Annotated in this window: 51 protein-coding genes (2 of these 51 running past the window's edge); 19 read left to right on the top strand and 32 right to left on the bottom strand. The window is 29.3% G+C overall.

Going from position 1 to position 57,671, the window contains the following annotated elements; all coding sequences use genetic code 11:
- The 10 genes from CPEL_RS01495 to CPEL_RS01450 all read right to left on the bottom strand — a co-directional run.
- On the bottom strand, positions 1–331 hold the start of the coding sequence (locus CPEL_RS01495; RefSeq protein WP_044598320.1) for an acetyl-CoA carboxylase carboxyltransferase subunit alpha. It extends 605 nt beyond the left edge of the window; the window shows 331 of its 936 coding nt (coding positions 1–331); its start codon is at positions 329–331; its stop codon lies off the left edge, out of view.
- Position 332: 1 nt separating this feature from the next.
- Entirely contained in the window at positions 333–1,547 is a 1,215-nt protein-coding gene (locus CPEL_RS01490; protein ID WP_044598319.1) for a beta-ketoacyl-ACP synthase II, read from the bottom strand.
- Between the two features lie 28 nt (positions 1,548–1,575).
- Positions 1,576–1,809: an acyl carrier protein gene (gene acpP / locus CPEL_RS01485; RefSeq protein WP_044598318.1), complete on the bottom strand. Its 234-nt coding sequence runs from the start codon at positions 1,807–1,809 to the stop codon at positions 1,576–1,578.
- Between the two features lie 147 nt (positions 1,810–1,956).
- Entirely contained in the window at positions 1,957–3,975 is a 2,019-nt protein-coding gene (gene feoB, locus CPEL_RS01480; protein WP_044598317.1) for a ferrous iron transport protein B, read from the bottom strand.
- On the bottom strand, positions 3,972–4,202 hold the full coding sequence (locus CPEL_RS01475; protein WP_044598316.1) for a FeoA family protein: 231 nt from the start codon (positions 4,200–4,202) through the stop codon (positions 3,972–3,974). Before CPEL_RS01475 ends, feoB begins: the two co-directional genes overlap by 4 nt.
- Before the next feature lie 95 nt (positions 4,203–4,297).
- A complete protein-coding gene (locus CPEL_RS01470; RefSeq protein WP_044598315.1) occupies positions 4,298–5,638 on the bottom strand; it encodes an MmgE/PrpD family protein in 1,341 nt (446 codons plus the stop codon).
- Positions 5,639–5,644: 6 nt separating this feature from the next.
- Positions 5,645–7,009 carry an adenylosuccinate lyase gene (purB, locus tag CPEL_RS01465; RefSeq protein WP_044598314.1) on the bottom strand — a complete coding sequence of 455 codons (1,365 nt, stop codon included), beginning with the start codon at positions 7,007–7,009 and terminating at the stop codon, positions 5,645–5,647.
- A gap of 3 nt (positions 7,010–7,012) precedes the next feature.
- Positions 7,013–8,182, bottom strand: a complete 1,170-nt coding sequence (locus tag CPEL_RS01460) for a trans-sulfuration enzyme family protein (protein ID WP_044598313.1) — start codon at positions 8,180–8,182, stop codon at positions 7,013–7,015.
- 10 nt (positions 8,183–8,192) lie between these two features.
- Positions 8,193–9,632 (bottom strand): C4-dicarboxylate transporter DcuC, encoded by a 1,440-nt coding sequence (dcuC, locus tag CPEL_RS01455; RefSeq protein WP_044598312.1) that lies wholly within the window; start codon positions 9,630–9,632, stop codon positions 8,193–8,195.
- 3 nt (positions 9,633–9,635) lie between these two features.
- Complete coding sequence (locus CPEL_RS01450) at positions 9,636–9,998, bottom strand: Rid family detoxifying hydrolase (protein ID WP_044598311.1); 363 nt, start codon at positions 9,996–9,998, stop codon at positions 9,636–9,638.
- Between the two features lie 167 nt (positions 9,999–10,165).
- Here CPEL_RS01450 and CPEL_RS01445 point away from each other — a divergent pair, with 167 nt between their 5' ends.
- Positions 10,166–10,834 carry a YheO-like PAS sensor domain-containing protein gene (locus tag CPEL_RS01445; RefSeq protein ID WP_044598310.1) on the top strand — a complete coding sequence of 223 codons (669 nt, stop codon included), beginning with the start codon at positions 10,166–10,168 and terminating at the stop codon, positions 10,832–10,834.
- On the opposite strand, the gene CPEL_RS01440 is transcribed toward CPEL_RS01445, so the two are convergent.
- Genes CPEL_RS01440 through CPEL_RS01425 form a run of 4 tightly spaced genes read right to left on the bottom strand, consistent with a single transcriptional unit; the run spans position 10,835 to position 15,582 of the window.
- On the bottom strand, positions 10,835–12,166 hold the full coding sequence (locus CPEL_RS01440; RefSeq protein ID WP_044598309.1) for an anaerobic C4-dicarboxylate transporter family protein: 1,332 nt from the start codon (positions 12,164–12,166) through the stop codon (positions 10,835–10,837).
- Positions 12,167–12,171: 5 nt separating this feature from the next.
- A complete protein-coding gene (gene argH, locus CPEL_RS01435) occupies positions 12,172–13,575 on the bottom strand; it encodes an argininosuccinate lyase (protein WP_044598308.1) in 1,404 nt (467 codons plus the stop codon).
- Between the two features lie 60 nt (positions 13,576–13,635).
- Positions 13,636–14,106 (bottom strand): ankyrin repeat domain-containing protein, encoded by a 471-nt coding sequence (locus tag CPEL_RS01430; RefSeq protein WP_044598307.1) that lies wholly within the window; start codon positions 14,104–14,106, stop codon positions 13,636–13,638.
- Positions 14,107–14,157: 51 nt separating this feature from the next.
- Positions 14,158–15,582 (bottom strand): catalase, encoded by a 1,425-nt coding sequence (locus CPEL_RS01425; protein ID WP_044598306.1) that lies wholly within the window; start codon positions 15,580–15,582, stop codon positions 14,158–14,160.
- 233 nt (positions 15,583–15,815) lie between these two features.
- Between CPEL_RS01425 and CPEL_RS01420 the strand changes: the two genes are divergently transcribed.
- From CPEL_RS01420 to acpS, 3 genes are all read left to right on the top strand, one after another.
- A complete protein-coding gene (locus CPEL_RS01420) occupies positions 15,816–16,454 on the top strand; it encodes a YheO-like PAS sensor domain-containing protein (RefSeq protein ID WP_044598305.1) in 639 nt (212 codons plus the stop codon).
- An 83-nt stretch (positions 16,455–16,537) separates the two neighbouring features.
- A complete protein-coding gene (fliL, locus tag CPEL_RS01415; RefSeq protein WP_084083583.1) occupies positions 16,538–17,074 on the top strand; it encodes a flagellar basal body-associated protein FliL in 537 nt (178 codons plus the stop codon).
- Complete coding sequence (acpS, locus tag CPEL_RS01410; protein WP_044598303.1) at positions 17,074–17,430, top strand: holo-ACP synthase; 357 nt, start codon at positions 17,074–17,076, stop codon at positions 17,428–17,430. The genes fliL and acpS overlap by 1 nt, the downstream gene beginning before the upstream one ends.
- 11 nt (positions 17,431–17,441) lie before the next feature.
- Here the strand turns inward: acpS and fabG are convergent, their stop codons facing one another.
- Positions 17,442–18,185 carry a 3-oxoacyl-ACP reductase FabG gene (gene fabG / locus CPEL_RS01405; RefSeq protein WP_044598302.1) on the bottom strand — a complete coding sequence of 248 codons (744 nt, stop codon included), beginning with the start codon at positions 18,183–18,185 and terminating at the stop codon, positions 17,442–17,444.
- A 15-nt stretch (positions 18,186–18,200) separates the two neighbouring features.
- Positions 18,201–19,679, bottom strand: coding sequence for a 2,3-bisphosphoglycerate-independent phosphoglycerate mutase (gene gpmI, locus CPEL_RS01400; protein WP_044598301.1), 1,479 nt, complete (start codon positions 19,677–19,679; stop codon positions 18,201–18,203).
- Positions 19,680–19,757: 78 nt separating this feature from the next.
- Here gpmI and mraY point away from each other — a divergent pair, with 78 nt between their 5' ends.
- Together mraY and murD are read left to right on the top strand one after the other, a co-directional pair.
- On the top strand, positions 19,758–20,816 hold the full coding sequence (mraY, locus tag CPEL_RS01395; protein WP_044598300.1) for a phospho-N-acetylmuramoyl-pentapeptide-transferase: 1,059 nt from the start codon (positions 19,758–19,760) through the stop codon (positions 20,814–20,816).
- Complete coding sequence (murD, locus tag CPEL_RS01390) at positions 20,816–22,015, top strand: UDP-N-acetylmuramoyl-L-alanine--D-glutamate ligase (protein WP_044598299.1); 1,200 nt, start codon at positions 20,816–20,818, stop codon at positions 22,013–22,015. The genes mraY and murD overlap by 1 nt, the downstream gene beginning before the upstream one ends.
- On the opposite strand, the gene CPEL_RS01385 is transcribed toward murD, so the two are convergent.
- Complete coding sequence (locus CPEL_RS01385) at positions 22,007–22,873, bottom strand: transcriptional regulator, LysR family (RefSeq protein WP_044598298.1); 867 nt, start codon at positions 22,871–22,873, stop codon at positions 22,007–22,009. The two genes, murD and CPEL_RS01385, sit on opposite strands and share 9 nt — an antisense overlap.
- A gap of 101 nt (positions 22,874–22,974) precedes the next feature.
- Here CPEL_RS01385 and CPEL_RS01380 point away from each other — a divergent pair, with 101 nt between their 5' ends.
- A complete protein-coding gene (locus CPEL_RS01380) occupies positions 22,975–24,018 on the top strand; it encodes a YeiH family protein (protein ID WP_044598297.1) in 1,044 nt (347 codons plus the stop codon).
- Positions 24,019–24,041: 23 nt separating this feature from the next.
- Here the strand turns inward: CPEL_RS01380 and CPEL_RS01375 are convergent, their stop codons facing one another.
- The 3 genes from CPEL_RS01375 to prfB form a co-directional block, all read right to left on the bottom strand.
- Positions 24,042–24,644 (bottom strand): potassium channel family protein, encoded by a 603-nt coding sequence (locus CPEL_RS01375; protein ID WP_235362650.1) that lies wholly within the window; start codon positions 24,642–24,644, stop codon positions 24,042–24,044.
- 90 nt (positions 24,645–24,734) lie between these two features.
- On the bottom strand, positions 24,735–25,574 hold the full coding sequence (locus CPEL_RS01370; protein ID WP_044598295.1) for a universal stress protein: 840 nt from the start codon (positions 25,572–25,574) through the stop codon (positions 24,735–24,737).
- 3 nt (positions 25,575–25,577) lie between these two features.
- Positions 25,578–26,678 carry a peptide chain release factor 2 gene (gene prfB / locus CPEL_RS01365; RefSeq protein ID WP_044598294.1) on the bottom strand — a complete coding sequence of 367 codons (1,101 nt, stop codon included), beginning with the start codon at positions 26,676–26,678 and terminating at the stop codon, positions 25,578–25,580.
- A gap of 76 nt (positions 26,679–26,754) precedes the next feature.
- On the opposite strand from prfB, the gene rimO reads away from it, so the two are divergent.
- Genes rimO through tilS form a run of 4 tightly spaced genes read left to right on the top strand, consistent with a single transcriptional unit; the run spans position 26,755 to position 29,549 of the window.
- Positions 26,755–28,071 carry a 30S ribosomal protein S12 methylthiotransferase RimO gene (rimO, locus tag CPEL_RS01360; RefSeq protein ID WP_044598293.1) on the top strand — a complete coding sequence of 439 codons (1,317 nt, stop codon included), beginning with the start codon at positions 26,755–26,757 and terminating at the stop codon, positions 28,069–28,071.
- Positions 28,068–28,202 carry a hypothetical protein gene (locus tag CPEL_RS09625; RefSeq protein ID WP_256378931.1) on the top strand — a complete coding sequence of 45 codons (135 nt, stop codon included), beginning with the start codon at positions 28,068–28,070 and terminating at the stop codon, positions 28,200–28,202. Before rimO ends, CPEL_RS09625 begins: the two co-directional genes overlap by 4 nt.
- On the top strand, positions 28,199–28,585 hold the full coding sequence (locus CPEL_RS01355) for a type II toxin-antitoxin system death-on-curing family toxin (protein ID WP_044598292.1): 387 nt from the start codon (positions 28,199–28,201) through the stop codon (positions 28,583–28,585). Before CPEL_RS09625 ends, CPEL_RS01355 begins: the two co-directional genes overlap by 4 nt.
- Complete coding sequence (gene tilS / locus CPEL_RS01350; RefSeq protein ID WP_044598291.1) at positions 28,575–29,549, top strand: tRNA lysidine(34) synthetase TilS; 975 nt, start codon at positions 28,575–28,577, stop codon at positions 29,547–29,549. Before CPEL_RS01355 ends, tilS begins: the two co-directional genes overlap by 11 nt.
- Here tilS and CPEL_RS01345 read toward each other — a convergent pair.
- From CPEL_RS01345 to CPEL_RS01305, 9 genes are all read right to left on the bottom strand, one after another.
- Positions 29,526–31,262 (bottom strand): ShlB/FhaC/HecB family hemolysin secretion/activation protein, encoded by a 1,737-nt coding sequence (locus CPEL_RS01345; RefSeq protein WP_044598290.1) that lies wholly within the window; start codon positions 31,260–31,262, stop codon positions 29,526–29,528. The two genes, tilS and CPEL_RS01345, sit on opposite strands and share 24 nt — an antisense overlap.
- Positions 31,263–31,590: 328 nt before the next feature.
- The gene (locus CPEL_RS01340; protein WP_044598289.1) at positions 31,591–35,028 is read right to left on the bottom strand and encodes a two-partner secretion domain-containing protein; all 3,438 of its coding nucleotides are present in this window, start codon (positions 35,026–35,028) and stop codon (positions 31,591–31,593) included.
- A gap of 10 nt (positions 35,029–35,038) precedes the next feature.
- On the bottom strand, positions 35,039–37,966 hold the full coding sequence (locus CPEL_RS01335) for a two-partner secretion domain-containing protein (RefSeq protein ID WP_044598288.1): 2,928 nt from the start codon (positions 37,964–37,966) through the stop codon (positions 35,039–35,041).
- A 10-nt stretch (positions 37,967–37,976) separates the two neighbouring features.
- Complete coding sequence (locus CPEL_RS08675) at positions 37,977–41,150, bottom strand: two-partner secretion domain-containing protein (protein WP_049984554.1); 3,174 nt, start codon at positions 41,148–41,150, stop codon at positions 37,977–37,979.
- 22 nt (positions 41,151–41,172) lie between these two features.
- Complete coding sequence (locus CPEL_RS01325) at positions 41,173–43,725, bottom strand: hypothetical protein (RefSeq protein WP_049984553.1); 2,553 nt, start codon at positions 43,723–43,725, stop codon at positions 41,173–41,175.
- A gap of 220 nt (positions 43,726–43,945) precedes the next feature.
- Positions 43,946–44,521 carry a bacteriohemerythrin gene (locus CPEL_RS01320; RefSeq protein WP_044598287.1) on the bottom strand — a complete coding sequence of 192 codons (576 nt, stop codon included), beginning with the start codon at positions 44,519–44,521 and terminating at the stop codon, positions 43,946–43,948.
- Between the two features lie 12 nt (positions 44,522–44,533).
- The gene (locus tag CPEL_RS01315) at positions 44,534–45,109 is read right to left on the bottom strand and encodes a hemerythrin family non-heme iron protein (RefSeq protein WP_044598286.1); all 576 of its coding nucleotides are present in this window, start codon (positions 45,107–45,109) and stop codon (positions 44,534–44,536) included.
- 294 nt (positions 45,110–45,403) lie between these two features.
- Positions 45,404–46,768, bottom strand: a complete 1,365-nt coding sequence (locus CPEL_RS01310; protein WP_044598285.1) for a phosphomannomutase/phosphoglucomutase — start codon at positions 46,766–46,768, stop codon at positions 45,404–45,406.
- A gap of 1 nt (position 46,769) precedes the next feature.
- Entirely contained in the window at positions 46,770–47,774 is a 1,005-nt protein-coding gene (locus CPEL_RS01305) for a diguanylate cyclase (protein ID WP_044598284.1), read from the bottom strand.
- A 54-nt stretch (positions 47,775–47,828) separates the two neighbouring features.
- Between CPEL_RS01305 and CPEL_RS01300 the strand changes: the two genes are divergently transcribed.
- From CPEL_RS01300 to CPEL_RS01290, 3 genes are read left to right on the top strand one after another with little or no spacing between them, the layout of a single operon-like run.
- Positions 47,829–49,403, top strand: a complete 1,575-nt coding sequence (locus CPEL_RS01300) for an ABC-F family ATP-binding cassette domain-containing protein (protein WP_044598283.1) — start codon at positions 47,829–47,831, stop codon at positions 49,401–49,403.
- Complete coding sequence (locus CPEL_RS01295) at positions 49,400–49,732, top strand: hypothetical protein (RefSeq protein WP_044598282.1); 333 nt, start codon at positions 49,400–49,402, stop codon at positions 49,730–49,732. Before CPEL_RS01300 ends, CPEL_RS01295 begins: the two co-directional genes overlap by 4 nt.
- 51 nt (positions 49,733–49,783) lie before the next feature.
- Complete coding sequence (locus tag CPEL_RS01290) at positions 49,784–50,128, top strand: hypothetical protein (protein WP_044598281.1); 345 nt, start codon at positions 49,784–49,786, stop codon at positions 50,126–50,128.
- Between the two features lie 20 nt (positions 50,129–50,148).
- Here CPEL_RS01290 and CPEL_RS01285 read toward each other — a convergent pair whose 3' ends face one another.
- Positions 50,149–50,730, bottom strand: coding sequence for an IMPACT family protein (locus CPEL_RS01285; RefSeq protein WP_044598280.1), 582 nt, complete (start codon positions 50,728–50,730; stop codon positions 50,149–50,151).
- Between the two features lie 74 nt (positions 50,731–50,804).
- On the opposite strand from CPEL_RS01285, the gene galU reads away from it, so the two are divergent.
- The 3 genes from galU (at position 50,805) to CPEL_RS01270 (ending at position 53,428) form a co-directional block, all read left to right on the top strand.
- Positions 50,805–51,632 (top strand): UTP--glucose-1-phosphate uridylyltransferase GalU, encoded by an 828-nt coding sequence (galU, locus tag CPEL_RS01280; protein ID WP_044598279.1) that lies wholly within the window; start codon positions 50,805–50,807, stop codon positions 51,630–51,632.
- Positions 51,626–52,849: a glucose-6-phosphate isomerase gene (locus CPEL_RS01275; protein WP_044598278.1), complete on the top strand. Its 1,224-nt coding sequence runs from the start codon at positions 51,626–51,628 to the stop codon at positions 52,847–52,849. The genes galU and CPEL_RS01275 overlap by 7 nt, the downstream gene beginning before the upstream one ends.
- Positions 52,850–52,978: 129 nt before the next feature.
- Positions 52,979–53,428 carry a Dps family protein gene (locus CPEL_RS01270; protein ID WP_044598277.1) on the top strand — a complete coding sequence of 150 codons (450 nt, stop codon included), beginning with the start codon at positions 52,979–52,981 and terminating at the stop codon, positions 53,426–53,428.
- A 185-nt stretch (positions 53,429–53,613) separates the two neighbouring features.
- Here the strand turns inward: CPEL_RS01270 and CPEL_RS01265 are convergent, their stop codons facing one another.
- Positions 53,614–54,777, bottom strand: coding sequence for a 2,3,4,5-tetrahydropyridine-2-carboxylate N-succinyltransferase (locus tag CPEL_RS01265; RefSeq protein WP_044598276.1), 1,164 nt, complete (start codon positions 54,775–54,777; stop codon positions 53,614–53,616).
- Between the two features lie 10 nt (positions 54,778–54,787).
- On the bottom strand, positions 54,788–55,891 hold the full coding sequence (locus CPEL_RS01260) for an Mrp/NBP35 family ATP-binding protein (protein WP_044598275.1): 1,104 nt from the start codon (positions 55,889–55,891) through the stop codon (positions 54,788–54,790).
- A gap of 109 nt (positions 55,892–56,000) precedes the next feature.
- Here CPEL_RS01260 and CPEL_RS01255 point away from each other — a divergent pair, with 109 nt between their 5' ends.
- The gene (locus CPEL_RS01255) at positions 56,001–57,116 is read left to right on the top strand and encodes a bifunctional 2-C-methyl-D-erythritol 4-phosphate cytidylyltransferase/2-C-methyl-D-erythritol 2,4-cyclodiphosphate synthase (protein WP_044598274.1); all 1,116 of its coding nucleotides are present in this window, start codon (positions 56,001–56,003) and stop codon (positions 57,114–57,116) included.
- Positions 57,113–57,671, top strand: partial view of a receiver domain protein gene (locus tag CPEL_RS01250; RefSeq protein ID WP_044598273.1) — the 5' portion only. 317 nt of this gene lie beyond the right edge of the window; only the first 559 of its 876 coding nucleotides appear in the window; it begins with the start codon at positions 57,113–57,115; its stop codon lies off the right edge, out of view. The genes CPEL_RS01255 and CPEL_RS01250 overlap by 4 nt, the downstream gene beginning before the upstream one ends.

Genomic DNA, 57,671 nt, shown 5'->3' with positions numbered 1-57,671 from the left:
CTTTTTGTTCGCCTATAACTATAATTTTCTTTCCACCTATATACCCTGCATAACAAACTATAGCTGGATCATCTCTAAAAGCACGATCACCATGAATTTCATATGCATCACTTAATATAGCTTGGATATAATCAAGCGCATAAGGACGATCAGGATGTCTTGCAAGTTGCAAACGCTGATAATCACTTAAATTTTTATATACTTTTTGAGTTTCTTTTTCTAGATTTTTTTCTAAAATTTTTACTGCCTCTTCATCGCCTTTGATTTTAGCATTTGCTAAATCTTCATCAATTTGTTGAATATTTTTTTCAAAATCTAAATATGAAGCCATATTAATCTACTTTTTTGAAAATTACACAGCCATTTGTTCCACCAAAACCAAAAGAATTGCTCATTACAACATTAATTTCACTTTTTCTCGCAGTATTTGGTATATAGTCAAGATCACAATTTTCATCAGCTGATGTTTGATTAATAGTTGGTGGTAAAATACCTTGATCAAGAGCCATTAAAGAAACAACTGCTTCAATAGCACCAGCAGCACCTAAGCAGTGTCCTGTTTGGCCTTTTGTAGAACTCACCAAAGGAATTTGATCTTTAAAAAGCTCTTTAATAGCTGCTGTTTCATTTTTATCATTTACTGGAGTAGAAGTTCCATGTGCATTAATATAATCTACCTTCGGATTTCCTGCCATTTTCAAGGCTTTTTTCATAGCACGCAATGGTCCTTCTAGTGTTGGAGAAGTTATATGATGTGCATCAGCACTCTCGCCAAAACCTACTAATTCAGCATAAATTTTAGCTCCACGCTTTTTAGCTGCCTCATATTCTTCAAAAACCAAAGCACCAGCTCCCTCACCCATAACAAAACCATCTCTTTCTTTATCAAATGGCCTTGAAGCTTTAGCTGGATCATCATTTCTTGTTGATAAAGCTTTCATAGCAGCAAAACCACCTATACCTACAGCACAAATAGCAGCCTCAGCTCCTACTACAAGCATTTTATCAGCATTACCTAAGGCTATACTTTTGTAAGCTTCGCCTATAGCATGAGTTCCTGCTGCACATGCTGTTACACAAGAAATATTAGGTCCTTGTAAGCCATGTTCAATAGAAATTATCCCTCCAAGCATATTAACTAACGCTGAAGGTATAAAAAAAGGAGTTATTTTGCGTGGTCCGCGTTCAAAACAAGTAACAGAATTTTTTTCTATATTTGGTAAACCACCAATACCAGCAGCTGATACAATACCAAATTCTTCTTTATTTAAATTTTCATCAAATTTAGCATCTTCCATAGCTTCTCTTGCTGCTTTAATACCAAGTTGTATGAAACGATCAATTTTTTTAACCTCTTTAGCATCACAAACACTTAAAGGATCAAAATTTTTAACTTCAGCTGCAATTTGCACTGGAAAATCTGTGGTATCAAAAAGAGTTATTTTATCAACACCACTTTTACCCTCACAAATAGCTTTAAATGAGCTATCTTTATCTAATCCAAGGGCATTTATCATTCCTATACCTGTTACTACAACGCGTTTCAACCTGATCTCCTTATAATTTACACATTAATTATTTTTGAAGATTATCAATATAATTTACAACATCTTCGATTTTTACTAATTTTTCAGCATCACTATCTGGAATTTCTACATCAAATTTTTCTTCTAAAGCCATTACTAGCTCAACAACATCTAATGAATCTGCGCCTAAATCTTCAATAATTTTAGATTCCATTTTAACCGCATCTTCATCAACACTTAATTGTTCAACTACAACTGCTTTTACATCATCAAAAGTTGCCATTTTTTTCTCCTAATTTTAAAAATAAGCTGTATTTTACAATAAAAAAATAAATTTCTCGTTTAAAAAACTAAATTTTATTATAAAAATCAATCAAAATATTTATAATATTAAGTGTATGATATAAGAATTTTAATTTCAAAACTATATTTAAGTAAATAAATTTATAATATTAATCCCTATAAAAGCTATTATATATGCAAAAATACAGCTAAAAGCAAAAAGGTAAAAGACATATTTTTTACCACCTGCTTCTTTGGCAAAAACTATAGTAGCTGCAAAGCAAGGATTATAAATCATTACAAATAAAATATAAGCTATAGCTACTTCAAAAGGGATATTTTTTGCTATATAAGCTCTTAGTGCATTATCATTCTCACTTACATCCCCACCTAAAGAATAAAGCACACCCATAGTAGAAATCATCACTTCCTTAGCCGCCAAACCACTCACTAAAGAAACGCTAAGCTTCCAATCAAAACCAAGTGGTGCAAAAACAGGTTCTATAGCCTTGCCAAACTGGCCTAAATAGCTGTTTTCAACTTGTAATTCTTGTTGCAAAAGCAAATCTTGATTTTGATTTTTTTGCACTGGAAAATTACTCGCAAACCAAATTAATAAAGAAGCAAGCAAAATAAAAGTTCCTGCTTTTTTCAAATACATTTTAGCCTTATTAAAAACCATAAACCAAACTAAATTCCAATTTGGCATTCTGTATTTTGGCATCTCCATCACAAAAGGTTCATCTTGACCCCTAAAAGCACTCATTCTTAAAATTTTTGCTGCAATCAAACCCAAAAAAGCACCCAAAAGATAAATTCCAAACAAATAATTCCCAGCCACATCATTTGGAAAAAACGCTCCAACAAAAAGCACATAAACAGGAAGTCTTGCACCACAACTCATAAAATTTATAATAAAAAGTGTTAGCAAACGATCTTTTTTATTTTTAAGCGTTCTTGTAGCCATAAAAGCAGGCACCGAACAGCCAAAACCTGTGATTAAAGGGATAAAACTTTTTCCATGCAAGCCAAATTTATACAAAATTCCATCAAGCAAAAACGCCACTCTAGCCATATATCCAGTCGTTTCAAGCAAGGCTATACCAAAAAATAAAATCACAATATTAGGCAAAAAGCCAATAACAGCACCAACACCGCCCACAATCCCATCAGCAAGTGCTGAAGCGATAAATTCATTGCTAATATTTGCTTTAATTGCTTCACCTAAATAAGCAAAAAATCCTTCTATATAATCCATAGGAATTTGACCCAAGCTAAAAGTTAGCTGGAACAAAGCCCACATAAAAAATAAAAATATAGGAATACCCAAGTATTTGTTAATCAAAATCGCATCAATTTCTTTGGTATGATTTAAATTTTTAACACCCTTTCTTAAAACCTTAGCCACTATAGCATTGCTAAAAGCAAGTAATTCTTCTTTAAAAATCGCATCAATTTCTTGGTTGCAAAAATGCTTACATATATTATCTTGACTTTTTTTAACAAAATTTTTTAAATCCACATTGTCTGTTATTTTTTCATTTTTAAGCAAAGAAAGTGCAAATTCCTTTTTGTGGGAGTGGTGGATTTTTTCAGTATCTAAAAAATGAATGATTTTTTCTAATTCTTCTTCAATAACATCACAATAAATTCTATTTATCGTTTTTAAATCCTCTTCATAAGTTTTGATGATAAGATCTAATAAAATCGATAAATTATCCTTTGTCTTAGCAGAAATTCCTACACATGGCGTGCTCAATAAATTAGACAATATTTCATAATTTATCATTATGCCCTCATGCCTTGCTTCATCTTGCATATTTAAAGCCATAATCATCTTTTTTTGCATTTGCAAAAGGGCTGCACTTAAGATTAAATTTCTTTCTAAATTTGTAGAATCTAAAACATTGACGATTAAGTCGTATTTTCCCTGCTCTAAAAACTGCTTAGTGATTTTTTCTTCTTCACTATAACCATCAAGTGCATAAGTTCCTGGTAAATCTATAAAATTAAGTTCATAATCTTTATAAACTATCTTTGCTTCAGCCTTTTCAACCGTAACCCCGCTAAAATTACCAACTTTCATATTGGCCTTACAAAGAGCATTAATTAATAAACTTTTTCCAACATTTGGTTGGCCTACTAAAGCAATGGTAATTTTTTTCATTTTAACTCTTTTGCAATTTCAATAGCCTTAGCTTCGCTAGCTCTTAAAATCACACAACTTGCTTCAAGTTCAACCATAATAGTCGAATTTGCCATAGAAGAACGAATTTTTTTGATTTTTTTATTTTTTGCAAAACCAAAACTAAAAAGCCTAGCTTGAAGTTGTTTATCTGCTTTAAAGCCTATTATAATAGCTTCTTCATTGTCTTTTAAAGTATCTAAAGTCATGTATTTTCCTTGCAAAACTAAGAAAGAAAGTATTATATAAAAAATTAGATTATTTATTTTTTAAAATAATAAGCAATCTCAAAAAAATGAGATTGCTAAAAATCAAAACTATTTAAATTTTCTAAATTTTGAAGCTTTTTAACTAATCCCTCAGCCTTTTCTAAAGAAAGTGCTATACTAGCATTTGAAAGGAATTTTTCTTTTAATTCATCAAAACTTAAAGGATTGTCAAAATTTCCTTTATTAATAAACACATCTTTTTTAACCACTCTTCCATCATTTAAAACAGCTTCTAAATGCCCAGGGAAGTATTTAGGAAAACCGCTAGATTTTTTCTTTTCATAACTAATTTTTTTAGCAAATTCTATCACTTCAGCCCTATTTAAATTTTCATAAGACTTTAAAGTAATTTTGCCATCAAAAAAGGCTAAAGCCATTAAAAATGGCATAGAAAATTTAGCCGCATAAGCACTTTGTGGAGTGTATTTTGCTTCGATTGGATCGCAAATAAATGAAATTGGCACCTCATCAACAAAACAATGCAAACTTTTAATCTCTTGTGCTTTTAAGCCATCATTTCTTAAACTCATAGCACAATCAATAAGCCCATGGGCAAAATGGCAACTTGGATAAGGTTTTAAAGATACTTGCATTACTTGCCAAATTTCATTTAAACCCTTGCAAAGCTCATTTTTATCGCACTCATTTTCTAAGCCAAAAGTTCTAAAGATATTATCCCTTCCTTCAAATATACTCAAAGGCCCACTCATATTAGCTTTTGCAAAATTTGCTACTAAAATTCCATTTTTTAAAGCATTGGCTATGTGTAAAACTTTAGAATTAGATCCATTGGATAAAAACTCATTCACCCCACTTGCAAAACTTCCTGCTAAACCTAGTGCATTGATGATTTGTTCTTTGTTTAAATCAAGCAAAACACAACTTGCAGCCACACTACCAAAAATCCCTGCTATAGCTGTAGTATGAAAACCGCGTTTGTGAAAACTTCCTTTGCTTGCTATACCCACTCTAGCAGCAATTTCCCAACCCACAATAAAGGCTTTCAAAACTTTTTTTCCATCTTTACTCACGCTAAATCCATAAGTTAAGCAAAGCGGGGTTAAAATCGCACTAGCGTGCAAAATGGCTTCAGTGTGCGTATCATCAAAATCAAGTGCATGTGCTGCAATGGCATTTACCATCGCTGCATAAATTACATCAAGCTTTTTATCTTCACACCAAATTTTTTCACTAGGATTTATGCTTAAGGCCTCAAAAGCCTTAGTTGCATTTAAAACACAAAATTCATTTTTAGCAGCTAGGGCTGTTCCTAGTGTATCAAGCATAAGTTCTTTTGCTCTTTGCTTTGTCTCACTAGGAATAGCTTCATAGTCTAAATTTATGATAAATTCGGCTAATTTTTCACTCAAATACATTGTTTCCTACTTTAAAATTTCAGAATTTGCAATTTTTTCTAAAAATTCATCGACTAATTTTGGTGCATAACCCACATAAGTTGTAGCGTCCATTAAAACATCAATGTCTTTTTCACTCAAAATTTTACTCACACGCTCATCTTCAAGCAAAACTGCTTTGAAAGTTTTATGATTTTCTATACCTCTCATAGCATTTTCATACACAATCTCATGGGCATGTTGCTTACCATAATGATCACTCAAAGCAAACATCACGCGTTCTGCTAATACAAAGCCATTAAGCGTATCAAGATTTTTTAGCATTTTATCTTTTTTAACTTCTAAATCATCAAAAACAAATTTCATATTAGCTAGCACCACCGAAAGCATTAAAAATGCTTCTGGTAAAAGCTTCCATTCCATTTTCCAAACTTGACCATCTCTTTCATGCTCGTGTCTTTCTATATCGCTTAAAATTGCGATATTTGCTCTTAGGGCATTACTTACTGTTACTGCGTTTTCACTTACTGCAGGATTTCTTTTATGTGGCATAGTAGAGCTTCCTACTTGACCTTTTCCAAAAGGTTCAGCAATTTCATCGATTTCATTATGAGCTAAGATTAAAAGCTGATGGGCGATTTTGTTAAAGGTTGCATTGATATTGCCTAAAACATAACCAAGCTCGATGAAACGATCCCTTGCTGGTTGCCATGAGATATCAGGAACTTCTAAATTTAAACTTTCTAAAGTAAGTTTTTCTACTTCATTAGCCTTCTCACTCAAACTTGCTTTAGTTCCTACTGCACCTACGATTAATCCTACATATAATCTTTTTTCAAGTTCTATAATTCTTTCATAATGGCGGTTAAGCTCACTAAGCCAAATTGCAACTTTATGCCCAAAAGTTATAGGTAAAGCTTGCAAAGCTAAAGTTCTTCCCATCATTGCGGTATTTTTATGCTCTTTTGCGATTTTTGCTAAATTTTTAGCTATATCTTTTAAATCTTGCTTGATTAAAGCCATAGCTTCTTTAAATTGTAAAACTATGCCTGTATCGATGATATCTTGAGTAGTAACTCCAAAATGCACATATTCACCAAAACCATTTTCACAAGCTTTTTCTAAACCACGCACGGTAGGCACTAAAGGGTGTTTAGTCTTTTTAAACTCAGCAAAAATAAAATCCATATCCATAAATTTATAATGCGCTTTTTTACTTATCTCTTTAGCCGCTTCACTAGGAATAATGCCAAGTTTTGCTTGAGCATTTGCTAGGGCAGCTTCTACATCAAGCCATTTTTGAATTCTATTTTCTTCACTAAAAACAGCTCTCATTGCAGGGGTGCTCCAAGAATCTTGAAGCAACCTCATATCAAATACACTCACACCCATGTTTTATCCTTTAAAATTGATTTTTTCAAATGCTTGTTTTAAATCAGCAATCAAATCCTTACTATCTTCAAGGCCTATATGAAATCTCACAAAAGGCCCTCTAGTACTCCAATCTGTCGCAGTTCTTGGCGGAGTAGTAACAGTAGCTAAGCTCTCATATCCACCCCAACTTGCACCGATTGAAAAATACTCTAAATCATCTACAAATTTAATAGCTTGTTCTTTTGAAATGCCATCTGCAAATTCAATCGTTACCATACCATTAGCACCTTTGTGATCACGCATAAAAACTTCATGGTTTGGATGAGTTTTTAATTTTGGATAAAAAATTGTTTTAACTTCTTTTCTACTTTGTAAAAACTCTACTACTTCATCTGCACTTTTTTCATGAGCCCTCATTCTTACATCTAAAGTTCTCATACCACGAAGCACTAAATAAGCATCATCAGGGCTAGTGGTAAATCCCAAAGCTTCTGGTAATTTGTCAAAATTTTTCCATTCTTTTTCATTAATCACCACTATACCCATAGTAACATCAGAATGCCCGCTTAAGTATTTAGTTGCTGCAATTACTGAAATATCTACTCCAAGTGCAAGCGGATTTAAAAAATACCCACTTGAATAAGTATTATCAATTGCTACTGGTATATTGTGTTTGTGTGCAATTTCACAAAGTTTTGGTAAATCTATGATTTCATAAAGTATAGAACCTGGACTTTCACAAAGGATTAATTTTGTATTAGGTTTAATTTTTTCTTCCACATCACTTGCATCAGCTTTTAAAAAGTCAATCTCCACACCCATTTTAGCTAAAAATAAATCACAAATTGTTCTAACAGGCCCATAAATAGCATCAGTGATTAAAAAATGAGCATCTTTGCTAGCATAATTTAAAAGCACCATAGCTAATGCTGCAAGCCCTGTTGGAAAAAGTTGTGCTCTATGGCCACCCTCAAGCGCACAAATTAGTTTTTCAAGCTCAAAATTTGTAGCTGTTCCTCTAGCACCATAACTTAAAACACGATCAGTTTTTCTTAACTCGCGGTATTTTTGCCAAGTAGCATGATCTTTAAAAAGTATGGTTGATGCACGCATTAAGGTTGGATTAACTGATCTTACTTCAGCATTTTCATCGCCTCTTCCTAAGTGGATTAATTTAGTTTTGTTATTCATTTTTTATCCTTTATAAATAAACATAAGTCATAATCACATTAACAACAGCAGCTACAAGCATAGGAATAGCTGTTCTTTTTACAACTTGTAAGGGATTTACTTTAGCCATAGCTGAAATTGCCAAAATAGCCGGTGCAATAGGCGAAACACATCTACCAAAACCTGTCATGATTTGAATAGGTGCTATCATAGCTATGGTTTCAACGCCAAAAGATTTTGCTATATTTGGGATAAGCGGTGCAAAAGAAAAAAATGCTGCATTTCCTGAACCCATCAAAAACGCACACACAGCAAGTAAAATAGAAACTGCTATGATAATAGCAAGTACTCCAAAACCTGCATCTTTTGCAAAGTCTATTAAAGTATCTACAAAACCAACTGATAAAAGTCCGCTTGCAAAAACTTGACCACAAACAATCAAAGAAACGGTAATTACAAACAAATGCCCCATACCTTTAAAAAATACCATGATAGAATTTAAAGTATCAATCAAACTTTTATAGCGTATAATTTCAAAAATAATCGCTATGAAAGTAGAAATCATCATTGCAACTGGTACATTCATTCTAATAGCAGTAGATGAAGCTGCTTCAACCTCTTCCATAGTAGTAAGCCCCATTAATACCATGATGCTATCTAAAACACTACTAAAACCCAAAATTAACACTAAAGGTATAATAGGTAAAATCGCATAAATTCTAGGTGGCTTTTTAAGCTCTTCACTTTTGCCATCATGTTCTGCTAATTCTTTTTCAACATCATCGCGCTTAAATGTGAAATTTTCTTTTTTATCAAAATATTTTGAGCAAAAATAAATTGCAATACCTACTGCTATGATAATAGGCACAGTTGTAGGAAGCTGATAATGCACAAAATACACCGCTGGATCAATTTCAGCTGTTTTTGCAGCTAAAATTACATTACCACTTCCTGGGCCATGGTCAATGTATTGACAAATTCCAATCACTGAAAGTGCAGAAAGTTTAGAAACGCCTGAACGCACCAAAATAGGATACATTGTAACCATAAGCAAAAGTGCTAAACCTGCATGTGAAGGTATAAAAAGCACTAAAAATTGGATTACAAAATATGAAACTAACAATAAAATATAAGGGGATTTTACTGCTTTTAAAGGTTTTTCAAATACTTTAAATAAAGCATAACTTGCACCCACATGATCCATATAAGCAGAAAATCCTGCTATACACATCAAAGTAAGTCCAAGACCTGCTAGAGTACTTGACATTTTGGTATTTACTACTTGGAAAATATCAAAAAGTCCTAAATGCAAAGATTGCTTTTCATCAATAATAGGCGAAAGTCCAAAAATTCCTGCTAAAGCTAACAAAAATAAACCACTTAAAAGCAACGCCATATGAGCGTTGATTTTTTTATAAAGCATAAAAACAAGTAAAAATACAGAACATCCTGCAAAAAATAAACCTAGCATGCTCTATCCTTTATGAGCAATAACCTCTATCTCCACTTTAGCACCCTTAGGAAGATCTTTTACCGCAAAAGCACTTCTTGCAGGATATGGAGCTGCGAAAAATTCAGAATAAACCTCATTGAAAGCTAGAAAATCATCAATATTTGCTAAAAAGCAAGTTGTTTTAACTACATTATTAAAATAAAGATTATTTTCTTCTAATATAGCCTTAATATTTAGCAAAGATTGTCTTGTTTGCTCTTTTACATCTTCACTTTCTATATTGCCACTTTGTGGATTAATAGGAAGTTGTCCTGAAATAAACAATAAACCATTAGCTTCTCTATAAGCTGAATATGGTCCTATAGCCTTTGGGTAATTTGCCATGTTTTCTCCTTTTAGTTTAAATAAAAATGTAATATAATATTATCACTATAATAATAAATTGTCAATACTTTTTTATCATAATAATAATTTTTTTTATTATGATAAATTAAACAATTTTAGTGAAAATATTATGTAAAATAACAAAAAAATACAAAAAAGGTAAACCTATGGACGCACAACAAAAAGAATTATTTATTAAACTAACACAATTTCTAGGACAAGTGCTTGGAGACAAATACGAAGTTGTTTTTCATGTTATTTCAAAAGAAGGCTCTTACATAGCAGCGATTGCAAATAACCATATTAGTGGAAGGACAATTAATTCTCCATTGACTTCTTTTGCAAGCGAACTTGTGCAAGAAAAAGAGTATTTAAACAAAGATTTTTTATGTGATTATAAAGCAAAAGTTGGAAAATCTAAGATAGTAACTGGCTCAACTTTTTTCATAAAAAATCAAAATAAAATCGTAGGAATTTTATGTATAAACCATGATACCACCGAAATTAGAAATGCTATAAGTAAAATTATAGAACTTGAAAAAATCAATGATTTTAGTGATTTATTAAACATTTCAAATCATCAAAATACAAATTTACATCATATGAGTAATATAGAAACACTTAGCCATTCTATAGAAGATATTCTAGCTGAAAATATAGATTTAAAATATTTAGAATCAGGTTATAATTTAAGCACAGAACAAAAAGATGAAATTATTAAAAATCTTCATTCAAAAGGAATTTTTAATATAAAAGGAAGCATACCTATAGTCGCTAAATTCCTTAATATGTCAGAACCTAGCGTTTATAGGTATTTACAAAAACTTAAAAAATAATCAAAAGACAAATTGAGAGATAAAATATCCAGCAAGTGTCGCACAAGTGATTAATACAAAACCTGGCCTTAAATAAGAATGATTAATCACAAATTTGCCTATTTTTGTTGTGCCTGTTCTATCAAAAGCTACACATGCTATTTGATTAGCACCTGGGACTATAAAATCTCCAGCCACACAAGGATAAAGCACGATAAGAATTTGAGGAGGAATTCCCAAACTCACACCCAAAGGCATTAAAGCAGCCACTGTTGCTGAAGGCGAAAAAATAACCATAGAAAAAGCAAATAAAGCTAAGCCAAACAAATAAGGATAATCCTCTACAATATGCGATAAAGAATCACTAAATAAAGGCTTATAGGCTTCAAAAAATGTTCCTGTCATCCAAGCTATACCAAAAACCCCTACAACCCCTATAAGTCCTGATTTAAACACAGAGGCTTCGCCTAGTTTATTAGCAGGAACTTTAGCAAAAAGCATAATCAAGCAAGCTGTTGCAAGCATAATCATTTGGATTAAATTTGGAGTAGAAAGTCTTTCTATTTTACCATTTGCAAGCTCATAATGAGGCAATAAATTCGTAAAAGTTCCAAAGAAAATAATGGTTAAAATTCCTAAAGCAAAAACATATAAAGATCTTTTTGCCATAGGATCATGCTTGCTGTCTTTATTTTGCAAATCTTCGCTTAAAAAATGATATTCTCCTGTTTTTATCCTTCTTTGGAATTCCTCATCTTGTTCAAGTTCTTTTCCTCTTTTAAAAACACTCAAACAAGCACATATAACACCAATTAAAAATGCTGGCATTACCACAGCTAATATTTGAACAAGCCCTACACCACTAACAGCTAAAATAGCAACCATACCTGCAGTGGCTGCACTCATAGGTGAGGCTACCACCCCAATACCTGCTGCTATAACTGAAACTGATAATGCTCTTTCAGGACGAATTTTAGCTTGAGCAGCTACTTCAGCAATCACTGGATAAACAGAAAAAGCCACATAAGTAGTCCCACAAAATATTGTAAAACTTGAAGTGATTAATGGCCCCATAAAAACAATGGCTTGTGGTTTTTTCTTGAGTAATTTTTCTGCTATTTTAACTAGCAAATCAAGTCCGCCTGCACTTTGTAAAACACTCACACAAGTAATCACAGCAAGTATGATAAACACAACACTCACAGGAAGTGAAGCTGGTTGCATACCAAAAACTAAAACCAAAATACACATACCAAGCCCACCTGCAACCCCAAGTCCTATACCACCATATCTACCACCTATGGCTATCATAGAAAATATAATAAAAAGCTCTAGTATAAAAACAATATCCATCTAGCTTATACCTTTGCTTTATAGCTATTTAAAAGTTCTTTTGCATGTTCAATTTGCTCTAAAACTACTTTAGTTCCTGTGCCACCATAAGATACTCTTGCGTCTATACAAGTTTCTAAAGCAATTGCCTCATAAATATCCTCTTGGATATTTTCATTAAATTGATGAAATTCTTCCATACTAAGCTCTTCAAGCATTTTTCCATGTTTAATACAATAATTCACAGCTCCACCAACTATACTATGAGCTTCTCTAAATGGTATATTTTTTCTTACTAAATAATCAGCCATATCTGTGGCATTTGAAAATCCTTTTGCAGCAGCTGCTCTTGTGTTATTAGCATTTACTTGCATTTTTTCTATCATAGGAGTTATGATTTTTAAACTTGCCATTAAAGTATCCATAGAATCATAAACTGCAGCCTTATCTTCACTCATATCAGTATTATAAGCTAGTGGAATGCCTTTCATGATAGTTAGCATTGCCATAACATTGCCATACATTCTACCTGTCTTACCACGCATTTTTTCAGCTACATCAGGATTTTTCTTTTGAGGCATTATGCTTGAACCAGTGCAAAAATCATCACTTAATTCTATAAATTTAAAATCTTGACTTGAAAAAAGTATAAGCTCTTCACAAAAACGACTAAGGTGCATAAAACACATTGCAGCCACAGAAGTAAATTCAACCATATGATCCCTATCGCTTACACTATCAATGCTATTTTCTGTTGGTTTAATAAAGCCTAGTTCTTTGGCACAAAAATGTCTGTCTATATTAAATGTAGTTCCACCAAGTGCAGCCGCTCCTAAAGGACACTCATTCATTCTTTTATATAAATCTTCAAAGCGAGAATAATCCCTACTTAACATCCAAAAATATGCCATAATCCAATGTGAAAAAAGTATAGGTTGACCAGTTTGTAAATGTGTATAACCTGGCATGATAGCTTTGATATTTTTTTGTGCTTGATGGATAATTTCTTTTTGCAAAGTAGTAATTTGAGTTAATACTTCTTTAATAACAGCTCTCATGTGAATTTTAGAATCAAGCGTAGTTTGGTCATTTCTACTTCTTGCAGTGTGAAGCTTTCCACCTACTGGGCCTACAATTTGTGTCATTCTTTTTTCTATAGCCATATGAATATCTTCATCAGCTATATCAAAAACAAAGGTTCCATTTTGAATTTCTTCTCTAACTTGCTCTAAACCCTTGATGATAGCCTTTGCTTCATCTTCTTTTATAATGCCTTGTTTTGCAAGCATAGTGCAGTGGATTATACTTCCTTGTATATCAAAAGGGGCAAGTCTTGGCTCAACTGGCAGTGAAGCTGTATATTCTTCAACCAATTTATTTGTAGGCAAATCAAAACGCCCTCCCCACAATTTTTCTGCTTTTTGTGACATGTTTATCCTTTTATTTATAAATAAAAGGATAATTTTATAATTTTTATTTTTTTAAAAAGTTTAACTTTTATTTCTTTTAAAAATTTTCAACACACCAAAGGCTATTTTTTTAAAAAAAGTTTTTTTAGAATGCTTTGTTAAAAACTCCACTATATCTTTGCGCCCAAACATTAGTGCAAAGGTAAAAGGGGTCATACCAAGGCCATTATTTTCATCTATATTTGCTCCATATTCTACTAAAAGCTTACACATAGGCAAATATCCCTTAAAACACACTCCTGCTAATGGAGTTTGTCCTCTATCATTTTTTTCATCTACTCTAGCATTATTTTCTAGTAAAAACTTAGCACATTCATAAGCATTGTGATAACTTGCAAGCATTAAAAGGCTATCGCCTTTGTGATTTTTTAAATTCACGCTCAAACCTGCTTCTATCATAGTCTTTAAATTTTGCAAATCATTTTTTCTTGCAAAATCAAAAGCCATAGTGCAAAGTTCTTGAATTCTTTGTTCTTCTTCGTTGCTAAACATATTTTTCCTTTATAATCTTTAGTTTGCCACTTTTAAAGTGGCAAGTAAAAATTACATTTTCAAAGCTTTTTTAACTCCATTTGCATATTCGCTTGAAATTTTTTCAAAATGATTTAGTGCTCTAGCAATGATTTTTTCATCAACCCCATTCATAGAAGCAGCGATATTTTTAAATAATTGCTCTTTTTGATCTTGGTTCATTATATCAAACAAGGCTCTTGGTTGGGTATAAAAATCATCATCAAGTGGAGCATATCTTTGTGCATTGCCTTCAAGTGCTAAATCAGGCTCAAGATAGCTTTTATCTTCTTTTGGGCTATCATCATAACTATTTGGTTCATAATAAGCAGGGCCGTTTTTATAAGTATCAAAATTCATAGCTCCTGCTACATTGTAAGTATTTACTTCACTTTTTGCACGATTAACTGGCAATAAATGATAATTTGTTCCTATGCGGTATCTGTGTGCATCAGGATAAGAAAAAATTCTAGCTTGAAGCATTTTATCAGGACTAAAACCAATACCAGAGACTATATTGCTTGGGCTAAATGCAGCTTGTTCTACTTCGTTGAAATAATTTTGTACATTTTTATTTAATACCATCTCACCCACTTCAATCAAAGGTGCAATGCTATGTGGCCAAACTTTAGTTAAATCAAAAGGATTAAAACCAAGTTTATCTACCTCATCTTCTTTTAAAACTTGAATTTGAAAAGTCCATTTTGGAAAATCTCCTTTTTCAATAGCTTCATATAAATCCCTTTGATGACTTTCTCTATCATTTGCTATTAAATTTGCAGCTTCTTCATTGGTTAAATTTTTAATACCTTGCTTGGTTTTAAAATGAAATTTCACCCAAAATCTTTCATTTTTATCGTTAATCAAACTATAAGTATGGCTTCCAAAACCATGCATATGACGATAGCTTGCAGGAATTCCTCTATCGCTCATTAAGATAGTTACTTGATGTAAGCTCTCAGGGCATAAAGTCCAAAAATCCCATGCAGCGTTATTACTTCTTAAATGCGTTCTTGGGTCTCTTTTTTGAGTGTGGATAAAATCAGGGAATTTATAAGCATCTCTTATAAAAAATGTTGGAGTATTATTGCCTACTAAATCCCAATTTCCTTCTTTAGTATAAAATTTAATCGCAAAACCTCTTACATCTCTTTCTGCATCTGCTGCACCTGCTTCACCTGCAACGGTTGAAAATCTTATAAACAAAGGTGTGCTTTCTCCAAGTTGTAAAACTTTTGCCTTGGTGTATTGAGAAATATCTTTTGTGATTTTTAACTCCCCATAAGCACCACTTCCTTTAGCATGCACTGCTCTTTCTGGAATTCTTTCTCTGTTTTGATGAGCAAGTTTTTCAAGTAAGATATAATCTTGCATTAAAAGCGGACCTTTAGCGCCAGCACTTAGTGAGTTTTGATTATCCGCAACTATATTTCCAAAATCATTAGTTAATTTTTTCATCATGTCTCCTTTTTTAAATAATAATTTTTATTATTTGATAAATTATATCTTTAAAATATTAAACGAATATTAAAATAAAACACTAATCAAAAATCATATAAATTATTATTTTTTTTAAAAAAAATATTTTTTTAAGCATAATTATTTTTATTTTGTAATAAAATTATTAAAAAATAAGAATAAAATAAATTATTTTAAATATTCTTAACTACAAAATTAACAAGGAGGGACAAATGGACAAGGAAACAAGAACTTATTATATAAAGCTTGTTAAATTTCTTGCTGACACTTTAGGAAGAAACTATGAAATAGTTTTACATGATGTAAGTGAAGATGGTGCTAATATAGCAGAAATTGCAAATAATCACATTAGCAAAAGAACAATCAATTCTCCTTTAACAGGTTTTGCAATAGAAATGATTAAAAACAAAGTTTATTTAGAAAGAGATTACATTACGCATTATAAAACTTCACCAAAAAATTCTCAAATTACATCAGGCTCAACTTTTTTTATAAAAAAAGATGAAAAGCTTGAAGGTTTACTTTGTATAAATCATGATACTTCAGCATTTAAAAAAATATCAGATGAAATTTTAAATTTGGGAAATATTTATGATAATTCCTATGAAGATACTCAACAAGATAACAAAGAATATATAAGATTAGATTTAGAAGAAATTGTTGAAGATATATCTGGAATGGATATAGAAAGCTTTAAAAATAAAAATTTAAAACCTAAAGAAAAACAAAAAATAATTGCTAGTTTATATGAAAAAGGGGTGTTTAATGTAAAAGGAGTTATACCAAAAGTTGCAGAAATTTTAAATATCTCCGAACCTAGTGTTTATAGACATTTGCAAAAAATAAAATAAATAGGTATTTTTAAAAAATGTAATTTTTGATACAATAACACTCTTAAATATTAAATAAAAGGAAAAAAATGGCTGATGATATGATGGATGAACAAGTAGAAACTAAAAAAAAGGGTGGTAATACTTTAGTTATTATTATCGTAGTTTTCTTGTTTGTATTTTTACTTGTAATTATAGGAGCAATAGCTTATTTAATGTTTAGTGGTGGAAATTCTGAAGAAAATCCTACTGCACAAAATGAAGAGGCTACTCAGCAAGCTGCACCAGCACCGAAAAAAACCAATGCAGTAGCAGCTAGAGGAAGTGATTATGCAAATATTGGAGTGATGTATCCTTTAGCACCTTTTACTCTAAATTTATTAAGTGATGGTGGTGCAAGATATGTAAAATGCACTATACAACTTGAACAAAATGTTGAAACTCTAACTCCAGAACTTGATAAAAAAAGTGCAATTATAAGAGATATTATCATTAGAACATTAACTTCAAAAACATTTGAAGAAGTAAGCACTACCAAAGGAAAAGAAAGACTAAAAGATGAATTAACCGGTAAAATCAACGAAGTTTTAACCGATGGCTTTATAAAAAATATTTATTTTACTGATTTTGTTGTATCTTAATGATAGGATGTGATATAGTCTTATGCTCTCGCATAGAAAAAATTTATGATAGACACAAAACGCTTTTCTTGGATAAATTTTTATCCAAGCAAGAGCAAAGTTATATTAAAAATACCAATACATTAGCAGGATTTTGGGCTATTAAAGAAGCAGCTTCTAAAGCTTTAGGTGTAGGAATTTCAAAGGAATGTTCTTTTTTTGATATCATTATCTTTAAAGATAGCAAAAATGCTCCTCACATTCAATTTTCTCAAAAAATTATAAAAGAATTTAATATAAAATCAACTAGTGTAAGTGTAGCTCATGATGGGGGTTTTGCTATAGCAGTAGTGGCTATAGAAACCAAGCAAGGATAAACCTTGCTTGATTACATATAAAGTCCGCCATTAACCTTTAAAATTTCTCCTGTGATATAAGAAGAATGATCACTTAGTAAAAATGCTACAGCTTGGGCTACTTCACTCGCATCAGCAAAGCGTTTTAAAGGGATATTGTTTATATAATTTTGTTTTATTTCATCGCTTAGAACTTCTGTCATATCGCTTTTTATAAAACCAGGGGTAATGCAGTTATATCTTATATTTCTAGCTGCACCTTCTTTAGCAAAAGATTTTGTTAGTGCTATCATACCACCTTTGCTAGCGCTATAATTACTCTGCCCTACATTTCCCATCTCTCCAACTATAGAGGCGATATTTACCACCGCGCCAAAACGCTTTTTACTCATAGCTTTTAAAGCTTCCCTGCAACCTAAAAAGCTTGAATTTAAATTCGCATTAATCACTGATGAAAAATCATCCATACTCATTCTAAGTGCTAATTTATCATTAGTAATACCTGCATTATTAACCAAATAACTAAGCTCGCCATCACTTTGTATAATAGTAGCAACAGCATTAACAAATTCTTCTTCAACACTAGCATCAAATTTAATTACAGCTGCAATGCCACCATTTTTTTCAATTTCTTCTTTTAGTGCATCAGCAAGCTCAGGCTTACTTCTATAATTAATCCAAACTTTTAAACCATGAGTTGCTAATTCTTTTGCAATTGCTGCACCTATGCCTTTACTTGCACCTGTTATTAAAACATTTTTTCCACTAAATTTCATTGTTCTCCTTTAAATTTAAAATAAAGCTTCATCCATCTCTTTTGGAATGCTAAGTCCCATAATCTTTAAAACACTAGCTGCTATATTGCTAAGTCCCATACCTTCTTTTATCTTTTCAACCCCCTTTGCATGAATAAAAACAAAAACATCAAAAATTGTATGATTTGTTAGTAAATCTCCATTTTTATCTTGCATTGCTTCGCAATTTCCATGATCTGAGGTAATGATAAAAGCATAATCATGCTTTTTAGCACACGCAACCACCCTACCCAAACACTCATCCACACATTCAACCGCACTAACTGCAGCTTCAAAATCACCCGTGTGTCCTACCATATCGCCATTGGCAAAATTTACTACGATAAAATCTTCACCTTTTTCAATGCCCTTAATCACCTCATCTGTAACTTCTTTAGCACTCATTTGAGGCTTTTCATCGTAAGTTTTTACCTTTGGACTTGGGATTAAAATTCTTGTTTCATTATACTCTAATTCTTCTTTTCCACCATTAAAGAAAAAAGTCACATGAGCGTATTTTTCTGTTTCTGCAGTGTGTAATTGGCTTAAATTTGCTTTTGCAATCACTTGTGCTAAAGTATTATTAAGCTCTTCTTTTTCAAACATTATAGGCAATTTAAAACTCTCATCATACAAACTCATAGTAATAGCATTTTTTACAAACACTTCTTTTGGAAATTCATTAAAACTTTCTTGAGTTAAAGAAGCGACTAATTGACGCATTCTATCATTTCTAAAATTGATAAAAATCACACCATCTTCAGCCTTAATACCATCAAAGTTTTGACTAATAACTGGGGTTAAAAATTCATCTGTGATATTTTCATCATAACTTTTTTGTATAAATTGTATAAAATCACTACAAATTGGTGCTTTAGCAAATAAAGCATCATAATAAAGCTTAGTTCTATCATAACGCTTATCCCTATCCATAGCATAAAATCTTCCTGCTAAAGAAGCAAAGCAAATTTCTTCTTTTTGACAAAAATCTTGTAAATTTTTTATAAATTCCAAACCTGAATTTGGCGAACAATCCCTACCATCGCTAATTGCATGAGCAAATACTTCTTTATTTTCTTGTTTACAAATTTTTAAAAGTGCATTAAAATGCGTATGCATAGAATGCACCCCTCCATCGCTATAAAGCCCTATAATATGCACTCTTTTACATTTTTGCAAAAGCTCTTTTAAGGCTTTGTTATCTTTTAAAGTATTATCTTCTATGGCCTTATTTATCTTAACTAAATTCTGATAAATAATACGGCCACTTCCTATACACATATGCCCTACTTCGCTATTTCCCATTTGGCCTTCAGGCAAACCAACTGCTAAACCACTTGTTTTTAATAAAGTATTTGGCACTTGTTTAAAAAGTTTTTCATAATTAGGTTTTTTAGCATGAAAAAAAGCATTAAAGTCTTGATTTTTATTATATCCTATACCATCTGTTATCACTAAAATACATTTTTGACTCATTTTTTACTCTTTTTTATAATTTATTTATATGATTTTACTAAAATTATGCTTTTAAAAAACAAATACAAGGTTAAAATTTTGCTTTATCTTACAGAATATACAAATTATATGTTTTTTTCTTATATTAGTGTGCGCGCTGGGTTTGCTTTTTTTATAGCATTGTTTTTAAGTTTATATTTCATGCCTAAATTCATTAAATGGGCACAAAATAAAAAAGCAAACCAACCTATTTATGCTTATGCTCCAAAAACACATCAAGAAAAATCTCATACTCCAACCATGGGTGGATTAGTTTTTATCTTTGCAACTATCATAGCTAGCGTTTTAAGTGCTGATTTAAACAATACTTTTGTAATTGTAGGCTTATTGTGCTTGATTTTATTTTGTATAATAGGCTTAGTAGATGATTTAGGAAAAATCCTAAAAAAAGACAATCACGCAGGTCTTAGTCCCAAAATGAAACTTTTAGGGCAATTTAGTGCTGCTTTTATTTGTGTTGCATTGTTGTATTTTTTTAATACAAACACTGAATTTTATCTACCATTTTATAAACATGCTATTTTTGATGGCGGGGTATTTATGCTTTTTTTATGGATTTTAGTTATAGTTTCAAGCTCTAATGCTGTAAATTTAACCGATGGGCTTGATGGCTTAGCCACCGTTCCTTCTATATTTTCTCTTTTAAGTCTTGGAATTTTTTTATATTTAAGTGGTAATGCTATTTATAGTTCATATTTGTTCTTACCTAAAATTCAAGGGCTAGGAGAACTTGTTGTTGTGAGTGCAGCATTAGTCGGTGCTTTGATGGGATTTTTGTGGTATAATTGTTACCCTGCACAAGTATTTATGGGAGATAGTGGAAGTTTAAGCATAGGAGCCTTTTTGGGTTATCTTGGTATAGTTAGCAAAAATGAAATTTTACTTTTACTTATAGGTTTTGTATTTGTTTTAGAAACCATTTCAGTAATTTTACAAGTTGGAAGTTTTAAAATTTTCAATAAAAGAGTATTTAAAATGGCACCTATTCATCATCATTTTGAAAAAATAGGCTGGGTAGAAAATAAAATCATTGTGCGATTTTGGATGATAGCCTTACTTGCTAATCTTATAGCATTAATAAGCATAAAGTTAAGATAATGAAAATTTCACTTTTTGGATACGGAAAAACAACCAAAGCCTTTGCACAGCGTTTTAAAGAATGTGATATTTATGATGATAAATTTACAAACATTAGTAAAGATGAATTTGAAAATACACTTTTACCACCAAGTGAATTTGATCCTTTAAAAAGCGATTTAGAAATTCCAAGTCCTGGTTTTCCAAATGATCATTTTCTTATACAGCAAGCAAAAAATTTAAGTAGCGAGTATGATTTTTTTTATGATGGCATGCCAAAAAGCGTTTGGATAAGCGGAACCAACGGCAAAACTACCACAACCCAAATGACATATCATCTTTTAAAACACATTAATGCACAAATGGGTGCTAATATAGGAATTCCACTAGCACAAATGGATGCTAATGCAAATTTGTGGATTTTAGAAAGTTCTTCTTTTTCACTTTTTTATACAAAAATTGCAAAACCTGAAATTTACGCACTTTTGCCTATTACACCTGATCATCTTTCATGGCATAAAAGCTTTAAAGCCTATGAACAAGCTAAACTTAGCGTGCTTGATAGAATGAATGAAAATGATGTGGCTATATTACCTAAAAAATACGAAAATTATCCTACTCATGCATACATTATAAGCTATGAAAATGAGCAAGATTTAGCTAAAAAAATGCAAATTAATATAGACAAAATTCATTTTAAAACTCCATTTTTACTTGATGCATTAATAGCCTTAAGCATAGAAAAAATCATACTTGATCGTTGTTCATACGAACTTTTAAATGAATTTAAAATAGAAAAAGATAAGTTAGAAGAAATATATGATGATAAAAAAAGACTTTGGGTTAATGATACCAAAGCAACTAATTTAGACGCTACTTTAGCAGCATTAAAACGCTATAAAGACAAAAAAATTCATCTTATCATAGGAGGAGATGATAAAGGTGTGGATTTAAGTGAATTATTTACTTATATGAAAAATCTAAACATAGAACTTTATGCCATAGGAAAAAGCACAAATAAAATGCTTGATTATGCTAAAAATGTAAATTTAAAAGCTCATTATTGTGAATTTTTACCTAAAGCTGTAGAAGAAATAAACTTAAATTTAAAAGAAAATGAAGTAGCTTTGTTAAGTCCAGCTTGTGCAAGCTTGGATCAATTTGATTCTTATGCACATAGAGGCGAAGTGTTTAAAAAAAGCATAAAACAACTAAGCTAATATTTCTTTTTGGATTTGTTTTATCAAAAAATCACAAAAATTTAAAAACTTTTCATTGGGTTCTTTATTTTTATGATAAATTATAAAAAGCTCTCTTGAAATTTTAAAATTTTTTAATTTCACTTGAAATAATTTTTTATTTTCTAATTCCTCTTTAACGCTAAATTTTGGCAAAACAGCTAAAAAATTTCCTTTTTTAATTAATTCTTTAATCATAGCTGTTGAATTTAACTCATAAACTAAATTTAATTTTATATTTTTTGGTAAAGCATTTACAAAAACTTCTTTTGCACCCGAACCTTTTTCTCTGCTAAGCCATTGATAATCTTTTAATTCATCTATAAAATACTCTTTATCTAATTTTTTATTGCTTACAACTATAAGTTCATCATCACAAATTTTAATTTTTTCCAAATCTTTATCTTTGCAAATTCCTTCTATAATGCCTAAGTCTATTTCTTTGTCTAGAATATTTTTTATAATATTTTTACTATTATCTAAAGAAAGCTCAAGTGTTATTTTTTCATCCTTTTTATTTAAAACCCCTGCTAACAAAAAAGTTCCTACATTTTGACTTACTTTCATACTTAATTGATAATTTTCATCATTTTGCATTAAATTTTCTATGCGTTGAAATTCTATCATCAAAGGTGTAATTTGCTTTAAAAACATTTTTCCTTTTTCATTTAAACTTAAAAATTTAGCATTTCTATCAAATAATTTTGTATTTAAACTTTTTTCAAGCTCAAAAATAGCCAAAGATAAAGCAGATTGAGTGATATTTAATTCCTTAGCACAGGATCTTAAATTTAAATTTTTACTTAATGCTTGAAAATACCTAAGCTGCTTAAAAGTCATATTTTTCCTTTGATAAATATTTTTAATCATTATATCAAATAAAATTAATTTTTCTTATCATATAAAAAGCGTTAAAATTATAAAAAAATTAAAGGATAAACATGCATACTAAACATAAAAATATATATAAAGGCAGAAAATTTGAAGGATTTTTATTATTATTTGTTCTTGCATTTTGTGCATTTGCTATTTCTCAATTGAGTTTCTTTAAAAATTTAGGAATTTCAGCACTTATCATAGCAGTTTGTCTTGGAGCTTTAATAGGCAATTTTGCAAATCAAAATGCAAGCTTGCTTAAAAAAACAGGCGTTTTAAACATAGCCACAAAAGAAATCTTAAGACTAGGGATTATACTTTATGGATTTAGAATCACTTTTAATGATATACAAAAAGCTGGTTTAGAAGGAATTATCTTAGCTTTTATTATAGTTTTTTCTACTTTTTTTATAGGGCTTATTTTGGGAAAATTATTCAAGCTTGATTTAAAAGAAAGCATTTTAATTAGCAGTGGTTCAAGTATATGTGGTGCAGCTGCTGTGATGGCTAGCGAAAGTGTGGTAAAAGGAGGCTCTTCAAGAGTTGGTGTAGCAATTTGCACGGTTGTTGTTTTTGGAACTATAGGAATGTTTTTATACCCATTAGCTTGGAATTTAGGTTTATTTGATTTTTTCAATATACATCAAATGGGGTATTTTATGGGCGCTACTTTACATGAAGTTGCACATGCTGTTGCAGCAGGAGAAGCTATACAAGCAGGCGATGGTGCAGTTATAGAAAAAATGATTAGAGTTTTAATGTTAGTTCCATTTTTAATATTTTTAGCTATTTTTTCATTAAAATTTTTAAGCAAAGAAAAGGAAAAAGTATCAATTAAAAACAATATTCCTTATTTTGCTTTATTATTTTTACTTGCAAGTGTTATTAGCTCGCTTGATATTTTAAATACCCCATTTTCTATAAATTACATTAAATCAAATATCGAAACAATTGATACTTTATTATTGTCTATATCTATGGTTGCTTTAGGGGTTAATATACATAAAGATGTAATTAAAAACGCGGGTTTAAAACCATTTTTAATGGCATTTTTATTATTTATTTGGTTAATAAGTTCTGGAATTATACTAACAAAAATATTTATGTGATTAACTTAAATTATTTAGGTAAGCTATTTTTGCTTACCTGATTGATTTATCCAAAGTCCCATAGCAATTACGACAATAACCTGCCCTAAAAATCCTTGAAAAACACTAAATAACCTTAACAAAGAACTCACAGGGGTTACATCGCCAAAACCGATTGTTAGCATTGTTACACCACTAAAATAATAACAATCTACCAATCCTTTAAGTCTATTTTGAATTTGAGGTTTTAAATTTTCATTTAAAGTCCAAAAATTTTCTATGCCCTTGATTGGAGTTTGATATTGTGCTTGTATGATAATTTCTTGAAGTTTTTCTAAACTTTCATCTTTGTGCTTTTGACTTACAATTAATAAACGATTGTAATTATCCACATCGCAAGAAAAATAATACAAATTTCCATATGCAAACCAAATTAAAACATAAGCATACAAAATCATTAAAAATTTTTCTTTTACATTGATTTTATTGCTAAAAGCAGCCCAAATACTAATAAGCAAAAACACCATCAAAGCCATAGCTACCATAATAGGAATAATATTTAATATAAAAAACAAAAGCTCAGAAGTAATTTTTCCAGTAGCATAAATAGCAAGTTCATCAAATATAAAACTACAAATTAATGGCACAAGTGCCAATAAAGTCCAAATAAATAAAAATTGTTTAGAGCTTTTATGATAGATATTTATATAATGATTTAAAAGTCTATTATATAGCATTTAGCGTATAAGCAATAAAGGCTTTTTAGCCTTAGTTAAAATTTCATTTGTTAAGCTCCCAAATAAAATACTTTTTAACCAATGATGAGAATAAGCACCCATAATCAACAAATCTACATCATTTTGTTCCCAAAAATCAAATAAAGCTTGGCTAACTTCCCCATTTAAGTGTTTAGTTTCAACTTCTAAATTTACATTTTTAAAAAGTTTACTTACATGTTCTAATAACTCACAAGAATTTTTTTCATCTTTTGAAACATTAACCACATAACGCTTTGCTTCTTTAAAAATTGGTTTTTGTATAGCTTGTTCTATAGCTTTTTTAGCTAAATTGCTTCCATCATAAGCCATCATAACGCTATTTATCTCTTTAAAAGAAGAATTTACAAGTAAAATAGGCACATTTAAAGCTCTTACTAATTCTTCAGTGTGGATACCTATTTTGTTTTTTCTTCCACCACCTTTTAATCCAGCTATTGCAAGTCTTATTTTTCCATTATAATCTTTTAATACTTCTTCTAAGTCTCCATCTCTTTGCACGCTAAAACACTCTTTTACACCCTGATCTTTTGCATAAGCACAAAATTCATTTAAAATTCTTTTACCTTTTTTAAAAAGATTTTCGTTCTTTTGAGTTTGCTCCTCTACTAAATCTTCTATCACACACCCACTAGCTCCTATACCAAAACTACAAGCTAACTCTGCGTTTGTAAAATTTGGCTCTATAGTATATAAAAACATCAAAGTTAAATTTAATTTTTTAGCTAAATATACACCATAATCTACACTTTCCTTACAAGGTTCTAACACATCTATACATACTAGAATTTTTTGTTCCATATTTTATCCTTTAGCCTTTTGAGCTATTAATACACCTTCTATGATTTTTTTAATATCCCCATCTAAAATACTATCTACCTGCGAAAATGCTTTATTAGAACGATTATCTTTTACTTGTTGAAATGGAAAAAGCACATAAGAGCGGATTTGATGCCCCCAACCTATTTCACTTTTTTCACTCGAATTTGCTTCATCTTGTTGTTTCATAAGTTCAAGCTCATAAAGACGTGATTTTAGCATTTTAAATGCGGTTGCTTTGTTTTTGTGTTGGCTTCTATCATTTTGGCATTGCACTACTATACCACTTGGCATATGAGTTATACGCACAGCTGATTCAGTTTTATTTACATGTTGGCCACCCGCTCCACTTGCTCTATAATAATCTATCCTTATATCTTTTTCTTCAATTTCTATTTCTATATCATCATCAAGTTCTGGTGAAACCATCACACTTGAAAAACTCGTATGGCGACGCCCAGCACTATCAAATGGAGAAGTTCTAATAAGACGATGAATTCCATTTTCAGCTTTTAAATACCCATAAGCATTATCACCTTTTACCAAAAAGCTTACATTCTTAATTCCTGCTTCATCGCCTTCTTGAAAATCAAGCGTTTCTACTTTAAAACCTTCTCTTTCGCAAAATCTTAAATACATTCTATAAAGCATACTAGCCCAGTCATTACTCTCAGTCCCACCAGCTCCAGGATGTATAGAAACTATGGCATTTTTATTATCATTTTCACCGCTTAAAAGCATAGAAATTTCAAGATTTACTATAACATCTTCTAATTTTGAAGCATCATTAAATAAAGCTTCTATAGTTTCTAAGTCATTTTCGCTATTTGCTAGATCAAAAAGCTCGCTTGCATTATGCACTTCATTGTATGCGTTTTCATAGTTTTTAAGTAAATTAGAAATTTTTGTTTTTTCTTTGCCTATTATGCCAGCTTGCTTAACATCATTCCAAAAAGAAGGGGAATTTTCTAAATCTTCAATTTCTTTTAATCTTTTGATAATTTCTTGAGGTTTTATGATATTTTTAATGTTTTCTACTTTGTTTTCAAGTGTTTTTAATAACTCGCTGTATTCGTAATTATCCATAAAATTTTCTTTCTAATTTTGATATAATTTAATCTTGTAATTTTAGCAAAAAAATAAAATTTTTAAAGTGAGAAAAATGCCAAAACTTTTTTTAATGTCTTTAGGTTGTAATAAAAATTTAGTTGATAGTGAAATCATGCTTGGGCGTTTGAGTGCGTATGAAATTTGTGATGAACCTAGCATTGCTGATGTTTTGATAGTAAATACTTGTGGCTTTATAGAAAGTGCTAAGCAAGAAAGTATAAATGCTATTTTATCTTTGCATGAACAAAGAAAAAAGGATTCTTTATTGGTTGTAACGGGTTGTTTGATGCAACGCTACCGCGAAGAACTTATGAAAGAATTACCTGAAGTTGATTTATTTAGCGGGGTTGGGGATTATGAAAAAATAGATGAAATGATACTTAAAAAAACTAGCCTTTTCTCTAATTCTACTTATTTGCAAGATAAAAATACAAAACGCATTATTACAGGATCAAATTATCATGCTTTTATAAAAATAGCCGAAGGGTGCAATCAAAAATGCTCATTTTGTGCTATACCTACTTTTAAGGGTAAATTAAAATCAAGGAATTTAACAAGCATAGTTGATGAAGTAAAAGAACTTGTAAATAAAGGCTATAAAGATTTTTCATTTATTGCTCAAGATACAAGCTCGTATTTGTTTGATCAAGGACAAAAAGATGGACTTATAAAACTCATAAAAGCAATAGAAAGCATTCAAGGGGTAAAAGCAGCTAGAATTTTATACCTTTATCCAACAAGCATTAGTAAAGAACTTATAGAAACAATCATTGCTTCTAAGGTTTTTGTGAATTATTTTGATATGCCTTTACAACACATAAGCGATAATATGCTTAAAATCATGAAACGCGGAGCAAACAAAGCAAAAATACTAGAACTTTTAAATTTGATGAAAAAAGCTCCAAATTCATTTTTACGCACCGGTTTTATAGTGGGTCATCCTGGAGAAAGCGATGATGATTTTAACGAACTTTGTGCGTTTTTAAAAGAATTTGAATTTGATAGAATAAGTATTTTTGCTTATTCTAAAGAAGAAGATACTGCTGCTTTTAATATGGAGCAAATTCCTAGTAAAATCATACATGCAAGGTTAAAAATCATAGAAAAAATCGTAGATGAGTGCATAGAAAAAAGTTTTGAAAAAGAAGTGGGTAAAAAAGTTTTAGCCTTTTGTGAAGGACAAAGTAGTGAAGGAGAATTTTTTATAGGGGCTAAGGATATGCGTTGGGATAAAAATATCGATGGTGAGATTTTAATCAATGAAAGCGAATGCGGGGATTTAATAATGGGTGAACTTTATGAGTGTGAAATAAATCAAAATTTAGATAAAAAACTCATCGCTAAGGCTTTGAGAAAGGAAATAATATGAAAGAAAAAACCATAGAAGATTTAAAATATATTCAAGAAAGAAAAGCTGTGCAAAAAGCTATCAAAATTGCCAAAAAAGAAATAAAAAAACCTGAAGTTTTAGCTGTTTTTAAAAGATTAAAAAATAAATGAAATATTTAAATTTTGATGAAGTCATTCTAATACACGATCTTATAATAAAAGAAACAGGGGGACTTATCGGGTTTAATAAAAATTCTATAGGATATTTAGAATCAGCACTAAATCAAATAAAGATTGATGATTTTTATCCTAGTTTTAGTGATAAATTAACTCATTTAATGTTTGCTTGTATTAAATTCCATCCATTTAATGATGGTAATAAAAGAAGTTCTATTTTTATTGGTATGCACTTTTTATTAATCAATAACAAGACTATAAAAGATTTTGCTATAAAATTTGAAGATATAGTAGTTGATGTTGCCGAAGATAAAATTAGCAAAGAAGAACTAAAACAATTAATAGAAAAATTTTTAGAAATTAAAAATGATAAATAAAAAATATATTAATATCTTAAAACAAAACAAAAATCTTTTAGCTTTTTCTCATGGGAGTGATTCTAGTGCTTTATTTTTTATGCTTTTAAAGCAAGATATAGAATTTGATCTTGCTTTGATAAACTATAAAACGCGTTTAAATAGCGATTTAGAAGAGCAAAGTGCTAAAGAATTAGCACAAAAATACAATAAAAAAATCTATACAAAAACAGCCAATAAAATAGAAAAAAATTTTGAAGCAAATGCTAGGGCTTTAAGATATGAATTTTTTGATGCAATTTGTAAAAAATATAAATATCAAAATTTAATTTTAGCTCACAATTTAAACGACAAATTTGAATGGTTTTTAATGCAATTTAGCAAAGGTGCTGGCATGGTTGAGCTTTTAGGTTTTAAAGATATAGAGCAAAGAAAAAACTATACTATAATCAGACCTTTGTTAAATACTTCCAAAAATGAAATTTTGGCTTTTTTAAAACAAGAAAATATAAAATATTTTGATGATGAGAGCAATAAAGATAAAAAATACTTTAGAAATAAAATAAGAATTAATTATGCCAATACCTTTTTAAATGAATTTGAAAAAGGGGTGAAAAAAAGCTTTGAGTATTTAGAAAAAGATTTAAAAGAAGAATACATCAAAGAATTCAATGGTATATACATCACTTATAAAGATGAAAGTTTAATTGCAAAATGCTTTAAATACCTTGGAGTGCTTTTGAGTGCTAAGCAAAGAAAAGAAGCTATGAGTAAAGATGGGGTTATTTCTCATAAAATAGCCATAGTCTATATAGAAGATAAAGCTTTGATTTTTCCTTATGTAAGAGTTGAAAAAATCCCAAAAGATTTTAAAGAATTATACAGAAAAGCAAAGCTCCCAAAACATTTAAGAGCTTTTTGCTTTATGAAAAATATCGATATAAAAGAACTTTATGAGTTTTTAAAAATACAACCCACCACTTAAATATAATTTCATTCTATGATCATCATCGTATTTGTATTTATGTAAAGCTCTTGCTCCATCTAATTTTATATAATACTCATTAGGTTTATTATAAAGAATTTGCAAACCAACAGCATCTAAAAAATAATCATCTTCTAATCTATCTCCAGATTTTTCATACCAAGCATAACCTACATCATAAAAAGGAGTGAAATAAAAATTTGTATTTGGTATGTTTATTCTTACACCAAAATTAGCTACTATGGTATTATCTCCATCACCTTCTCCATTATCATAAGCTCTTACTCCATAAGCTCCACCTAAAGAAGAACTTTCAGAAGAATCAAGTTCAAAATTTCCTAATACTTTTTGATAATTTACACTAAGAGTATGAGTGATATACTCATTAAAGCTATAATAATTATTTAAACTAGTATTTAGTTTTCTAAACCAGCCAAAGCCTTTAGCTCCACTTTTGTTTGTATTTCCAAATGCACTAACACCATCATCATTTACCTTACCAATGGTTATTTTAGCACTATAGCTTAAGGCATTATTTTCTATGCCTCTATATAAACCTTCTAAACCAAAGCTTCCTACATTAGAGCTTTTATCAAATGTTAAAAGATCTAATGTAACATCACTTAATATCTTATGATAAAAACTAGAAGTTACATAAAAAGATGAAATGGTATTAATCCATATAGGGTATGAAAAATCTGCTCCAAAATTTCTTGATGTTCCGCTAAAACCTAAACCTTCATAATCTCCACCTAAAGAATAACTTCCTTGTGATATACTAGGAGTAATTTTTAAATTCCCCAAAAAGAAAGTATAACTTGCTCCATAATTAATCTGTCTTTCATTAGAACTTTGTAAATAAAAATTATAATAATCTCCCATATTAAATATAGAATTAAATCCCATACTAATACCTGCTCTATATTCTCCTGAGCTTTCTATGCCATAATTGTCTGCATACATTAAAACATTAGCTTTAGTATCAGGTTCTACTTCTATGATAACATCAGTTTGTCCTACTTGTGCTCCAGCTTGTAAGCCTGCTAGAGTTTGCACTCCATACATTTCATTTACTTTATATACGCTATCTTCTATAAGCTTTGTTGAAATAATCCTACCTTTAATTCTCTCATTTAGCTTACTTTTTATAAAAGAGTCTTTTATAGCGGTATTATTTTTTATAACATATCCACCTAAGGTTCCCAAAGAAATATTAATTTGTATGTTTTCACCATCAAATTCTTGCTGAGGCACATAAGCAGTAGCAGCAGGATAACCATTTACTTGAAAATAATAAGCAATGATATTTGATATATCTTGCAAATCTTGTAAGCTAAATTTTCTTTTTTTAAATTCACTTACTAAATCATGTAAATCTTTTTCATTAATACCTAATTTTTTAAAACTTGTTCCTTCATTAGTTAAAACAAATTTATAATTTGTAACAATACCTTCTTCTTTTTGTGTAGTTTTATCTTCTTCTTGGAATTTTTCTTTTAATTTTTCTTTTTCTTGCTCTAATTCTTTTTTAGCATCTTGGATTTTTTCATAATCTTTTTTTGTTTTTAAGTCCTCTTTTAAGGCTTTGTTTTGAGGTATATTTCTATCAGGGGATAATTCTATGATTTTTTCATATTCGTTTTTAGCTATAGTTATACTGCTAGCTGATAATAAAGAACTAATAGCTATAGTGCTTAGTAAGATTTTTTTCATTTGGTTTTTCCTTATTGGATTTAATAGCTTTTTTAAAACTATTTAAGTAAGTATTAGTCTTAATATTTACTTAAATAGTTTTTAATTTATTTATTTAAAATGTTTATTATATTTAATTTTTTCTTAAATATAAATATAATTTTTATTTTTTTAAATTATTTATATATTTTATATTATAAATTTATTTTAACATTGATTATATAAATTAATTTTATTTATATTTCTTTTGTTTATTATATATTAACTTTAATATGGTTTAATAACGATGTTTCTTTAACAAAACTCGTTATTAACACTAGAAGTAAATTCTAGTGTTAATTTAATCCCTCTAATACATTTCTACCGCACAAGGATTCATGGTTTTAAAATTATCACTTACTATACAAATTCTAGCTCTTTGAGTAGTAGCTGCTTCGTCTATTTCTTTTTCTTCTTCCTCTTCTTCTATGGTATTATCACCTATTAAATTAAGTGAAGCAGTTTGTTCAAAATCTTGATCATATTTAGGAAGTTCTGGTTTGTTTGGTTCATCTGGAATATTTGGTGTTTGTATATTAGAGGAAAATTCTAAAGTTTCTAATTTGCCCTTTATTTTAAAATTAGTATAAAAATAATTTTCTTTGATATTGAAATTATTTTCTATATTAGAATTAACAAAATCAACTTTATTTTTATAAGCATTTAAAGTGGAAATGTAAGCTTCTAACTCTTTTAAGGTGTTTGTAAATTCAGGATTAGATATACTCATTTCTTTGTTGTTGATTTTTTCTACATATTCATTGTATATTTTTAATTTTTCATTATATTTTGCTAACAAGTCTTTAAATTTAGAAATATCACCTTTAGCATCATTTATCATAGGTTGTATTGTATTTACAAGATAATTTTTCAAAGCTAAAGCTTTAGTGTATTTTTTATAATTATCACTTAATTTATCTTGCATACCATTTTGTTTATAAAGTTGTTCTAAAAAATCTAAACTTTCAGAAATGGATTGTAGTGTAATAACCTTACCATTTACACTAGAATCTTTAAAGATTATGTTTCCAAGATCATCTATATAAGCGGTATAATCTCCATCTAAAATATCATTTAGTATATCTTCAATAACATCTATGTATAAATCATCTTTTTCTAAATTTACTTCAATTACACTTGGAATTTGTGGTGTTGATGGCTTGCTTGGTTTAGATACTATAGGCTCATTTACATTAAAATCATTAGTAAGAACTAAACATTTTTTACCGCCACCACAATCAATTTCTTTTAAGCCTTGTAATTTCAAGCTGTTTTTAAAAGTTTCATATCCGTTAGTATCATAAGCATGCAAAGTAAAATCTTTACCATTCCCACTTTGATCAGCTGTTGCATTAGTTAAAGTTCCATTTTTATAATAAATATGATTATTTTTAAAATAATAAGTAGCTTTTTTTGTGCGTTTTTGTCCATAAAATTTACCAATTTTAAATGTTCCTTGATTAGAATTAATGATTGCTTGAGGATCATAATACATAAAAATATTTTCAAGTGTAGCGGTAGGATTATTATATGAACCCAACTCCCCAGCAAAACCACCCAAACTAGAATTAAAACCACCTAAAATAGTAAATTTTCTTATATCATTTAAAACAATATTTTTAAAATATCCTTCAGAAATAACCCCAGCAAAACCACCTAAAATAGCAAATTTGGCTTTTGATGATTTTATCTCACCCAAATGATTAATGCTGATATTTTCATATTTACCATTACCAATATGCCCTATAAATCCACCTATATTTGCATTTAATCCATTTTCTGCAAAAATAGAATTTATATTATTAATAGAAACATTATTTATACTTACATCTTTATATGTATGTCCAGCAAAACCGCCTACATTATGAACCTTATTAGTTTTTGCACTAATATTATTTATATTGCTTATAGAAATATTTTGCAAAATTGCTTTTTTAGAATTATCATTTTCATTTATACGGCCAGCAAAACCACCTAAATATAAAGAATCTGCAGTTGCATCGCTTTTAATGGTAGTAATATTATCAATTTTAATATTTGCAAAATCACCACCATAAATTCTTCCAGCAAAACCACCTGTATATGAGAAATTGTTTGAACTAGAGGTGGAGTTAGCATATATATTTTCTATAGAATTAATATTACTTAAAGAAATATAATCAAATTTAGTATTTGTTGTATTACCAACAAATCCACCCACATGAATAGAAGAATTTCCTTTGTTCATTCTTAATTCACCTTTTATTTTTTGTATATTGCTTACTAAAATATGTGAAATATCATCATTATTACTACTGCCAATAAAACCACCTATAGATAAATTTATGTGCTTATCAAAATCACCATTTATATCTACTTTTGATTCAATCAAATCAATGGATTTTAATTGTATTTTGTTAAAGGTATTGCCACTAGAATAACCCACAAATCCACCTACATTTTTACTAGAACCTGTGATATTTCCTACATTTTGTAAAATTATATTTTCGATATGACTATTTTTTAAACTACCAGCAAAAGCTCCGGTGTTATTTCCTGTTGAGTGAATATCGCCATTTTTATAATCTATTTTTAAATTTTTTATAGTTGAATTTTCTAAGCTTCCAAAAACACCTGTATTGCTTTGATTTGAGTTTATATTGATGTTTTTAAGTGTATAACCTTGCCCATCAAGATTTATACCATTAGCATTAATCATCATATTAACACACTTTCCAGAACTCAAGCAATAATCTGCATAGTTTTTATTTTGATTACCACCAAAATCTATATCACTAGTGAGCTTAAATAAGTTAAAAAATCCTTGCATATTCAAAGAGCTGCTTAAGTCTTTTGCAAAATACCACCAATCTTCTACATCAGCTATAGTCGCATGTTTGGTAAATCTATTATCATTTCTGTCTTTGATATAAGTTTTACCATTTAAATTTTCTTTTCCACCTTCATAATCTTTTGCTTCAAAATTATTCGATAAATAAAAACCCTTAGTGCCTTGTTGAAAAAAAGCTTTTTCATAAGCACTCATTATAATTTTATTTGATTTTACTTTATCAGCTTGTATATTTACTTCATTGCCTACTAAATGAATTTCATTAGCTGTTTTGCCACTTGAAGTTTTTAAAGCATTACCACTAGCACCTTCATTATGCATACCATGGATATTACCATTTTGTATATCTACTTTATTGCCTATAAGCAATACTTTATTAGCATTGATATTACCCAAATTTACTACATTGCCAAGTTTATTTGCTTTAAATACAGGAGAAAAAGAAGCACCTTGTTCTTTAGTTAGCTTTGCAAATTTATTCATATCCTCATTACTCATAGATGAAGTAGAAGCTACAAAGCGATTAGCATTGATAGTTCCATTTTTAGTGATGATTACTCCATTAGGATTGATTAAAAATACATTATTACCGCTTGCATTTAATAACCCATCTATGGTAGATTTATTTGTTCCATGAGCAATGTTTAGGTAGTTTTGTCCACTTTGTCCTTTTCCAAAATGAACCTGTGCGTCTTTGCCTATATTAAAACCACCACCCCATTGGATAACAGAATTAACTTTATTACCATTTATATGCATATTATTACCGCTGACATTTATAGTTCCACTTGTGCCATGAGTAAATTTACCACCACTTGGCAAGGCATTAGGACTAATTGCTGCTAAAGGTGAAAAAAGTAATGAAGCAACTACTCCTGAAAGTAAAATGTGATGGATTGTTTTATTTTGTGTTTTCATTGTTTTCTCCTTAATACCCTACCACGCAAGGATTCATAGTTTTAAAATTATCACTTACTATACAGGTTTTAGTTCTTTGAGTAATAGCTGCTTCGTCTATTTCTTTTTCTTCTTCCTCTTCTTCTATGGCATTATCGCCTATTAAATTTAAAGACGCAGTTTGTTCAAAATCTTGATCATATTTAGGAAGTTCTGGTTTGTTTGGTGTATCAACATCTGGACTTTGAGGATTATGCACAAAATCAGTTGCAAAATCACCCAAAAATTTAAAATTACTATAACCATAATTTTTATATGCAATATTTTCTTTGTTTAGATTATCCGCTATAGCATTTACTTTATCTCTTTTTTCTTGTAATATTTTTGCCAAAGTATTGATTTTATCAAGGCTAGCTAAAAAAACAGAATCATTAATACTCATTTGGCCACTTTCTATTTTTTTAACATAAGAATTATAAAGCATTAATTCTTTTTCGTATTCTGCATATGTTTTGTAAAAAGAATTTTTATCGTTGTCAAAAAGGTGCTTTTGTGCATTCACAAATTCATCTTTTATTTTCAAAGCTTTATTGTATTTTGTATAAATACTTTTTAATTCATTAGCTTCCCAAGTTGAATTTTCCTCTTTAAGTTTATCTAGAAAATCCAAACTTTGTTTAATAGAATCTAATGTAATCACCACTCCATTTACACTACTTACATGGAATTGAATTTCACCAAATTTATTTATACTTACTCTATATTTTCCATTTAAAATATCATCTAATATAGCTTGAACAACTTCTTTGTTTAACCATTGATTTTGAAATTCTATATTTTCATTCTTTATAGCTTCAACATCTGGTAAGCTAGGTTTTCCAACATTAGAAGGTGTGTTTATGCTAGGAAGCTTAATGCCTTTTATGGCATTTGCAAATTCTTGTTCTAGCTCATTAGTATTGTATTTTTTTAGTAAAGAAAGATCATGTTGATTATTAATCCCATTAAAACTTCCGTTTTTATGATATATTTGTATATTGTTTGTATTTGCTTTTAAAAGATTTGTAAATATATCTACATTATTCTTATCATTTGCACTAATTACAGCATTAGGATTAAAATAAATAAAAATATTTGTGAAATTAGAATTATTACTTTTATCGCTATCTTCTTTATTGCCAAAGCCACTAGCATAAGATTTATTGCCTGTTGCAACGATAGAAGTTATATTTTTTATAGCTATGTTATTAAATTCAAAACTTACCTTTCCATTATCGTCTGATAAAGCTCCAAAAAAACCTCCAGAACTAGCTACAGATTCATCACCAATTGCATTGGATTTAATATTTTCAATGTTTGATAAAGTAATATCAAAAAATCGTATTTTTTCCATACCAAAAAGCTCTCTAGTTCTAATGCTACCAACAAATCCTCCAGAAGATACATCACCACTACTATTTGTGATAATATTATCTATATTACTAAGCTCTATTTTGTTAAATAATGTATCATTACGCTTATCTGTACTAATATGTCCTATAAAACCTCCAGCTCTAGCAAATGCAGAATATTCATCGCCTATTACTTCTATTTTATTTATATTATTAATTTTTATATTTTCAAATTTACTAGATGTAGAGCCGCCTACAAAACCGCCTACAAAAACCCACGATGAGCCCTTAGAAGATATATTATTAATATTTTCAAGACTTATATTACTAAAATTACTTTGTTCACTATAACCTATAAAACCACCAGCATTGTAACTAAATCTATCGCTATTGTTTATTATACTGCCTTGGTTATAATCTATTTTGATATTTTTAAAAGTTGCGTTATTAACTCTTCCAAATATACCAGAAAAATCAGCACCTGTTATATCAGTCGTATCTATATTAATATTGCTTAAAACAAACCCTTGTCCATCAAAAGTTTTATTAAAAACATTATCATATTTAGCAGCCACTATCATATTAGTACAACCTAGCCCATCTATACAATAATTTGCATAGTTTTTATTTTTTCCATCAAAATTAATATTATTAGTCAGTCTATACTCATTTGCGACACTTCTAAAACCTTCTTTGTTATCATTCCAACCTTTAGCAAAATGCCACCAATCTTGCACAGAACCTATACCCACATATTTATATACTTTAAAATTGCTATTTGAATTTCTATATTTATCAAAAACTAAAAAAGAATTAGGATTATAATAATATCCACTAGCATTTAAGTACATAGAACCTTTATCTGCAGAAATTTTTATATTTTGAATTTTATCTCCATTTATATTGCCAACATCTATATATACTTCTTTACCTTCTAATGTAATATTATTAGCTGATATAAATTTATCTTTTTCAGTATAGTTTGTATTTGCATTTAAGATTACTTTATTGCCTTGAAATGTAATGTTTTTAACATCAAGAATACCACCCATATTAACTACATTACCACCATTTGGTTTAAATACAGGTGAGAAAGTTGCATAGTCTATAGTCTTTCCATTTGCGTATTGTCCGTTTGCAAATTCTTGCATAGCCTTGCTATCCATCGATGAAGTAGAAGCTACAAAGCGATTAGCATTGATAATTCCACCTTTTTCTATGATTACTCCATTAGGATTGATTAAAAATACATTCTTACCACTTGCATTTAATACACCTGCTATGGTAGATTTATTTGTTCCATGAGCTATGTTTAAGTAGTTTTTACTATTACCACCAAAATTTACACTTTCACCTTTATTTATATTAAAACCACCACCCCATTGGATAACAGAATTAACTTTATTACCATGTATATTCATAGTAGTGTTATTTGGTTTAGTTATAGTTCCACTTGTGCCATGAGTAAATTTACCACCACTTGGTAAGGCAAATGCAGGTGAAAAAAGCAATGAAGCAACTACTCCTGAAAGTAAAATGTGTTGGATTGTTTTATTTTGTGTTTTCATTGTTTTCTCCTTAATACCCTATTACACAAGGATTCATAGTTTTAAAATTATCACTTACTATACAAGTTCTAGCTCTTTGAGTTAGTGCTGCTTCGTCTATTTCTTTTTTTTCTTCCTCTTCTTCTATGGCATTATCGCCTATTAAATTAAGTGAAGCAGTTTGTTCAAATACAGGTTGTTTATCACCACCTAAAGAATTATCTATATCAGGAAGAATAGGTTTGGTTAAATCTGTTTTAATGATATTGTCAAATTTAACAAAAGCAAATTGTTTATATCCTAATGTTGTATTGATATATTGAGTGTATTGATTTACTTTAGAATTTAACTCACCTATATCATTAGATAAGCTATTATAAGCATTATATGCTTTAGTCCAATTATCAAATGCTTGAGTAAATTTAGGATCATTATAATTTAGCTTACCTTTATTGACTAAATCTAAAAGTTTATTAAATTCAGCTTGGGCTTTAAAATAAGCTTGTTCTTTAATTTTAAAATCATTTTTTATGCTTTCATATTGTTGTAGCTGTGCTATGATATTGTTTTTATTGGTATCTAAATAAGTAATGATTTCTAAAGTATTAAAAACATTAGGTTTGATTTGATTATTGTAAAGCTCTAATGCTGTTTTGTCTAGTTTGTTGTTAAAATTAATTTCATTATAATGCAATAAAAAGCTAATACTTTGAGCTATACTTAAAGCTTTATCATCATCTTTTATACCCAAATGTGTTTTTACTATAGTTTTAATTTCATTTTCATTAGAATCTTTGTTTAATCCTTTAAAAGCTTGTATTAAACTATATAAGTTTTTAATATCAATAGTATATTTTTCATTTCTTATACTATCGATAATACCTTGTATGATATCTTGATGTAAATCATCACTTGTTAAGATAACATCGCTATCACTTGGTTTATTTGGATTATCAGGGGTGATAGTTGGTGGAATGATGTTTGGTTTTTCTATGGAATTTGCTTTAGATAAAAAGTCTTTATATGCATTTGCTTGAGTTTCATCTGTGTAAGTGTGGATGTTTATTTTATCAAAAACATAACCATTTTTATTAAAATCATTCCAATAGTCTTTATCAGCTGTTGCATTGGCTAAATCATCTTTGTGATGATAGATGTGGATGTTGTTGAAAGTATATGTTCCTTTACCATTTAATCTACCAAAAAATTTACCATCTAAATTAGATTTTGAATTTTTATTAAAATATATATTTATATTTGAAAAATCAACTAGTATTTTTTTATCTGTAGTGTTAGCAAAATCTGGGTTTATCTCGCCTATAAAAGCACCAAAATCATATAAAGAATAAATTCCTTTATCAATTTCTACTGATATATTTTTAAAATATACTGGCGAACCATCATAATTATCTCTAGCACTGATAGTTCCTATAAAACCACCTTGTCCACCTATCCAGCCTTTATTATCAGTTTTAATGCTTCCTATCTTTAATTTTATATTTTGAAAACCATTATTAGCATATGAATAAGTCCCATCATATTCTCCTACAAATCCACCTATATAACCTCTATCTGGATAACGATTTATATAGATATCTCCAACATTAACATATATATTATTATACGATCCACTAGCATTAGCTGCAAAACCTCCAATACTTGTTAGTGCATAAATATCATTAATAAAATGATTGTATTGACTAATGCTTGCTATGTTTTTTAAAGCTATATCTGAAAATATCCCATAAATCTCGCCAGCAAAACCTCCAATAAAGTGAATATTAGAAGAATTATCCGATAATACGCTTTTAATACTACCTATATTTTCAATATAAATATTAGATCCATATCCTCCAAATGATCCAGCAAAACCTCCAGTATAGTTAGCACCTTTACCATCAACATTAATTTCTGATATATTTTTTAATGTGATATTATTCACATAATTTACACCAAGTGCACGACCAATAAAGCCACCAACATAACGCGAAGCTTGATAATTATTATTTTTAAATTTAATACTACCACCCATATAATCTATATTAATATTTTTAAAAGTTGCATTATTAGCATAACCAAAAATGCCTATATTAAATACTTTTTCTCCTATAGCAGTAGCATCAATATTGATATTTTTTAAAGTATATCCTTGTCCATCAAAAATTTTATTAAAAGCGTTTTCATACATAGTAGTGCCTACTATCATATTAGTGCAACCCAACCCATCTATACAATAATTTGCATAATTTTTCCAGTCTTTACCTTCTTCGCCTTTGCCTTTATTGCCACTAAAATCGATATTGCCTACTAATTTAAATTCATCTACACTTCTAATATGCCCTAAACCTTCATTCCATCCTTTAGCAAAATGCCACCATTCTATAGCATTAGCTTTTTCATTACCCATATTGCCTATGGTTAGAGCTTTTTTGAAATTAGAATTTCCTTTATGGTTTTGATAATCCACTGCATTTACTTTTGCATTGCTACCAAATTTATAACCATCATTTGCAAAATTTATCATTTTTCTTTGTATATAACCATCTTTTGTAGCTGTTACATTGATGTTATTAGAATTTAGCTTAGCACTATCTGCGTCTATATATACATAATTGCCTACTAAGTGTGTTTTAGAGCTAGTATTGCCTAATTTACCACCTTGTATATCTACTTTATTGCCTATAAGCAATACATCATTTGCATTGATATTACCCATATTTACTACATTGCCAAGTTTATTTGCTTTAAATACAGGTGAGAAATTTGCACCTTGTGTTTTAAATTCATCAAAATGATTTGCTTGTAAAGATGAAGTAGAAGCTACAAAGCGATTAGCATTGATATTACCTGTTTTAGTGATGATTACTCCATTAGGATTGATTAAAAATACATTATTATCTTTTGCGTTTAATATACCTGCTATGGTAGATTTATTTGTTCCATGAGCTATGTTTAAGTAGTTGTGTTTGCTAGTGGTGAAATTTACTTTTTCACCTTGATTTATGCTAAATCCCCCCCCCCATTGTATAATATGATTTTTATTTGGAGTGGTTCCAGTTATGTCCATGGTATTGCCATTTATATTAATCTTACCACTTGTGCCATGAGTAAATTTACCACCACTTGGTAGGGCAAATGCAGGTGAAAAGAGTAGTGAAGCCACTACTCCTGAAAGTAAAATATGTTGGATTGTTTTATTTTGCATTTTTATAATTTTCCTTGATAAATTAATTTAAATTTACTACTATGCTTTTTTCATCCTCACTAAGACTTAAAGTGTAGTTAGCTTTTTGTAACTTCGCATTGATGTTTTTATGTAATTTTTGATTATTTTCAGCTACAACATTTAATAAATTTTGCATATCTTTTTTGCCTAAATTTTTACCATTTTCATCAACAAAACCTTTTTCTGAGTGCATTAAAACAAAGCTTTTGTTTTTAAGGTTGTTTGCATATACATTGATAGAGCTATTTTTAGAAAGATTTATAGCTTCTTTAGCACTTAAATAAGTTTTTGTATTATCTTTTAGTATAAAGCTAAAATGATCAAAATTATTTACTAATTTAGCATTAATATTTGTATTTAATACCAAATGGTTGTTAGTTTTGCTTTTGTGTTCTAAACTTTTATAGCTAAATGCATTCTCGTTTTTAATTTGTAGTATATTTCCTGCTAATACATCTATGCTTGTATTTTTAAAAATATTAGTCGCACCGCTTAGATATAAAGTATTATTATAACTTTTTCCTTCCTCTTGATTTACACCAGAAGCACTAATAAACAATGCGTCGTTGTTTTTATACTCATCTATATTTAAATTTGCTATATGAGTAAAATTGTTATAAACATTTTTAGCAATTCCTGCACTAATTACCACCCTACCTTCTCTTACATCAGAGGCAGTTCCTAAAGCAAGATTGTTAAAAATCATGGTATTATTAGCACTTTCTTCTTTAGCGTTGATTACATATATATTATCATAAGCTGCTGAAGAATAATCTTTTATATTTAAAGTATTTTCATTAGCTGTTTTATTTGCTCTAATGATGATTTTAGAACCTTTATCTATATTAGAAGCATTTGATAAAGATTGCACTAGATTATAAGAGATATTGCTTTTGCTTACCTCATCTGCTTCTATGATAGTTGTTAAATTCTTACCTGATTTTACGCTATCTAATTTTATAGTATTTGCATTAGCACTACTTGCATAATAATCCTTACCATCTATACTAGCTTTAGCTACCCCATATAAATACAATGGCATAGATACATTAGTATTGCTTATACTTATAGTGTTGTTATTTGCTTTAGAACTTAAAGTTTGTGCAGCAGTAATTTGAATTTTATCTTGATAATTTTCCACAATACTTTCTTGAGTTAAGTCTCCCTTAACATAAACTCCATTATTGCTAGCCCCCTTACTAGCATAAGCTCCATATAAGTTGAATTCATTTTTACCCGTGAAATTGGAATTGATCGTAAAAGGAGTTTTTAGGTTTAAATAAATTTTATTATCATTAGCTATACCATTTCTAGCAAAGCCTGCATAAAAATCTAGCAAAGCTCTTACTTCGACATTGGTATTTAACGCTAGTAAGGTCTGTAAATCTTTAATATCTATGGTATTTTTATAAGCATTTCCTTGTATTATTTTACCACCATAGATTTCTCCATTTAAAATAGCATTATAAGCTAATGGAGTATTTTTAGTATCTACTCTTAAATCTAATTTTAATTCATTAATTAATAATTTATTATCGCTAACTTCATAATTTTGGTTATCATTGACATCTACAAAGGCTCCACCAAGATGAGTAGCTGCTGAAGTAGAATAAGCTCCACTTGGCCCATGCACTAGCAACGAAGCTCCATCAAATACAACTTTATTATTTTTAGCATTACCATTATAAGTAATAGCACCCATAACATGAGTCATTCTTTCATCAAATACACTTTTTCCTAAAACACCTTGTCTATAAGGAGTAGTATGAAAGTCTATTTTTACACCTTTGTTTAATATAACGCTATTGTTATTAACATTTGCATCTATACCAAAAGCACCTACTATATAAGGAGCTCCATTTAAAGGTAGGGTATAGGTATTTTCAACTCCCATATTTACATATGCATCTTTTAAAAAGTCTAAAGTATTATTATTTGCTTCACCTTTTCTAGCTATGGCTGGAGTGATTAAAAAATTATATTGGTTATTATAACCTGTAGCTTTAGGATTCATTACTTCTTTATCAGTTGGTTTTAAATAATACACAGATGATAGCTCCCCTGCTTTTAATACAAGAGTGTTATTATTTGCTTTTGCATTAAACACATACGCAGAAACCAAAAAAGGGATATAACTAATTTGCTCAATTGTATCATCTATAGAATATGCCCCATGAAAACCATTTACTACAAAAATATCTTCTTTAATACTTGGAGTAAGGATATCTTGTTTAAAAAACATATCACCCATTTTTGCATGTGCTTGATCTTTTGGATTGTCATAAACTAAAGTTACATTAGATATATTTTTATTAGTAGCCATTTGACCATAATAATTTTTACCATTTAAAAATTTAAAAGTATTTGCTTCATAATCATATACTTGATTGTTATTAAATTGGTGTTGTTTGATGATGTATTTTTTACTTTTTTCATCATATTCTGCTTGACTTGCACCATATAAAGAACTAAGAGAAAATATAGCTAATAAAGAAAGCTTTAAAAAACTTTTGTTACTACCCATAAGACTTTTTTTAGACATAAGTTTTTGCATGAAATATCCTTTGCTAACATAGTGTTAAATTTTGCTTAGTTGTTAAATTTTAGTAATTGTTATTACTAATGTATTGTAAATGATTTTAGAATGTTATTATGAGATTGTTAAAAATTAGCTTAAAGTTAATTAAGACTAAAATTATATTAAAATGTAAATCATGGGGGGGGGATATGGAAAAATAAGCATTTAAGAAGATTAAAAAATCGAAAAATTTTTTTTAATCTTCTGGATTGTAAAAGATAAGTTCTTTTAAACATTTTTTACATTTAAAAGCTATATGTAAATATTTAATTTTTACATGAGTCCCGTAATCTAACTTATGTATGGTTTCTGAACAACTGCAAATATATAAAAATTTTTCTTCTTCTTTAACTTCTTCTTTTACCTCTTCATTTTTTACTCTTTGTTGCCATTTATAAATCATCATATCATGCTCTACTATATGTTCTAAAAGCCAAACTGATACTATTTCATAAAGTTTTTCTTTTAAATCATTAGTGCTTGAGCAATCATTGATTAAAATACTCATATCCTTAATGATTTTTTTATGCATAGATTTATGCTCTAATAAATACGGATATTCAATAGAACACATAAAATCTTCCTCATCTTTAAAATGTGTTTTCATATACTCAAAAAATTCACTCAATAATTCTTTAATTTCTGCTTTATAAATATGCCTATTAAGCAGTTTTGCTGTTTTGTCTGCTAAATTAAAGAGTGTTTTGTGTTGCAAGTCTATATTGTCATTTTTTATGCTATATTTATCATTCCAAACTGGAAAAGCTTCCATATACGATAACTCTTAAGCAGTTCTTATAACGCTTTTACAAACTTTGCAACTATACTTACTTCCTTTGCAAATTTTTGTATGTATATGATGAGGAATTTTATGTTTTTCACCTTTGCAACCACATATATAAATCACAAATTCTGGAACAACCTCTTCAAAACTTGTATCTTCTTCAAAAGTAGCCTCTTGTTGTTCTTTAAATTTTTGCTTTTGGTATTTATAGTATTTCATATCCTCTTTTAGAATATGCTCTAAAAGCCATTTTTCTGTGATGATATTTAATTTTTCTTTAAAATCATTTATCGTTTTGATATTTTTTACCAAAGCAATCAAAGACAAAGTAATTTCTTGATGAATTTTTTTATGGTGTGCTAAATCAGGATAACCTATTTTCTCCATATGTTCTTCTTCATCTTTAAAATGAGTTTTAACATACTCAAAAAGCTCATTTAATACTAATTTAATATCTGAAATACTTGCGTGGCGTTCTGCGATCAAATAAGCTTTTTTTGCTATATCAAAAAGTGCTTTATGCTGATCGTCTATAGTTTTATTATGAACACTATAATCATCCATCCACTTTATCATAAAAATCCTTTTTTATTTAAATTTTTACAACAAGCAATAAATAATCATTTTCAATACAAGATGAAATTATATAATAAAAAATGAATAATTTCAATAAAATAAATAATATATTTAAAAATTATTAAAAATAAAACAAAAAATATCTTAATTAAAAATACCCATAAATTAGGCTTTAGCTGGCATTTTTTGAATATTTTTTTAAATTTTTTGACTATAAACTTAAAAAAAATTACTTGTGTTATTAAAAAATATTTTCAGTAGCTTTAAAAGATAAATTTAGCATAAACTTGTATGCTAAATTTCTGTTAGTATAGTATCAAAAAGCTCTCTTACTCTTTTTTCAAGAAAATCTTTAAATTCTAAAGTGCTAGCTTCACTTCGCATGATAAGATAAGGGCTTGTATTTGAAGCGCGTAAAAGCACCCAGCCATCTTTAAAAGTAATTCTTACTCCATCGATTTCATTGCAATCAAGAACATTTTCAAAAGCATTAGCTTTTACTTTTTCTTTGAATTTTTCTATGATTTGAAATTTGTTTTCTTCGCTAACTTTAAGTTTAATCTCTTCACTTGCATAAAGTTTTGGTAATTCTTTAACTAATTTTTCTATATCAAAACCATTTACTAAAAGCTCTAAAGTTCTTAAAAATGCATAAATGCCATCATCATAACCAAAATATCTATCTTTAAAGAAAATATGCCCGCTAAGCTCTGCTGCTATGTCTATATTTTGTTCTTTCATTGTTTTTTTGATATTTGAGTGGCCTGTTTTACCCATCATAACAAAACCAAATTTAGCTACTTCATCGAAAAGATTTTTAGAGCATTTTACCTCGCCTAAAACTCTAGGATTTTTAATATTTTTAGCAAACAAATAACAAAGCTCATCGCCTTTAAATACATAGTCTTTACTAGCTACAACTAAACGATCTCCATCGCCATCAAAAGCAAAACCCATTTTTGCATTTTCATTTTCTTTTAATGCAACTTGCAATGCATGTAAATTTTCAAGTTCAGTTGGATCGGGTGCGTGATTTGGGAAATTACCATCTGGCTCTTCAAATAAAATCTGTGCATTTAAACCTAACTTCTCCACTAAAGGTTTTATTATCACTCCAGTAGCACCATTTGCACAATCGATAATGATTTTTTCTTTATAGTTTTTAAGATGAGTAAAATGCTTTACTAAAAAGTCTATATATAAGCTTTTAACATCATAATTTTCATATCTTAAATCATCTTTTATTTCAAGCTCTAAATACTCTTGCACTTTTAAAGAAAGTTTTTTTAAATCAGCACCAAAAAAACTTTCTTTGTTAATTGTGATTTTAAAGCCATTGTATTCTTTTGGATTATGTGAGCCTGTTATCATGATGTTTGCATCAAAAATTTCATCAAAAAATAAACTAAAATACCCCATTGGTGTAGGTGCTAAGCCTATATTAAATACTTGCATATTAGCTTTATTTAAACCACTGATTAAATAGTTAAAAAGCTCATTTGCACTATATCTTGCATCATAACCTATACTTACTTTCTCACAACCCTTTGCTTTCATTTCTAAACCCAAGGCATAACCTATGGCTTTAACACTTTTTTCATTTAATTCACTTGGATAAAGTCCTCTTATATCATACTCTCTAAAAATCAAATCTAGCATTTTAATCCTTTTGTTTTCTAAGTTCTAATTTTGCTTGTTTTAAACTATCTTCAACATTTTCATTTTTACTTGATAAACAAAGTTTTATTTCTAATTTTATATTTTGTTCTTTAAATTCAAAGCTGTATTTTTGCATAAAATTTTCAAGCATTTGTAGTTTGCTTTGCACAAAAGCAACACTTTCATTTTCAAATATAACGATAAAATAATCCTTATCATCTTTAAAAATTCTAGCATGCAAAGCTTTTTTTAAAATTTTGGCAAATTCATGCATTATAAACTCGCTTGTTTTTAAACCATTTTGATGGCAAATTTCATTGATATTTTTTACTTCAATTAAAGCTAAATGAAAATTTTCAAGCCCTTGAGCGTATCTTCTTAAAGCCTTTAAATTTGCTAAATTTGTTACTGAGTCAAAAAAGGCTATTTTATAAGCTTTATAAGCTAAAAAGCCTATTAAAACCAAAGAAGCAAATTCATAATAACCTAAATCTATATTATTGTAAAATAAAAACTGCACATTTAAGCCCATATAAGCTAGTAAAAAATGAAAATCATTGTTTTTAAAATACGAAAACAATAAAAATACAAACCCCGCCCAAAACACACAAAAACTTAGCTCGCTAATAGGCTTAAAAAATTGCGATGAAATACCAAAAATTTCGCTAGTTATATTTGCATTAAAATTCGTGCTTGTGCTTAGGATTAAAGCAATCAAACCCATAAAAGCTATATAAGCAAATTTAATGAGATTAATCCTTTCAAAAACAAGCTTGCTATCTTGCAAAAACACAAAAAGCACAAAAGAAAAGGGTAAAAACACAGAGATAAACAAATGTGCTTGATATTCACTTGCCACTAAAGATAAAGCCCTAGCACATAAAATCAACAAAAGCAAGAAAAAAATCTTATTTTGCTTAAAAAAATAAGCTAAAAATAAAGCTAAAAAGTTAAAAGCTAAAGTCATGCTAGGCAATGTTTTTAACATTAAATATGAAAAATCCAAATCAATAAACCTTTTTTTTGATAAAATTATAGCAAAAATAATTTAAGGATATTAATGGTAGAAGTAAAAAATCTCACTATGCGTTTTGCAAATCAGTTATTATTTGAAGATGTTAATTTAAAACTAAATCGCGGACAAAGATACGGACTTATAGGGGCAAATGGTGCAGGAAAATCAACCTTTTTAAAAATTCTCTCAGGCGAAATAGAATCAAGCAGTGGAGAGATAATATTTGATGAAGGACTTAAAATAGCCGTTTTAGGCCAAGATCAATTTGCCTTTGAAAACTACACTATAAAAGATGCAGTAATGTGTGCAAATAAAAGATTATATGATGCACTAAAAGAAAAAGAAAAACTTTATATGAGCGAAGAATTCACAGATGAGATTAACGATAGATTAAGCGAGCTTGAGATTATTACCGCAGAAGAGGATCCAAACTATGATTGTGAGATAAGATGTGAAAAAATTTTAAGCTCTTTAAAAATCAAAGATTTTGATGCTTTAATGAGCACCTTACAAAGTGCGGATAAATTTAAAGTTTTATTAGCTCAAGTTTTATTTTTAGGTGCTGATATTTTATTTTTAGATGAACCAACCAACAACCTTGACTTAGAAGCGATTTCTTGGCTTGAAAATGAGCTTTTAAGACATGAGGGAACTTTAGTAGTAATCAGCCATGATAGGCATTTTTTAAATAAAGTTTGCACAAGAATTTTAGATGTGGATTTTAAACAAATACGCGATTTTGCTGGAAATTATGATGATTGGTATATGGCTTCAACCTTGCTTGCTAAACAAGCTGAACTCAAACGCGATAAAACCTTAAAAGAAAGAGAAGAATTAGAAAATTTCATACGCCGTTTTAGCGCTAATGCTTCAAAAGCAAAACAAGCTACAAGTAGGGCTAAAGCTTTAGAAAAACTTGAACTTGAAGAAATTAAAACTTCAAGCAGGCGTGATCCTAGCATAGTTTTTAGAGCTAGTAGAGAAATAGGAAATGAGGTTTTAGAATTAAAAGGCATTAGCAAAGCTTATGATAAAACTTTGTTTGAAAATTTAGAATTAAAAGTAGAAAAAGGCGACAAAATAGCCTTAATCGGTGCAAATGGCGTTGGAAAAAGCACTTTAGCTAAAATCATTGCTTCAAAATTAGAACCTGATAGTGGCCATATACACTTAGGTGCTACCATAGAAATGGGGTATTTTGCTCAAGATACAACCAATTTAATCAATGAAGATTTGAAACTTTATGAATGGCTTATGAGTGAAAAATTCAAAGATTTAGATGAAATTCGCAAATGTCTTGGTAGAATGCTCTTTAGCGGAAGCGATCAAGAAAAAAAAGCTTTGAGTTTAAGCGGAGGCGAAAAACATCGTTTAATGCTTTCAAAATTGATGTTAGAGCGTGGAAATTTCTTGCTTTTAGATGAGCCTGATAATCATTTAGATCTTGAAAGTATTATTGCATTAGGCGAAGCTTTGTATAATTTTAAAGGATGTGCAATATGCATAAGCCATGATAGAGAGTTAATCAGTGCTTTTGCAAATCGTATATGGCTTTTAGAAGATGGAAAGCTTACGGATTTTAAAGGAAGTTACGACGAATTTTTAGGAGGTTTAGAATGAATTCGTATAAGATAAAATATGCTGCTGGTTTTGGACATTTTACACAAAATCACAAAGGTTTTGGGCCTACTATTTATGTAGAAGAAAGTGTTGATTTTCAAAGTGAAAAAGATTATTTTGATTATGTAGAATTTTATGAAAAATTCAGCAAAAGCGATGATACTTATTTTCATATATCTTTTTTAGAGGATCGTCCCTTAAATTCCAAAGAATTAGAAAGTAGAAATGCGTATAGAAAATTAAGAGATGAACGCTGTAATAAAGCTAGAGAAGATTTTGTTAAAAACAATGAAATAGAAGCAGAATACTACCCAACACATGGCGATTAAGGAATGATTTTTGCTTGTTTTCTCCTTGTAATATTTTGAAAAGGAGAAAACATGCAAGTTAACCATGATAATTTATCGGTTAAAGAGTATGGATATAGCCAAAGTAGTGCTTATAAAAACACTCAAGGTGCTAATGAAGACTTTATGTCTTTACTTAGTCAAAACAATAGCGAAAATTTAAACGAGCAAAGTATTAAACTTGATGAGCTTTTTTCAAAAGCTATGAGTCAAGATCAATTTAGCACTGGAATTTTTAGTTCTAATATGTCTAATATTTATAATTATCGTTTCAGAGGACAAACAGAAACTTCTTCACAAGCAAATACTGCTAATCTTACAGAAGAAACTCAAGAACCACAAAAAGATTTAGTAAAAGATCTTTTAAATTCTTTATAAAAATGAAGTAAGCTTAATGCTTACTTCCAAATAAGTCCGCTAAATTCAAATTCTTTAGCAAAATTTTTAAATTCTTTTTCCTCTTTGCTGTTTAAATTTAAACTAAGTTCTACCACTTCTTTAAACACCACTTTATAATCAATATTATGTTTTTTTAAAAAATGCTCAAATCTTGCATAAAGATGAAAAGGAATGTTTAAATTTAAAATATTTTTGGCTTCAAATTCTAAAAGCATTGCATTTAAAATAGCTTCATTTGTAGCTTCGCTATAAGCTCTTACAAGTCCGCCTGTGCCAAGTTTAATACCACCAAAATAACGCACCACAATCACCGCACAATTAACAAGCAAAGCTCCTCTTAATACATTTAAACAAGGCATAGCAGAAGTTCCTTTTGGCTCTCCATCATCGCTTTTATCTTCTATAATTTGCCCAAATTCATTTAAATACCTATAAGCATATACAAAATGCACGGCTTTTAAATGTTCGCTTTTTAGTTTTTGCATAAGATTTTTAAAATCTTTAAAAGGACATAAAAACGCCAAGAAAGTGGATTTTTTTATTTCTATTTTTGCTTGATAAATTTGCTCAATGGTTTTCATTTTTTCCTTAAATTTTAGATATAATAATTAATAAAATTATAATCAAAACAACTTAAAATTTTTAAGGATAAACTATGCTTCAAACTTGTATTTTTCCTGCAGCAGGCTATGGTACTAGATTTTTACCTGCTACAAAAACTCTACCTAAAGAAATGTTACCTATACTAACTAAACCTTTAATTCATTATGGAGTAGATGAAGCTTTAGAAGCTGGTATGGAGACTATGGGTTTTGTCACAGGGCGTGGAAAAAGAGCTTTGGAGGATTATTTTGATATTTCTTATGAGCTTGAACATCAAATAGCAGGCACAAAAAAAGAATACCTTTTAAGCGAAATAAGAACTCTCATAGATCGTTGCACTTTTACTTTTACAAGACAAAATGAAATGAAAGGCTTAGGAGATGCGGTTTTAAAAGCAAAACCTTTAGTGCAAGATGAAGCTTTTGGGGTAATTTTGGCAGATGATTTATGTGTGAATGAAGATGGAGTTAATGTAATGGCTCAAATGGTAAAAATATATGAAAAATACCGCTGTTCGGTTATAGCTGTAATGGAAGTTGAAGAAAATCAAGTTTCAAATTATGGAGTTATAGCAGGAAATGCTGTAGAAGAGGATTTAATCATGGTAAATTCTATGATAGAAAAACCCGATCCAAAAGATGCTCCAAGTAACTTAGCCATTATAGGAAGATACATTCTAACACCTGATATTTTTGGAATTTTAGAAAACACTAAAGCAGGAAAAAATGGAGAAATTCAGCTTACTGATGCACTACTTTCACAAGCAACTAATAATATGGTTTTAGCTTATAAATTTAAAGGAAAAAGATTTGATTGTGGAAGTGTAGAAGGCTTTGTAGAGGCAACAAATTATTTTTATGAGAAAAGTAAAAAATGTTAAATAATACTTTATTTTTTAAAACTCAAGACTTTAAAAAAATCACTGCATATGCAAATAGAATGAATGATGAGTTAAAAAGTGGTGATATAGGGTATTATCACTTAGTAGATACAAGTTTTGATTTAATTAAAGAAAGTAAAGAATTTATCGCGACAAAAACTCATATAGAAAATATAGTTTTAGTTGGCATGGGTGGCTCAAGTTGTGGAGTAAAAGCTTTAAAAGAGCTTTTATTTGATCATGTAGAGGATAAAAAACTTTTTATTATAGATAATACATCTTCACATACTTTTACCCAAACTATGCAAAAAATCGAACCTAAAAAAACGCTTTTTATCATAGCAAGTAAATCAGGTACAACTATAGAGGTAGTTTCTTTATTTAAACTCATCATTGCTTATTTTGATTTTAAAAATGAAAATTTACATGAAAATTTTGTTTTTATCACAGATTTAAATTCAAAACTACATAAACTAGGTGAAGAATTAAAAATCAAATGTTTTTTTATACCAGAAAATGTTGGAGGAAGATTTAGCGTTTTATCTGCTATTGGTATTGTTCCTTTAACTTTTTGTAATTATGATACCAAAGCTTTACTAGAAGGTGCAAAAGCTTGTTATGTGGATTTTTTTGAAAAAAAATGTGAGCAAATTTTACAAAAAGCTTATCATTATTGCACGCATAAAAGTGCTCATATTAATGTGCTTTTTTCTTATGGAGACGCATTTAAAGGTTTTAATGAGTGGTATATACAACTAATCGCTGAAAGTTTAGGTAAAAAACAAGGTTTTAAACGCATAGGTTTAACTCCTATTGCTTTGATTGGTGCTAGGGATCAACATAGTTTTTTACAGCTTATCATGGATGGACCAAAAGACAAAACCATCACTTTTTTAAAAATCAAAGATAGTCAAAAATCTCCTAGTATTCCAAATATAAGTTTTAATTATTTACAAACTTGTGATTTTACCAATGAAGTCAATTTGCACGATCTTTTAAACGCTCAATGTGATGCAACCATGCATGCTTTAATTGCTGAAAACTTAAGTGTAGATGTGATAGAACTTGAAAAATTAGATGCTTGGCATTGTGGATATTTGATGTATTATTATGAATTATTTACCTCAGCTTGTGGCATTATGCTTGGGATTAATACTTACAATCAACCTGGTGTAGAAGTTGGAAAATTAATACTCAAAAATATGCTAAGCAAATAAATTTGCTTTATTATAAAAAAAGAGTATAATGAAAATATAATAATTATTAACATAAAAAATTATTAGATAATAATTATTATTATTTAAGAATTTTATGTTATAATTTTTAAAACAAAAAAAGGAGATAACATGTCAGTAACAAAACAATTATTACAATTACAAGCAGATGCTCATAGTTTATGGATTAAATTTCATAATTATCACTGGAATGTAAAAGGTTTGCAGTTTTTTTCAATCCACGAATACACAGAAAAAGCTTACGAAGAAATGGCAGAACTTTTTGATGATTGTGCTGAAAGAGTTTTGCAGCTTGGAGAAAAAGCTGTAGTTTGCCCAAGTGTATTATTAGAAAATGCAAAAGCACCAAAAATTCAAAAAGATTGCTTTACCCCAGTAGAAGTTTTAGAGCTTATTAGAGAAGATTATAAATACCTTTTAGCTGAATTTAAAAAGCTAAATGAAGAAGCTGAAAAAGCAAGCGATACTACAACAGCTGCTTTTGCTCAAGAAAATATCGCAAAATATGAAAAAGTTCTTTGGATGCTTAATTCAACTATCCAAAATACTTGCTCTATGTAAGAATTTATAATGTTTTTTGACTTACAAAGCTTTATTGCTTTAAGTCAAAAAACAAATTTAACTTCTAAGAAAAAACCACTCTTATAAAACTCCAAGTTTGTTATTTATAATTATAATTTATTAGCGGCTCAATGTATTTTTAAACAACATGAGTTTTTAAATTCTTAACCCATAAGGGCTAAGAATTAATGTAAATCTTCATTAAGTTTTATGGCTTTTTTATTAAAAGCTACTATCATAGTCCCACTTTGAGAATCTTGTCTAAAATGCAAACCATTTAGCCCTGCTAATTCTAAACCTTTATATATATCTTTATCAAAGTTAAAGTCAGGATTGATTTTTTGAAGTTCTTCTTTATTTTTTAAAGCAAATTTAGTCCCTTCTAAAACAGCAATGCCTGCATCTACTATACAATTATCCCCTAAAGGAATTCCTGTAACTGAATTTGCACCCAAAAGACAAGCTTTTCCAATGCTAATTGCATTACCACTTGTACCACTTAAAACACCAAGTATGGAAGCACCACCTCCTACATCGCTGCCCTCGCCCACAACAGCTGAAGAACTAATACGCCCTTCTACCATACAAGCTCCAGTTGTGCCTGCATTAAAATTCACATAAGCAGCCCCTGGCATTATAGTAGTTCCCGCAGCTAAAACAGCACCCATTCTTACTTTAGAACTTTCTAAAATTCTAGTATTATCCTCAGGAATAATATGGGCTAAAAATCTTGGAAATTTATCTACATAATCAATTTTTGGATATCTTCCGCTCATTTTTAAATCTATCTCATTTTCTCTTAAAAAGTCTAAATCAATAGGCCTATTATCACTCCATGCCACATTTGGTAAAATTCCAAAAGCACCTGTTAAATTTAAGCTTCTTAAAGGCACTTTTTTACTTGAAAGTAAGTAAAGTTTTAAATACACACTTTCTAAACTTTTTGGCGCTTCATCTTCAAAAATACAAACAAAAGAAAAAGCATTTTCTCTAAAATTTTCCTTTGCTGCTTTTATTACTTCTATATTTTTATGGCCTTGCTCTTGTAAAAAGGGAGCAAAACATTCTAATGCAAAATCTAAATCTTCTTTAATCAAAGTAGCCACAAACTCACTTTCATTAAAATCAACATCTACCCCTCTTCTAAAAAAAGCTTCAAACATAACAGCTGCAGCAGCATAATTTTGCTCAAAATTAATCATTCCAAAATTAGCTTGAAGTTTTTTACTAGAATCAACTTGACTAAGATCAAGTCTTGCTATAGCAAAAGCTTTAGGTTTTTTATAATTGATTCTTTGCTCAATTTGCTTGATTAAATTTAAAAATTCTTCTTTATTTTCTATCGCCATTTTTTCCTCCTTATTGCGAACACGCACTTTTACCATTCATTACAGGTTGTATAGCTGAATTATCTACTTTACCTTCTTGATTTACTTTTTCTATAAATTCCCAAATTTTTTCAGCAGCTTGTAAGTATCTTTTTGAACTTACACTCTCAGGCATATAAAAACTCACAGGCTTACCACTATCTCCACCTTCTCTTACGCTCATTTCTATAGGAATTTGAGCTAAAACATCGCATTTATAAGTTTTTGCCATTTCTTCTGTAGTGCCTTTACCAAAGATATCATATTCTTTACCATTATCAGGACATAAAAAGCCACTCATATTCTCTATAATACCCGCAACTGGAATATGTAATTTTTCAAACATATCTAGTGCTCTTTTGCTATCATCTAAAGACACTACTTGTGGAGTGCTTACACAAACTCCTGCACTCACTGGCACACTTTGAGCTAGGGTAATTTGCGCATCACCCGTTCCAGGAGGCATATCAAGCAATAACACATCAAGTTCAGGCCAAAGCACATCAGCTAAAAGTTGTTCAATCGCTTTCATAATCATAGAACCACGCCACATCAAACCTTTACCCTCTTCTATCAACACACCCATACTCATCATATAAACCCCATGAGATAAAATAGGGCGAATTTTTTGGCCTACAATTTCAGGTTTACTTTTACTCTCACCTAACATTCTTGGTATATTTGGGCCATAAATATCTGCGTCTAAAAGCCCTACTCTCTTACCCATTTTGGCTAAAGAAATAGCTAAATTTAAAGTCGTAGTGCTTTTACCTACTCCACCTTTACCACTTGAAATCATAAGGAAATTTTTAATTTGCGGAGCGATATTTTTACCACTTCTTGAATTACTTTTTTCTTCAGGAGCCTTTGGTTGAATGATTTCTAAATTAAGTTCTAAATTTAAATCTTTTAAAGCACTCGCAATGCCTAGTTTAAGTTCTTGTGCAACTTGTGCATTAGCAGAAACAATTTCCACTACAATGTGAGCTTTTTGCTCATTAGTTTCGATTTTCTTAACAAAACCAAAACTAACTATATCTTTTTTAAAACCTGGATATATAACTTGTTTTAATCTCTCTTCGATTTTTTCTTTCAATGTTTTCTCCTTATTTGTTTAAAATGATTAATTCTACTAACATAAATATAAATTTTGGCTTTTATGATGTATAATATTGTAACATTAATAAAAAATTAAGGTGTAACAAATGTTAGATATTTCCTTGATTATGTTATCCGCTGGAGAATCTTCAAGGTTTAATGCTCCAGTAAAAAAACAATTTTTAAGGCTAGGGGAATTACCTTTATGGCTATATGTTACTAAAAATTTGAGTTCTTTTTATCCTTTTAAACAAATAATTGTTACTTCTAGTAATACTTCTTATATGAAAAAATTCGCACCAGAATATAATTTTATCCAAGGTGGAGATACTAGGGCAAAATCTTTACTCAATGCTTTAGAATTAGTTCAAAGCGAATATGTTTTAGTTAGTGATGTAGCAAGAGTTTTAATTTCCAAAAGTCTTTTTGATAATATCATAGAAAATCATGATAAAGCTGATTGCATAAGCCCTGTTTTAAAAGTAAGCGATACAACTATTTATGCTCAAGAACTTATAGAAAGAGATAAAATAAAACTCATACAAACTCCTCAACTTTCACGCACAAGTATGCTTAAAAAAGCTCTAAAACAAAATACAAATTTCACAGATGATAGCACTGCTATAAAAGCTATTGGAGGAAAAATTTGGTATATACAAGGTGATGAAATGGCAAAAAAAATCACTTTTAAAGAAGATTTAAAAAATTTAAACCTTCCAAAACCATCTTGGGAAATTTTTAATGGAAATGGTTTTGATGTGCATGAATTTGGTGAAAATCGTCCTTTACTTTTAGGTGGAGTAAAAATTCACGATAGCATGGGACTTAAAGCACATTCTGATGGAGATGTATTAACTCATGCATTAATCGACGCACTTTTAGGAGCAGCAGGACTTGGCGATATAGGTGAACTTTTTCCAGACAACGACATGCAGTATAAAAATGCTGATTCTATGCTTTTATTGCAAAATGTTTATACTATGGTGCAAAATTATGGGTTTGATTTTGTTAATGCTGATGTAACCATCATTGCACAAACTCCAAAAATGAAAGATTTCAAAGAAGACATAGCTTTTAATATAGCTAAAGTCTTAAAAACTACTCCCAACAAAATCAACATTAAAGCCACCACCACAGAACATTTAGGATTTATAGGTAGAAAAGAAGGTATTGCTGTTTTAGCAAGCGTAAATTTAAAATATTTTGATTGGATGAAATTATGAAAGTTTTAATAGTAGAAAATGAATTTTATTTAGCTCAAAGTATAGGTTCAAAGCTAAATTCTATAGGTTATGAATGCGATATCATTGCAAATGTTAGTGAATTAACTCATCATGATTATGAGATAATACTACTTTCAACTAGTATGGCAAATTTTGAACATATTATAGAAATTTTTAAACATAAAATTATTATTTTACTTATTTCTTATATAAGTTCTGATACGGTTTTAGCACCTTTAAAAGCAGGTGCGAGTGATTATATACAAAAACCCTTTATGATAGAAGAACTTACGCGTAAAATCAAACACTTCCAAGATTTTAAAAAAATAAATATTTTAAATCATACTTATAAATCTTATTTAAAGCACAAATTTGAAACAGCAAAATTACCTGATTTTGATTATAAAAAAATCAAACTACCGCTTATTTTAAAAAGTAATCATCAAATTTTTGCAGATCATTTTGTATTTAATTATACCAACGAACATAATATTGCAAATATATATATAGATCTTTCACATCAACACAATATTGATAAAATTTTTAAAGATAATT

Source organism: Campylobacter peloridis LMG 23910 (assembly GCF_000816785.1).
GTDB lineage: Bacteria > Campylobacterota > Campylobacteria > Campylobacterales > Campylobacteraceae > Campylobacter_D > Campylobacter_D peloridis.
This window is presented reverse-complemented; position numbering and strand designations above follow the sequence as displayed.

Excerpts from the sequence above, each read along its gene's own strand:
- CPEL_RS01295 (WP_044598282.1), top strand. The coding sequence starts at position 49,400 with ATGAATTCGTATAAGATAAAATATGCTGCTGGTTTTGGACATTTTACA.
- CPEL_RS01335 (WP_044598288.1), bottom strand. The coding sequence starts at position 37,966 with ATGAAAACACAAAATAAAACAATCCAACACATTTTACTTTCAGGAGTA.
- CPEL_RS01460 (WP_044598313.1), bottom strand. The coding sequence starts at position 8,182 with ATGAATAACAAAACTAAATTAATCCACTTAGGAAGAGGCGATGAAAAT.
- CPEL_RS01385 (WP_044598298.1), bottom strand. The coding sequence starts at position 22,873 with ATGACTTTTAAGCAGCTTAGGTATTTTCAAGCATTAAGTAAAAATTTA.
- CPEL_RS01265 (WP_044598276.1), bottom strand. The coding sequence starts at position 54,777 with ATGGCGATAGAAAATAAAGAAGAATTTTTAAATTTAATCAAGCAAATT.
- CPEL_RS01430 (WP_044598307.1), bottom strand. The coding sequence starts at position 14,106 with ATGTTTAGCAACGAAGAAGAACAAAGAATTCAAGAACTTTGCACTATG.
- fliL (WP_084083583.1), top strand. The coding sequence starts at position 16,538 with ATGGATGAACAAGTAGAAACTAAAAAAAAGGGTGGTAATACTTTAGTT.
- acpS (WP_044598303.1), top strand. The coding sequence starts at position 17,074 with ATGATAGGATGTGATATAGTCTTATGCTCTCGCATAGAAAAAATTTAT.
- argH (WP_044598308.1), bottom strand. The coding sequence starts at position 13,575 with ATGTCACAAAAAGCAGAAAAATTGTGGGGAGGGCGTTTTGATTTGCCT.
- CPEL_RS01325 (WP_049984553.1), bottom strand. The coding sequence starts at position 43,725 with ATGCAAAAACTTATGTCTAAAAAAAGTCTTATGGGTAGTAACAAAAGT.
- CPEL_RS01300 (WP_044598283.1), top strand. The coding sequence starts at position 47,829 with ATGGTAGAAGTAAAAAATCTCACTATGCGTTTTGCAAATCAGTTATTA.
- acpP (WP_044598318.1), bottom strand. The coding sequence starts at position 1,809 with ATGGCAACTTTTGATGATGTAAAAGCAGTTGTAGTTGAACAATTAAGT.
- CPEL_RS01270 (WP_044598277.1), top strand. The coding sequence starts at position 52,979 with ATGTCAGTAACAAAACAATTATTACAATTACAAGCAGATGCTCATAGT.
- CPEL_RS01290 (WP_044598281.1), top strand. The coding sequence starts at position 49,784 with ATGCAAGTTAACCATGATAATTTATCGGTTAAAGAGTATGGATATAGC.
- CPEL_RS01445 (WP_044598310.1), top strand. The coding sequence starts at position 10,166 with ATGGACGCACAACAAAAAGAATTATTTATTAAACTAACACAATTTCTA.
- murD (WP_044598299.1), top strand. The coding sequence starts at position 20,816 with ATGAAAATTTCACTTTTTGGATACGGAAAAACAACCAAAGCCTTTGCA.
- CPEL_RS01425 (WP_044598306.1), bottom strand. The coding sequence starts at position 15,582 with ATGAAAAAATTAACTAATGATTTTGGAAATATAGTTGCGGATAATCAA.
- CPEL_RS01440 (WP_044598309.1), bottom strand. The coding sequence starts at position 12,166 with ATGGATATTGTTTTTATACTAGAGCTTTTTATTATATTTTCTATGATA.
- CPEL_RS01380 (WP_044598297.1), top strand. The coding sequence starts at position 22,975 with ATGCATACTAAACATAAAAATATATATAAAGGCAGAAAATTTGAAGGA.
- rimO (WP_044598293.1), top strand. The coding sequence starts at position 26,755 with ATGCCAAAACTTTTTTTAATGTCTTTAGGTTGTAATAAAAATTTAGTT.
- CPEL_RS01320 (WP_044598287.1), bottom strand. The coding sequence starts at position 44,521 with ATGGAAGCTTTTCCAGTTTGGAATGATAAATATAGCATAAAAAATGAC.
- CPEL_RS01370 (WP_044598295.1), bottom strand. The coding sequence starts at position 25,574 with ATGGAACAAAAAATTCTAGTATGTATAGATGTGTTAGAACCTTGTAAG.
- feoB (WP_044598317.1), bottom strand. The coding sequence starts at position 3,975 with ATGAAAAAAATTACCATTGCTTTAGTAGGCCAACCAAATGTTGGAAAA.
- CPEL_RS09625 (WP_256378931.1), top strand. The coding sequence starts at position 28,068 with ATGAAAGAAAAAACCATAGAAGATTTAAAATATATTCAAGAAAGAAAA.
- CPEL_RS01285 (WP_044598280.1), bottom strand. The coding sequence starts at position 50,730 with ATGAAAACCATTGAGCAAATTTATCAAGCAAAAATAGAAATAAAAAAA.
- CPEL_RS01315 (WP_044598286.1), bottom strand. The coding sequence starts at position 45,109 with ATGATAAAGTGGATGGATGATTATAGTGTTCATAATAAAACTATAGAC.
- CPEL_RS01450 (WP_044598311.1), bottom strand. The coding sequence starts at position 9,998 with ATGGCAAATTACCCAAAGGCTATAGGACCATATTCAGCTTATAGAGAA.
- CPEL_RS01470 (WP_044598315.1), bottom strand. The coding sequence starts at position 5,638 with ATGTATTTGAGTGAAAAATTAGCCGAATTTATCATAAATTTAGACTAT.
- CPEL_RS01355 (WP_044598292.1), top strand. The coding sequence starts at position 28,199 with ATGAAATATTTAAATTTTGATGAAGTCATTCTAATACACGATCTTATA.
- prfB (WP_044598294.1), bottom strand. The coding sequence starts at position 26,678 with ATGGATAATTACGAATACAGCGAGTTATTAAAAACACTTGAAAACAAA.
- purB (WP_044598314.1), bottom strand. The coding sequence starts at position 7,009 with ATGGGTGTGAGTGTATTTGATATGAGGTTGCTTCAAGATTCTTGGAGC.
- galU (WP_044598279.1), top strand. The coding sequence starts at position 50,805 with ATGCTTCAAACTTGTATTTTTCCTGCAGCAGGCTATGGTACTAGATTT.
- dcuC (WP_044598312.1), bottom strand. The coding sequence starts at position 9,632 with ATGCTAGGTTTATTTTTTGCAGGATGTTCTGTATTTTTACTTGTTTTT.
- gpmI (WP_044598301.1), bottom strand. The coding sequence starts at position 19,679 with ATGAGTCAAAAATGTATTTTAGTGATAACAGATGGTATAGGATATAAT.
- CPEL_RS01345 (WP_044598290.1), bottom strand. The coding sequence starts at position 31,262 with ATGAAAAAAATCTTACTAAGCACTATAGCTATTAGTTCTTTATTATCA.
- fabG (WP_044598302.1), bottom strand. The coding sequence starts at position 18,185 with ATGAAATTTAGTGGAAAAAATGTTTTAATAACAGGTGCAAGTAAAGGC.
- CPEL_RS08675 (WP_049984554.1), bottom strand. The coding sequence starts at position 41,150 with ATGCAAAATAAAACAATCCAACATATTTTACTTTCAGGAGTAGTGGCT.
- CPEL_RS01420 (WP_044598305.1), top strand. The coding sequence starts at position 15,816 with ATGGACAAGGAAACAAGAACTTATTATATAAAGCTTGTTAAATTTCTT.
- CPEL_RS01475 (WP_044598316.1), bottom strand. The coding sequence starts at position 4,202 with ATGACTTTAGATACTTTAAAAGACAATGAAGAAGCTATTATAATAGGC.
- CPEL_RS01275 (WP_044598278.1), top strand. The coding sequence starts at position 51,626 with ATGTTAAATAATACTTTATTTTTTAAAACTCAAGACTTTAAAAAAATC.
- CPEL_RS01255 (WP_044598274.1), top strand. The coding sequence starts at position 56,001 with ATGTTAGATATTTCCTTGATTATGTTATCCGCTGGAGAATCTTCAAGG.
- CPEL_RS01340 (WP_044598289.1), bottom strand. The coding sequence starts at position 35,028 with ATGAAAACACAAAATAAAACAATCCATCACATTTTACTTTCAGGAGTA.
- CPEL_RS01310 (WP_044598285.1), bottom strand. The coding sequence starts at position 46,768 with ATGCTAGATTTGATTTTTAGAGAGTATGATATAAGAGGACTTTATCCA.
- tilS (WP_044598291.1), top strand. The coding sequence starts at position 28,575 with ATGATAAATAAAAAATATATTAATATCTTAAAACAAAACAAAAATCTT.